The organism is Microbacterium sp. CH12i (genome assembly GCF_000685355.1).
Taxonomy (GTDB): Bacteria; Actinomycetota; Actinomycetes; order Actinomycetales; family Microbacteriaceae; genus Microbacterium.
On record NZ_JHET01000003.1, the window covers coordinates 115,343 to 173,013 of the forward strand.

Below are 57,671 nucleotides of genomic sequence, written 5' to 3' on the forward strand. Positions count from 1 at the left end.
GAACGCGGATGTCAGTGGGGTCGATCGTGCGGGCGTCGATCAGCTCTGGGCCGAGCGGCGTGTACCCGTCACCGCCCTTGGAACGGACGTTCGAGCCCTTGTCGTTCGCGCGCAGGTCGTACAGGCCGAGGTCGTTTGCGGCGGTGACGGATGCCACGTGCGACCATGCATCCTCGATGCGGACGTGGCGAGCAGGCGTGCCGATGACGAGGGCGATCTCGCCCTCGAAAGCGAGCAGTTCAGTGCCAGCGGGACGTTCGACAGTGCCGCCGGATGCTGCAACGCTGCTCGCGACTTTGAAGAAGTACGAGGGGTGTGCGGGGCGTCGTCCACGCTGATCAGCACGAGACGCGTAGCTGAGGTGGATGGCGATGATCTTGCCTGGGCGATCAATCGGGTCCGTCACAGTGGGCGCCTCCTTGCGTCGAAATCATCGCCCTTGTGCGATGTATTTGAAATCGTATATCATCCTGGTATCGGGTGGCAAGCATCACATCGCACCCGGACAACGACGTCACACAAGGAGCATCAATGACTGATCAGCCCGGCTTCACGCCGACCGGCACCATAGCCAGCGTCGCAGATCGCAGACGCGTCGTCTTCGCCACAGTCGTCGGTACCACGGTCGAGTGGTACGACTTCTTCATTTACGCCACAGCCGTCGGACTGGTTTTCGGTCAGTTGTTCTTCTCGGCGCTCGGCACGAACACCGTGATCCTCGGTTTCGCGACCGTCGGTATTAGCTTCTTGTTCCGGCCATTCGGCGCCTTCCTCGCCGGTCACTTCGGTGACAAGTACGGCCGCAAGCGCGTGCTGATGTGGACGCTGATCCTGATGGGCGCCGCCACCGCGTTGATCGGTGTGCTGCCCACGGCCGAGGTCATCGGCGTTGGCGCCCCCATCATGCTGGTGCTCCTGCGCATTCTGCAGGGCATCTCGGCTGGCGGCGAGTGGGGCGGCGCGGTCCTCATGGCCGTCGAACACGCCCCCAAGCACAAGCGCGGCATCTTTGGTGCCTCGCCGCAGATCGGTGTGCCGCTGGGGTTGCTGCTGGCCTCCGGTGTGATGGCGATCATGACTGCGGTCGCACCGGGAGACCAGTTCCTCGCGTGGGGCTGGCGTGTCCCGTTCCTGCTCAGCGTCGTGCTGATCTTGATTGGCTACTACGTGCGGCGCAACGTCGAGGAAAGCCCCGTATTCGCTGAACTCGCCGCGCGCAAGGAAAAGGCCAAGATGCCGATCGTGCAGCTGTTCCGAAAGCACGCGCTGCTCGTACTCGTCGCCGCTCTCGTCTTCGCCGGTAACAACGCCATCGGCTACATGACGACGGGTGGCTACATCCAGCGGTACGCCACCGACCCCAAGGGGCCGATCGGTCTCGAATTCGGGCCGGTGCTCTGGGCGGTAACAGGATCGGCGGTCACCTGGCTGCTCAGCACACTCGTCGCCGGGTGGGTCTCCGACAAGATCGGTCGACGCAACACCTACATCGCTGGCTGGATCATGCAGCTGATCGGTGTCTTCTTGCTGTTCCCGCTCGTCAACACGGCGAACGTCGGGCTGCTGTTCCTTGGTCTTGCGATTCTCACGGTCGGCTTGGGATTCACGTACGGACCGCAGGCGGCGCTCTACACCGAGCTGTTCCCGGCATCCATTCGGTTCTCGGGTGTCTCGATCTCGTACGCGATCGGCGCCATTCTCGGTGGTGCATTCGCCCCGACGATCGCCGCAGCAATCGTAGAAGCGACCGGATCGACCGACATGGTCACCTGGTACCTGGCCGGAATGACGATCATCGGCTTGGTCGCAACGCTGCTGCTCCGCGACCGCAGCGGAATCCCGCTCGGCCCTGACCATGAGGTAGAGCAGGCGAAGAGCCCGATTTACGGCCTCGCGAAGGTCTGAATGCGACAGGGGGCGGATGCACGCGGCATCCGCCCCGCCCTCGATCATCTGAAGGAGTCTCGATGCAGTTCCACCACCACGGCTACGTCTCTCAGGACCCGCGCGTCGTCGCGGCTGCGGGCACCGGCATTGATCGACCCGCCGATCTGCCAGATGAGATGGATGTACTCATCGTCGGATCCGGGCCCGCGGGCATGCTGTTGGCCGCACAGATGTCGCAGTATCCGGACGTCACCACGCGGATGATCGAGCGCCGCGACGGACGGCTCGTGCTCGGTCAGGCCGACGGCATCCAGCCGCGCAGCGTCGAGACCTTCCAAGCCTTCGGGTTCGCCGAGCGAATCACGGCCGAGGCTTACAACATCGCGTACATGAACTTCTGGGGCCCGGACCCGGAGAACCCCGGCAACATCATCCGCACGACGCGTACCGAGGACTACGGGCTCAAGATCAGTGAGTTCCCGCACCTCATCGTGAACCAGGCGCGCGTCCTCGACTACTTCGCCGAGGCCGCAGCCGACGGTCCAGGGCGCATCGTGCCGGACTACGGTGTGGAATTCCTCGGGCTCACGGTGGGCGACGACGGCGATTATCCGGTCGAGGTGCGCGTGCGTTACGTGGCAGGCGAGCGGGCGGGTAAAGAGCGCACGATTCGAGCGAAGTATGTTGCGGGCTGCGACGGCGCGCGCAGCGGTGTGCGCGAGGCAATCGGTCGTACTCACGTCGGCGAGTTCTCTGCACACGCATGGGGCGTGATGGACGTTCTCGTGAACACCGACTTCCCGGATTGGCGTACCAAATGCGCCATCAACGCGAATGCGGGAAACATTCTGCATATTCCGCGCGAGGGCGGCTACCTCAGCCGTGTGTATGTCGATCTTGGCGAGGTTGCGGCCGATGACAACCACCAGGTGCGACAGACGCCGATCGAGGCGGTCATCGACAAGGCCAACGAGATCCTGCACCCGTACTCGCTGGATGTGAAAGAGATCGCCTGGTCGAGTGTGTACGAGGTCGGGCACCGCGTCACCGACGGCTTCGATGATGCTTTTGGCTCGCAGCGCTCGCCGCGGGTTTTCCTCACCGGAGATGCCTGCCACACACACAGCGCCAAGGCTGGTCAGGGCATGAACGTCTCGATGCAGGACGGCTTCAACCTGGGCTGGAAGCTCGGGTCAGTGCTGACCGGACTTTCGCCGGAAAGCCTGCTGTCGACGTATTCGGCCGAGCGCCAGCCCGTTGCGCAGCAGCTGATCGACTTCGACCGGGAATGGTCGTCTCTGATGGCGCGCAAGCCCGAAGAGATCTCCGACCCGCAGGAGCTGTCGAACTACTACCTGGCGACGGCAGAGTTCCCGTCCGGATTCATGACGCATTACACGCCGTCGGCGATCACTGGCTCCGACGCGCATCAGGCGCTCGCCGCCGGGTTCCCGCTGGGCAGACGCTTCAAATCGGTCGAGGTGGTGCGGGTATGCGACGGGAACGTGGTGCATCTCGGACACCACGCGAAGGCGGATGGCCGGTGGCGCCTGTATGCATTCGCGGACGCGTCCGGCGATCGCTTGGTTGAGTGGGCATCGGCGGTTTCGCCCCTCGTAGCGCGATACACACCGGCGGATGCTGACGCGGATGCGGTCTTCGACGTGAAGGCGATCTATCAGCAGGCCTTCGAAGATATCGAGATCCTGTCGACGCCGTCGCTGTTCCTCCCGAAGTCGGGTCCGCTCGACCTCACCGACTGGGAGAAGGTCTACACCGCGGCTCCCAACGCCTGGACGGACGCGGACATCTTCGCCGAACGTGAGCTGTCGCGCGACGGTGTTGTGGTCGTGGTGCGTCCTGACCAGTACGTCGCCGCGGTGCTGCCGCTGTCTGGCGTCTCCGAGCTCGATGCGTTCCTATCGGGAGCTTTTCTGCCAGCCTGACCCGGTTGCACCCTTCAGGTCGCAAAATGCGCCGCCAAATCGTCGCTATAGCGGCGTTTTCTGCGACCTGAAGGGACGTAGGCAATGTCACGCTGCCGCCGGCTGACGGTTTCGACTCCAGAACCCCTTTCATGCCCGGCGCGTCGGGAATACGGTGGCACTGAAGGGCGCTGTGTCCTGAGCATGCTCGCGCTCCGCTCGCGACGCAGATCGGGTGCCCGCATGGAAGGTCTTGAAATCACGGTCCTGCTGGGCCTGACGATCCTGGCGGGGACGATGCTTGCGCCGCGGGTGCGTCTCGCACTCCCGCTCGTACTGGTCGTGTTCGGGCTGCTGCTGGGATTCGTCCCCGCGCTGCGCGAAGTGCAGCTGCCGCCCGAGACCGTGCTATTGCTGTTTCTGCCGGCGATGCTGTTCTGGGAAAGCCTCACCACGTCGTTGCGCTCTATCCGCCGCGACTTCCGGTACATCCTGCCGATGAGCTCGTTGCTCGTTGTCGCTTCTGCATTTGCCGTCGCGGGCGTGGCGGTGCTGTTCGGTCTGCCGTGGGAGATCGCTCTGATCCTCGGCGCGGCGGTCGCACCCCCAGACGCCACGGCTGTTGCCGCACTCGGGCGCCTGCTGCCACGGCGCTCTTTCATGAAGTTGAAAGCGGAGAGCCTCACGAATGATGGCACAGCCCTTGTGCTGTACGCAATTGCGGTCTCGCTCGCAGTCGGCGGGAACGTCACACCGCTCATGGTCACGTGGACGGTCGTCGTCTCCTACCTCGGGGGCATCGCCGTCGGGGTGGTGGTCGCTGCCGCAGCCTGGTTGCTTCTGCGTCGAGTGCATACGACGATCACGATCAACGTGACGATGGTGCTCCTGCCATTCACCGCCTTCCTGATTGCCGAGATGATCGATGCTTCCGGCGTGCTCGCGTGGTGGTTGCGGGACTGATCGCGGCATATCTCAGCTCACAGGTCACGACTGCGGCCTCGCGCCGGCAGGCGGAGGCGGTTTGGCCATTCGGCGTCTTCATCCTCAACGGCGCGCTCTTCGTGCTGATCGGGCTGGAGGTGCAGTGGGTCGTACATCAGACTTCGCTCCGTATGATCGGGCTGCTGACGCTCGCGACCGTCGCGGTGTGGGTCACGCTGCTCGTGGTGCGGTTTCTGTTCCAGCTCCTTGCCGTGCCGTTCCAGCGGATCGGTGGCGGTTCGGCGCACCCGGTGGGACTTCGCACGCGCATGCAGGTCGTCAGTACGGTTGCGGGCATGCGCGGCGGCGTCTCTCTAGCGATTGCGCTTTCCGTTCCGCTCGCAATGCCCGATGGATCTGCTCTTGTCGGGCGTGGTGACATCCTCTTTGTGACCGCTGGGGTGATCCTGCTGAGCCTGCTCGTGCAAGGACCGCTGCTTCCAGCGGTGGTGCGCTGGGCCGGTTTCCCTGTTGATCATGCCCAAGACGAAGAATTCGAGCTCGCCGAACGCGCGATCTCAGGGGCAGCGATGGCCGCGCTCGATCAGTTGGCATCTGAGCACGGAATCAGCGACGAGGTCCGGGACCGAGTCCGTCGGGACGGATACGAGGCGCTCGAATTGGCGAATGCTCGAGCGCTGGCCAGGGAGCGGGCGCTCATCGACGCCGAAGTCGGCGCGATGGAAGATCTGCTGGGTGAGCCCGACCCTCTCGCAGCCACGCGCCAGGCGCCAGCCGATCCCACCGCGGGCGTAGGCGCAGGCACAGGTGACGACGCCCGAGAGGGCACGACACTGCAGATGATCGCGACCTCGGCCGACGTCGATATGGCTCAGCGTTCACCGCTCACGCACCATGAGGAAACCGTCCGACTCAAGCTCGCGGTCATCGAGCACGAGCGAACGGTGTTGCGCGGCTTACGCCGCGCTGGCACGGTTGATGACCTCGTCGTCTACCAGATCTCGGCACGGCTCGACCTCGAGCAGATCCGTATGGAGGGCATCGAGCATCTCGAGTGACTTGCTACAGTGCTGTACTTGTTCATGCCCTCAGCGACGCCGTTGTGGCGTTCTATGAGAAGTTCGGCTTCACGCGTTTCCCGAACCAGAGCCACACCTTATATCTGCTTACCAAGGACGCCCGTGCGACGCTAGATAGCCTCTAATTTGCGGTGGCCACTACTGGCTCTCGAGCTTTGTGACGGCGCTCGCCCACACCCACGCGTGATGCGGATGAACACTGTGAGGCGTCGTCCAGCGCACCAGAACGGCCGCACGATCGTGGCTCTCATATCGGGAGAGTATCGCGCCGACAGATCAGTTTGGGATTGTCGGAGCTGTCGGTTTCATCCGTCAAGTACGAAGGAAGTCGGGTTTGATATCTGAAGCGCCCTGGTTTTGTTGGAGACTCCTGACCTTGGAAACGAGGATGGAGTCATGGCAACGAATCAGGGATCTGGGAAGCCGACGGCACGTCGGTATTCACCGGAAGAGAAGGCTGCCGCTGTCCGGATGGTGCGAACGCTGCGCGCGGAGCTGGGGACCGAGCACGGGACGGTGCATCGGGTCGCGACGCAGCTCGGATACGGGATTGAGTCCGTGCGGACGTGGGTCAAGCAAGCCGACATCGACGACGGTCACGTCGCGGGCGTAACCACGGTCGATGCGTCGCGGGTGCGGGCGCTCGAGCAGGAGGTCCGGGAGCTGCGTCGGGCCAACGAGATCCTGAAGCGGGCTGCGTCTTTCTTCGGGGCGGAGCTCGACCGCCAACACCGGAAGTAGTCGCTTTCATCGACGCGAACAAGAACGACGTCGTCGAAGGTCGCCCGCTCGGAGTCGAGCCCATCTGCGCACTGTTGCAGGTAGCTCCGAGCACGTACTACGCCGCGAGAGACCGTGCCCCGTCAGCGCGCGCGATCAGCGACGCGGTCCTCACCCCGGAGCTGGTGACGCCCTGGAAGGCGAACTACTGCGTTTACGGGGTCCGCAAGCTCTGGAAGACCGCCCGTCGTGCCGGCATCGACATCGGCCGCGACCAGACCGGCCGGCTCATGCGCGCCGCGGGAATCGAGGGCGCGACCAGGACGAAACGGGTGAAGACAACAAGGTCTGATCCGACCTCGGCGAGGCACCCGGATCTGGTCAAGCGGGAGTTCACCGCGACGGCCCCGAACCGGCTCTGGGTCACCGATCTGACGTTCGTTCCAACGTGGGCGGGCATCGCCTACGTTTGCTTCATCGTCGACGTGTTCTCGAGGATGATCGTGGGGTGGCGTTGCGCGTCTCACATGCGCACCGAGATGGTCCTCGACGCCATCGAAATGGCGAGGTGGGGTCGCGGCGCACACCACGCCGACCTCCGTTGCCACAGCGATGCAGGATCTCAGTTCACGTCAATTCGCTACGGCGAACGCCTCGCCGAAATCGGTGCGACACCGTCGATTGGAACCGTTGGCGACTACGACAACGCCCTCGCCGAGACGGTCAACGGCTACTACAAGACCGAACTCGTCCGCGGACCCGCCCGCTCGGGGCCATGGAAGAGCGTCGAAGACCTCGAGCTCGCGACCCTCGGGTGGGTCCACTGGCACAACACGCAACGCCTCCACGGCTACCTCGGCGACATCCCACCCGCAGAGTTCGAGCAGGCGTTCTATGCTGGCCAAACCACGAGCAGTCAGCTGGTGGGAATCAAATAGCGCGAGTCTCCATCAGACCCAGGGCGCTTCAATCTTCCTTGCTCATTGACTACGTCGAGAAGCGCCCAGTCGGAAGAGTCGTGATGTGTGAAAGCGCCGACATAGAGATCCTCGACCCCGTTGCATGCGTTATCGACCGGGGCGACTAGGGCCGCGCCCTCCCCCGCTCAGAAGCCACGTCAGGTAGTGTGCGCTGATATGAGTGAACTGGAGAACTTGCGGGGGCAGCGTCAGGTTGTAGCTGCAATGTTGGTAGCTGCGAATAACTATCAAATGGTGATGCGCATCTGTGCTTCGACGACTGGTGAGATTGAAGATGTGACCAGGTCTCTGATGAAGGAGCTCGATATCAGCGATTTCGAGGCAAAAGTCATACTTGACATGCAGATGAAGAAGTTTTCCCCGGCTTCAATTGCCGGTGTGCGAGCGGAATTGATCGAGATAGATCTGAAGATCGAGAATTTCAAGCTTTAGATGGAGAGCCACTGGGCCGCGTCGTGGGGTTGCAACTCTCAAAGATCTCAACCCCACGACGCATAGTTAGGTCCCCGAAGTTCTACCTGGCCACCACACAACCATCGTTGATCGTCGCGATACCGTTACCGTTGGCAGCCGTGACTTTCCAGCTCACCGTTGAAGCGCCGAAGACATGGAACAGGTCCGTCCCTATTAAGACCACGCTGGTGCCCCCTGTGCCTTGCTTGGTCACGGTGGCCGTTCCGTAGTTGTCCAAAGTGAAGCGCACATATACCTGTTGTTGGGGACCACAGGTTCTCGATCCGGTCGCCGTGGTGACGGACTGGATCCCGGCTTCTTCGCTGGAGTTGACCGTCGGAGAAGCAAGTGCTGGGGTACTGAGTCCCGTCATCGCAATCACTAGTGCGCCGACCCAGGCTCCAACAAAGGTCTTTCTCACTCGCCTGTCGCCGATTCTTGTGAAGATTGGTATTACATTCCCTCCGTATGAGGAACAAGCTCATTCTTGCCCTCGAGCACAGCTAACAGCACCGTATTGGCGGAATCTACCCCTCGGGGCTGCTATGCCGAATAGATCGGCCGTCCCCGACGGATCGCTGACAGTCAGATCCTTTGGGTTCTGACCCCCGGACGGCGGCGAGGCTCTACTGTTGCATCGCCCCACGATACGAAGCGCACCGCAAGGTGGTGGGCATCGCTCCTTGCGCTGCGGCCGAGGACGTCACCAACCGCAGTACACGACGGAGACTGTGTCGTAGACGGCAGGGGAATAGTAGGTCGTTCCATTCCTCACGAGGGTTCCTTCACCAAGAGTCCACCAGTTAGTCAGATTGGTGTTTGCGCACGTGTACTGGACCGAGTTGGCTGCGCTCGTCCGGTTATACCAGTAGAAGTAGCGGTTCTGCACATTCCTTTGGTCGAAGGGGTTGTATGGGTTCTCTCCGGTGATTCCAAGATGGTGCGTCAAAGAGCTGAAAGATCCACTGCACGAGGTGAGGGTGTCGTTGTAGATGACCGTGCCCGATCTCGATGCCAACACGGACATCCCGCAGTCGCTGGGAAGCGAACGGGCGGCGACGTCCCCTTCCTCCGCTACGTATGAGCCGCCTGCAACTCCCAGTACCTCCCGTCCGTCGTCGATTGCCTGGGCATAAAGTTGCTCGGCAGCGGCACGGGCCTCCGGCGAATCAATCGCTGCAATCTCGGCAGCAATCACCTCCGGTGAAGGCGGCGGCGGTGCATCGTTCTCACTGGCTTGAGCGGGCATGCTGATGCCGAGCAGGGAGGCGGTCAATACAGCGGTTGCTACGAGGCTTTGTCGTGAGAGCGTTCTCATGTACTTCTCCTCAGATTGTTGTCGATGCATAAATAGTTACTCCTCCGAATAAGCCCCCTGTCAACGGATTTCCCACAGAGGAGGAGTTTTGAATGCTCGACTCTGTCTATCGGCGACGGAAAATTCCATGCAAACTGGGGTGCATGGATCCACTCATCACCGCGCTTCGGACGTATGCCGGACCGTTCTTCCGGGTGCTTCAGAAATACGAAACTGGATACGAAGTCGGCTCTGGCCTCGACGTCGATGGGACGATAACGATCGACACTGTATCGATCGCAGGTACCGGCGACGAAGGGTGCCGGGTGCGCGTGGTCCACATGACTGGAGTACCCGAGAGCTTGGGAAGTCGGCGAACGACCGAGCGGGCAGAGCTCTACATCGATGGCAAGGACGCTGGAGCGAGGTGGTGGCGAGGGGGGCCTGCCAGATGGGAACTCGCTATGGTCGTTACTAGCGAGAGGTGGCTGAAGATCGAAGCCCAGACTCTCAAACCACCGCGCGAACTTTATCTAATCAGGATCGCTGCTAGAGAGTTCGGAGAAGGGCACGACCAGTAGTTTCTGAGCGACTCTTACCAACGCCGATCTGCTCGGATGGACGTGTCGACTGAATCGATGCATTGCCAGACGTGCGTGGCTGATTGGTGAAGAACCGGATGACGCGATTTCCCATCAGAGGCCGTGATGTCCGGGGCAAGACGTACCATGGAGACGTAGACGAAAGGGGATCTCATGGCGAAGGCAGCACTTGCCCCCGACCTGGTCGCTTTCGACCCGATGGTCTACGACATCATGCGCGAGACGGCCACCGAACTCGGCGGCGGATACGTGTGGCTCTCGCGCAACGCGAGCACCGAGACCGAGCGCGAGGCGGCCAAGGCCGCGCAGATCGCCCTCTGGCGGGATGTCAACAGCGTGTCGGGCCGGGACCTCGCGACGATTCAGGCGAAGACCGCCGAATACCGATCGCGTCTGCGTCAGCTGCGCGCGACTGCGTGACCTTGCGCGGTGATCTCAGTGCGGCCGAGCTGCGCGAGATTGCTACAGTGCTGATTGCTACAGTGCAGATTGCTGCAGTGCAGAGCGCAATTCAGCTGTTTACTCGGATGATCTCCTGCTGATACGGCGCGATCACGCCGCCGGAGATGCGTAGGTCAAGCAACAGGAAGCGTCGGGCGTCGGCATCCTCGGCTGTCCACGTGCCCAGGCGATCAAGGTCTTCGAGCGTACGCACTGCGACGCCTTCGGCTCCGACCGCCGCAGCGAATGCAGCGAAATCGACTTCGGGGATGCGCATTGGTGCTTCGGCGAGTCCCTTCAGGCCATAGAGGTTGATCTCGGCGCCATAGGCAGCGTCGTTCCAGATCACCGCGCATCCGCGCCCCCCCGCGGCGCGGACTGCAGATTCGAGGTCAGCGATCGCCATGAGCCCGCCGCCGTCGCCTGAGGTGAGCACGATTGTCGAATGCGGACGCGCCCTGGTCGCGCCGACGACACTTGGCCAGCCCTGACCGATTGCTTGAAATGCCGTACCGATCATCATCATCCGGTCGGGTGACGCGACGGGCCAATACATGTTCGCCCAGCCGATGAAGTGGCCGCCGTCCGAGACCACAACGCGGTCTTCTGGCAGTAGCTCGGCGATGCGGCGTGCGGCCGATCGCGGGTCGAGGCGGCCGTCCGCTGCGAGATCGTCGCCTGGCTCGTAAGCACGAGCGGATGCTACGTCGACCTGTTCTCGCCACAACGTCTGCATAACTCCGGAGGAATTGCCCAGGTGTCCCTCCGTCCCGGCGGAAACACGGGCATCTAGGTCCAATTCTCCGGAGTTGTGCACAGCGACAGGGGCCGCAACCAACCGCTCAACGAGTGCCTCGGCCACGATCTTGGCGTCACCACGCACGAAGCCCCCAACGTGGGCATGGGTGGCAGCAGGCGCGACATCCACCTGGAACACCCGCGTTCCCGGCGCGAACAATTCACCGAACCGCATTGTGAACTGGTTCAGCGCCGCACCGAAGACGACGGCGACATCGGCGTCGTGGATGAGCTGCATCGCGCCCTCGGCGCCGAATCCGCCGGTCACGCCGAGGTCGTATTGGGCCGCGGGGAAGATCCCGCGACCGAGGGCGGTGGATGCGGTCAGCGCGCCAGTGGCATCGGCGAGAGCGCCAAGCGCCGCGCCAGCGCCGGCTAGCCACGCGCCGCGGCCTGCGAGCAGGAACGGCCGCTTCGCACCCCGGAGGGCCGCGGCGATGTCATCCAACATCCCGACGCCGAACTCGCCCGCGGGGGCGAGCGGGGTGGGAACCCGGGGCTCAGGTGCTGAGGGGACAGGCCCTGCCTCGAGAGCGGCAACGTCGTAAGGAATGGCGAGCACGACCGGCACGCGATAAGTGAGTGCGTGTTCGATGGCGATGACCGTGGTCGCCGCGGCATCCGCTCGCCCGACCGTGTAGGTGCGGGCGCCGACGGCGGAGGCGAGCGCGATCTGGTCGACGTCCCACGGGCGCGGACCCGAAGTTGGTTCGTCGCCGACGACGAGCACGAGCGGGATGTGCGCCTGCACTGATTCGGCGAGCGCAGTGAGGGTGTTGGTGAAGCCGGCGCCGTAGGTCGTGGTGGCTGCAGCGATTCGGCCGGAAGCGCGATGGTGAGCATCTGCCGCGACAACAGCACCCTGCTCGTGGCGCACAGCGGTGAACACGGCACCCGTCTGTCGTTCGATTGCGTCAAGGAAGTACGCGTTCCCATTGCCCATCACGCCAAAGACGGCGCCGATGTGCTGGGCGAGAGTGAGAGCCACATGGGCGGAGACGGTGGGCATACGAGGGCCTTTCGACACGGACGGACGGGAATGTTCCGTATGTATCTCATCTCGCGCGTCATCGCGGCGAGCCTTGTGCCCCTTTTTCGGGCATCGGCGCTGAATGCAGTACCGGACGCGATGAGTCTAGCGGCAGACTGAGGGCATGACTCATGCTGCGACCGAGTTCTACGCCGGTATTGGCATGAGGCCGTCCTCGCGCCGTGATCGCATTTGACAATCATCAGGAGTAGAAATGTCCCAAGTTCGCGTACACAATCTCTCGGTCTCCCTCGACGGCTTCGGCACCGGCGTGGATCCGACTTTCGACACCCCGTTCGGTCACGCGGGGCAGCGCCTGCACGAATGGATGTTCGCCACCCGGTTCTGGCACGCGATGGCCGGAGAGCCAGGCGGCAGCGGAGGGGTTGATAACGCCTTCGCTGAGCGGCATGGTCCTGGCATAGGTGCCGAGATCATGGGGCGCGGCAAGTTCGACTGGCGATCGGGTCCGTGGACCGATCTCGGGACAGAGCGCGAGTGGCGCGGCTGGTGGGGACCCAACCCGCCCTTTCACACACCGGTGTTCGTGCTCACGCATCATCCGCGTCCATCCATTGAGATGGAAGGCGGCACCGTTTTTCACTTCATCAATGCGACGCCTCAGGAATCACTTGATCGTGCGCGGGAGGCTGCTGACGGTCTGGACGTCCGTGTCGGTGGTGGTCCGTCGGTCGTCAGGGACTTCTTGGCGGCGGGGCTGATTGACGTCCTGCACGTCGTCCAGGTGCCGATTATGCTCGGCCGCGGCGTGCGCCTCTGGGAAGGGCTAGAAGGAATCGAAGAACGCTACGACATCGAAGCGACATCCGCACCGAGTGGCGTCACACATCTGACATTCACGCGAGGGCAATAGTCCGCCGGCATCCTGCGTTGAGCGATTAGTGCACTCAGCTGATCTGAACGACGATCCCGTCGCCGGAGGCCGCGATCGCGATCTGCGTCAAGTCATCGACGTGGTGTGTGGGTGCGTGATCGGGGGCGAGGCGCCCGACGCCGATGACCGTCATCCCCGCGGCGAGACCTGCCTGGATCCCGGCCCCAGAGTCCTCGAAAACGATGCACTCGCTCGGATCGATGCCTAGCGTGGATGCTGCGAGCAGGAAGCCCTCCGGGTCGGGCTTGCTCTTCGAGACACTCTCCGCGGTGATCCGCAGCTCGGGAATCTCGAGCCCGGCCGCTGTCATCCGCGCGGTCATCAGGGCGATGTCAGCGGACGTGACGATCGCATGGGGGAGTCCGCTGAGTGCGCGCAGGAGGGCTGCAGCTCCGGGAATCTCGACGACGCCATCGACCTCGACACTCTCTCGCGCAAGCATCTGTGCATTCTCGACGAGGTTCACGGCACGGTCGCGCTCTGGCAGCAGGATCGCCATGCTCTGATGTCCCTGTCTGCCGTGAACAACGTGCAGCACAGTGTCGCGATCGAGTCCGTGCGGAGCCGCCCACTCCCACCAGAGCCTCTCGACCACCGCGGTGGAGTCGACGAGAGTGCCGTCCATATCGAGCAGCACGGCGCGGGCGGTGAGAGTGGTCGTCATGCGTTCAGGCTATCCCGCTTGCTTGGGGCGCGACCGGCGGGAAGATCCTAGGATGGGCACATGGCACTGACCGGAGAATATCAACCGTCAAAATCTCAATGGGCCCGTGAGCAGGCCGAGAAGTTCGAAGAATCTCAGGGATCTGAGGCCAACGAGCTCCGAGGAATGCCGATCATCGTGCTGACAACAGTGGGCGCCAAAACCGGCGCTCTGCGAAAGACCGCGTTGATGCGCGTTGAGCACGAGGGCCGGTATGCGGTCATCGCATCTCTCGGTGGCGCTCCTCAGGAGCCCAAGTGGGCCGGGAACATTCGCCATCACCTGCACGTCGAGCTGCAAGACGGAGCCCACAAGCGCGACTATCTTGCCCGCGAAGTTGAGGGCGAAGAACGCGATGAGTGGTGGGCACATGCCGTGGCGGCATTCCCCGACTATGACGCGTATCAGGCCAAGACCGACCGGCGTATCGCCGTCTTCGTGCTCGAGCCGATGGCCGAGGAAGACGAGTGAAGTGACAAAACGCGAGGCCGCACTTTCGCCGAGGGGGAAGTCGTCGATAATCAGGGCAGGGTTGTGGCGACAGCATCCGGAAGCCTGCTGATCTTTCCGCTGGAATCAGTCGGGTAAGGGGTTGCGCCTAATGTCGGTGGCCACCCGGATGATGGAGTGATGAAACCGCACATCTTGCGCGCCGAGCGCTTGCGCTCGCATCGGCTGAGCGCCCCGGCGCGTTCGGTGGCGAATGCTGCGCGGCACATGCTCGCGGTGCAAGCGCAGGAATTCTGGGCGGGGCGATGGGCGCTCGCGACGCGCAGCGCGGGCGCGCCGACGCTGAGCACAGTTGACCGCCTGTTCAACCGCGGCACGCTCGTGCGTGCGTGGACGCAGCGCGGAACGCTGCACGTTATCCCTGCCGAAGACCTCGCGTGGGTGTTGGGTGTCACGGGCGAGCGGCAGCTGCGCATGGCTGCGCCGCGCTTCCGTGAGCTCGGACTCGGAGTCAGCGAACTCGCGACTGTTGAGCGGGTGATCGGCGGGGCGCTTCGCGGTGGCAATGGGCTGACGCGCAGTGAGTTGTTCGTCGTACTGGAGAAGTCAGGCATCGACCCGTCTGGTCAGCGGGGACTGTTCGCGGTACAGAGCCTTGCACTTCGCGGCATCATCTGTCAGGGCCCCGTGGTGCCACGCGCGGGTGGAGCGTCACGGGAGCAACGGTTTGTGCTCACCGACGAGCACATTGTCGAGTCCGCGACTCCGGCGGATCCCGCGGCTGAGCTCTTCATCCGCTACATCATCGGTCATGGTCCGGCGACGGCTGAAGACTTCGCGTGGTGGGCCGGGCTGACACTCGGCGGCGCGCGGGCAGCAGCCGCGGCATCCGTTGACGACGATCGCGTTCACGAGGTCGCCGAGGGCCAGTTCGCGGCCCGCGTGCGTCCACGGCGAAGTTCTACCGCGGCATCCGTCGTCGCACTCGGTCCGTTCGAGGAGTACTACATCTCATACACCGATCGCGCTGTCACCTGCCCGCCCGAGCACCTCGCCGCGATCGGTCCGGGCAAGAACGGGATGGTGCGTCCGATCATCGTCGCCGACGGTGTGGTGGTGGGCACCTGGCGTCATTCGACGGCGATCGGCAGACATACCGACGATCCGGTTCCTGAGCTACTCACCGCTGGAGCCGCGAGCGAAGAGGAGGTGGTGGTCGCGCTCGATCGCTACGCGGCGTTCATCACCGGCTGAGGGCCAGGGCGCTCTCTCCGCGACGTGTCGGGAGCCACTACGCGCCTGCCGCCCAGGCTCACTCCGCCGCGTGCCGTGCCAGGAAGGTGTAGACCTCGTTCTCATCGACGCCGGGGAATGCACCGCGCGGCAGTGGCGAGAACATCTGCGTGTGCACGCGTGCGCTCGGCCATGCTTTTGAGCTCCACCTGCTGGAGAGCTCGGGTGTGGGACGACGGCAGCACGCCTCGTCGGGGCACGTTGACACCGCACGGTCTTGGGTCTCTCGACCGCGCCACCAGCGTGCATCGTCGAAGGGGACGCCGACGGTGATCGAGAAATCACCATCGCTTGCCGTTCCCGTCTGCGTCGCACACCAGAAGGTGCCGGATGGGGTATCGGTGTACTGGTGATGTTCAGTCGTGCGGTTCTGTTGCGTGAAAGCTGCCCGAGCCAAGAATTTGCGACATACCGGCTGTCCTTCGACGGCCCCGGTGACATCCATCGGCAAAAGCAGATCATCGTTCTCGTACACGCGCGTAATCGCGCCCGAGCCGGCGACGCGCAGGAAGTGCAGTGACATTCCGAGGTGCTCGGTCATCAGGTTCGTCATGCGCATCGCGGCGGCCTCGTGGGTGACACCGAACGCGTCGCGGAAATCCTCCACAGCAAGGTTGCGGTCCTTCTTCGCCTGCTGCAGGGATGCGACGGAAGCTGTTTCTGGCATGAGGCAGCACGCGGCAAAGTAGTTGATCTCCAGCCGCTGCTCCAGGAAATTGGCGTAGTTAGTCGGCCGTTTGTGCCCGAGTAGACGATGCGCCATTGCCTGCAGCGCCATCGAGCGCAGACCGTGACCACCGGGAATCGAGGCCGGCGGCAGATAGATACGGCCATTCTCCAGGTCAGTCACTGATCGAGTGGAGTGCGGCAGGTCATTGACGTAGAGCAGTTCGAAGCCGAGTTTGTCGGCCATGATGCTCACGGTGCGGTGCGTGAGCGCTCCGCTCACGTGGCCCGCCGCCTTCAGCTGCTTCTCGGCGAGCTTCTCGATGTCGCCGATGTAGTTGTTCTGCGCGCGCATCCGGAGTCGCAGCTCAGTGTTTGCGCGGCGCGCTTCTTCAGGAGTGGCGATCGCCTCGCTCTCACGGCGCTGCAGCTCGCGGTGCAGGCCGAGGATCGACTCGATTGTGTCGTCTGGCATGCCCTTCGAGACGCGAATCGGCGTGATGCCGAGCTGCCGGAACACCGGACTCACCTGTGCGTGTTCAAGTTCGATCTCAAGCGCCGCACGGCGGTTCGGCGGCTCGCCGGAAATGAGGTCTGCGCGTCGGTGTCTGTCGCATGTGCGATCGCCTGCAGCAGCGACAGCTTCGGCTCGCGCTTGCCGTTTTCGATGAGGCTCAGCTGGGATCCTGCGACGCCGACTAATGCGCCGAGCTCGTCGAGTGTGAAACCCTGCGCAACCCGGTGATGACGGATGCGGTGGCCCAGAGTCGTGAGATGGATGCCGGAGTCGCTCATTCTTTGAGCATAGCGAAAGAAACGCACTTCTTATGACGGATTCTGTGCGAAATACCGGGGTGAAGTTCAGCAGAATAGGGGAAGACCCCAACTCTTCAAGGGAGCAGACATGGCTATGGCAGAGACGTTCACCCCTCGAGTTTCGGCTGTATCAGCGGCGCGAAGCCGCGGCGCAGTTCCGGATTACGACACCCCTGCGATGGCAGAGCTGGTCGCGTGGGTCGAAGAGATCAGCGCCCTCACCCAGCCGGCATCCGTGCACTGGGTTGATGGCTCGCCGGCAGAGAACGACGCGTTGCTGCGTGGCCTGGTCTCGGAGGGTAAACTCACCAAGCTGAACCCCGAGTGGCGTCCGGGCTCATACCTCGCCCGCTCGCACCCCAGTGATGTCGCCCGCACAGAGGCGCGCACCTTCATCGCCTCCGCGCTAGAAGAGGATGCCGGCCCCACGAACAACTGGGCAGACCCCACCGAGATCCGCCAGAAGATGACCGAGATCTTCGAGGGCTCGATGCGCGGGCGCACCATGTATGTCGTGCCCTTCTCGATGGGTGCCGTCGGCGGCCCGCTCTCGCACATTGGCGTGCAGGTCACCGACAGCGCGTACGCGGTCGCATCTATCGGCATCATGACGCGCGTCGGAGACGCCGTCACTCGTCAGATTGCTGAAGGCAAGCCATGGGTCAAGACCGTGCACTCGATCGGTGCTCCGCTCGCACCGGGCGAGAAGGATGTCGAATGGCCGTGCAATGACGAGAAGTACATCGTGCACTTCCCCGACACGCTTGAGGTCTACTCATACGGCTCCGGATACGGCGGCAACGCCATCCTCGCCAAGAAGTGCTTCGCGCTGCGCATCGCCTCGGTGATCGCCCGCGACGAAGGGTGGCTCGCAGAGCACATGCTGCTCATCCGCATCATCGACCCGAAGGGCAAGGCCTACCATGTGGCTGCGGCCTTCCCGTCGGCCTGCGGCAAGACGAACCTCGCAATGCTGCGCCCGACCATCCCCGGTTGGATGGTCGAGACGATCGGCGACGACATCGCCTGGATCCGTCCCGGCGAGGACGGCCGCATGTGGGCGATCAACCCTGAGGCCGGCTTCTTCGGTGTCGCTCCCGGCACGGGCGAGTCGACTAACGTCACGGCCGTTGAGACCCTGTGGGGCAACACGATCTTCACCAACGTCGCACTTCGTCCGGACGGCGACGTCTGGTGGGAAGGCCTGACCGACACCCCGCCGGCACACCTGACCGACTGGGAAGGCAACGCCTGGACGCCGGATTCCGGCCGCCCCGCCGCGCACCCCAACTCGCGCTTCACCGTTGCTGCCGCGCAGTGCCCGCAGATCTCGGCCGACTGGGAAGAGGCCGTTCCGCTCGACGTCATCTTGTTCGGCGGTCGCCGGGCGACGAACGTCCCGCTCGTGGTCGAGGCGACGGACTGGACGCACGGAGTCTTCCTCGGCGCGACGATTTCGTCAGAGCGCACCGCTGCGGCTGAGGGAACCGTCGGCGAGCTGCGTCGTGATCCGTTCGCGATGCTGCCGTTCTGCGGCTACAACATGGGCGACTACTTCTCCCACTGGCTCAAGGTCGGTCGCAAGCTGCGCTTCGATCGTGCGCCGCGCATCTTCCAGGTGAACTGGTTCCGCCGTGGTTCCGACGGCCGGTTCCTCTGGCCTGGATTCGGCGACAACTCGCGTGTCGTCGACTGGATCATTCGTCGCATCAGCGGCGAGGTCGCAGCTGTCGACAGCCCGATCGGTCGGTTGCCCCTCATTGAGGATCTCAACCTCGACGGCATCGACGTCCCGCAGAAGGACCTTGACGAGCTGTTCGCTATCGACCCTGCGGCGTGGTTGCAGGAGGCCGATTCGACGGAGAAGTTCTTCGACACCTTCGGCGACAAGCTACCGGTGGCGCTGCGCTCCGAGCTGGCCTCGCTGCGGTACCGCCTCACTCAGGTAGCGCAGTAGCTTCCTGCGCTGAATAGACCCGCGACGGCGGGATGCCGCAGACATACCCATGGCTGAGTGGTCTCCGGCATCCTGTCGTCGCGATAATCCGGGCAGCAAAGCCCAATCTGCGGGACCTGTCCCGATCTGCTGACGTTTCGGGGGATTCGGTCCGCAAATCGGGACAGCGTCCGCTAACCGTGCGCTGGACGGCGGATGCTATGCCAGCAACTGGTGGCGCGCGAGGTCGCGGTAAAGCGGGGTCGACTCGATGAGTTCGGCGTGGGTACCTTGACCCGCGACAGAGCCGTTTTCGAGCACGATGATCAAATCGCTGTCGACGACCGTCGAAAGTCGATGTGCGATGACGATCAGTGTGCGGTCCGTCGAGACCGCATCGATCGCTTCGCGCATGCGCTGTTCATTCACGCCGTCGAGCGACGATGTCGATTCGTCGAGCAGCAGAATTGGCGCTTCGGTGAGCAGGGCCCTGGCGATCGCGAGACGTTGGCGTTCTCCGCCAGACAGCATGACGCCATCCTCGCCGACCGGCGTCTGAAGCCCCAGCGTGCCGCGTCCGAGAACATCGCCGAGGTTCACGGCGCGAAGCACGCGCTCGCAGTCGGCATCTGACGCATCCGGTGAGGCCAGCCGCAGGTTGTCGGCGAGGGTGCCCGCGAGCGTCGGGGCGTCTTGCTCGACGTAGCCGAAGCGAGCGCGCAGCTCGGCGCGAGGATAGGTGCGGATGTCGTGGCCATCGAGGCGAACGGACCCACCGGTGGGGTCGTAGAAGCGCTCGATGAGGGAGAGGATCGTGCTTTTTCCGGCGCCGCTCGGCCCGACGAGTGCCACACGGGTGCCCTTCGCAACGTCGAAGGAGACGCCGCGGAGAACGTCACGGTCTTCCCGTTTCGTAGCATCCGTGTCGTCCGTCTTGCGCTCGAGGTGAGCGTCGACGAGAACCGTGTGCGCCTCCGTCTCGGCAGCCTCCCGGGCGGCGACCACCACGTCGGGATAACGGAAGCGGACGCGTGGAACGAGAGCGCCGGCACCGCGGACGTCGCCGCATCCGAAGTCGAGGATGACTGCAGGGTGCTCGCGATCTCGGCATCCTCCTGATCTTCGGTGGGGAGGTCGAGCACTTCCTGGATGCGGCCTAGCGCACCGAGCGCCTGGTTCACCGAGGTGATGGCGCCGAAGGTCGTCGCGAGCGGCATGATCAGCATGAACAGGAACATCACGAAGGTGATGAGCGAGGCGATTGTGATGGCGCCGGCCGCGACCCGGAAGCCGCCGACGCCCAGCACGGCGAGCAGCGAGAGCTGCAGGGCGACACCCGAGATCGGTACAACAAGCGCCGAGACTTTCGCTATGCGAACGCCCAGTCCGTAGGCTTCGCCGGCGAGCTCCGAGATGGATGCCGTCTCGCGTTCTGTAGCGCCAGAAGCACGCACCGTGCGGATAGAGCCGATGGCCCGCTCAACGCCGGACGCCAGCTCGCCGACCTTCACCTGCTGTGCGCTGGATGCCGTGCGGATGCGACCACTCAGTAAGACGACGACCACGACAGATACTCCGACAACGACGACGATCAGTGCCAACAGGATCGGGTCGATGAACAGCATCGCAATCAGGGCGCCGAGGAACAGGACGGCGCTGCCGACGGCATCCGCGAGTCCCTGGGTGAGGACGGCGTAGAGCAGCGTCGTGTCGGTGCCGACGCGCGAGACCAGGTCGCCCGTGCGGCGCGCGTCGAACTCTCGGATCGGCAGGTGCAGGATGCGCGAGATCAGCTGACGGCGGCTGGAATACACGACGGCTGTGCCGGTGCGCTGCAGAAGGTAGTGCTGATAGCCAGAGATCACCGAAGAGATGAGGACGAAGCCGACCAGCAACCAGACCAAGATTCCGAGCGGGGTGTTGGACTGCACCGCGGTGATGACCTGGCCGACCAGCAATGGCTGCACGAGCGACGTTGCCGCGCCGAAAAGGCTGAGCACCGCGACGACAATCAGCGTGCGTTTGTGTTCGAAGAGGAAGGGGAGAAGCTGGCGGAACGTGGCGCGCGGACCATCCTGTGGCGCGCCGCGTCCGCGTCGGCGGGTTGTCGCCGTGCGAGACATGCGGGACCTCGATCTGAAAAGGGGAGTACTACGACCGTACTTTGTGTTGAGGGCCTGTTTGTGCGGCACTGGGGGACGATGTGCCTGCGACGCGCTTGACGTTTTCAGGTCGCTGGAGATCGAGCGCCATCCGCTGTCACATCTACTCTCTCGGATCTGGAGTCTCCGTCATGATATCTCCGCGTATGACGCAGGCTACGTCGCGCTCGCAGAAGCGCTCGGGATTCCGTTGCTGACACTCGACAAGCGTCTCGCTAAGACCGCGCGCCGCTACTGCGAGGTCGTTATTTTGTGACGTGGGTCGTTGGTTACGTGGGCTGGGGGAGCGCGGTGTGCTCGAGGCGGGCGCCGGCGTTTGCTATTAATCGTGATTAGTTTCGAAAAACATTCGAAAAGTACTCAATTAAATCGAACAAAAGTGTCATACTGAACTATGGTCATGATCCCGGACTTCGAACTTGAACTCGAGCGTGACTCCGCGCTACGAGACGAGTGGGTCGATCTGGGTACCGCGGTGTCGCAGTTAGAAGCGCGGCGGGCAGAGATCTTGGGCGAGCGGTTCGGGATGCTTCGCGAGAAGCTGCCGCCAGGGGCGTTCGACCACGACGTCGCGTTCCGTTCGATCGCAGCTGAGTTCGCGGCCGCTGCGCACATGTCGCAAGGAACCGTCGAGGGAGAGTTCTGCCGGGCTGACACGCTGAGGCGTGAGCTCCCCGAGATCGCGAAGGCGTTCGCCGCCGGAATGATCAGCAAGCGGCATGTCGATGTGATTATCTCGGCAACGGTCGGGCTGGCGGGTACTGACGAATACGCCTATGCCGTGTTCCAGGCTCGTGTACTGGAGTTCGCCGTGGGAGAGACGGCAGCACGCACCGCCGCGCATGCGAAAGCACTCGTCGCCGCGATCGCGCCCGCCACTGTTGCCGAACGTCATCGCAGTGCGAGAGAAGACCGAAACGTCCAGTTTCATGCGGTGGGCGATGGCATGGGGCAACTCGTCCTGACCACGCCTGAGGTCCTAGGTCGGGCGGCCTTCGACCGTGCCACGGCTATGGCCAAGATCATCTTTGAACAGAACAAGGCCGATACTTCCGATGATGCAGACAAGCGCACGCTGAATCAGATCCGTGCAGACATCATGACGGACCTTCTCCTTGCCGGAAAAGCAGAATCGACTACTGGCACAGCTGCGGAATCGATCAATGCCACGGTCCAGGTGACGCTCACCGCTGCCACCCTCACGGGCGATGACGAGCGGATGGCGGAACTCGACGGCTACGGTCCGATCCTCCCCGATATGGCTCGTGACTTTGCCAGCAGGGCGACATCCTGGACCCGGCTCTTCCTTGATCCCGAAGGAATGGCAGTCTCCACCGACAACTATGTGCCGACCGCGTCAATGAAGCGTTTTCTTCGAGCACGAGATCAGCATTGCCGATTCCCGGGGTGCCGGATGCCGGTACATCGCTGCGACATCGACCACAATCACGATCACGCCAGAGGCGGGCCAACTGCGCTCTGCAACCTCTCACATTTCTGTAGAGGTCATCACACGCTCAAGCATCCCGACGTCGACGATCGATACCGATGGACGGCCGAGCAGCTTCCCGGCGGGGTCATCGCATGGACGAGTCCGTCAGGCGCGACATATATCGACGAACCGCAGCCTCGCGTGATGTTCGTTTGAATGGCGCTGTCTGCGTCAGCGGTTAGCTCGCCAGCGGTCAGGTCACCAGAGAAGCGCGATACCGGCGTTGACTACGGTGAGGATCCCAACCAGCCAGAACAGTGCGGGCGCGACACTGCCCGACTTACGCTGCTTCGACAGTCCGATCCCGATCAGCGCGCCGATGATCAGCAGGATGACAAGCTTGACGCCAATCTTGGCGTAGTTCGGTTCTGCGCCGTCCGCCAAGCCCCACGGCGCAGCGAGGATCAGCCCGGCGACACCTGCGATAAGAAGGCCGACGTTCATCAGGCTCGTGAACTCGCGCTTGCCTCCGAAAGCCTGCACCACCCAGGCGCCGAAGAGCGTGGCGAAGCGACGAGGTGAACGAGAACAACGATTTGACGCAGAATCTCCATGACCTCAGAGTAGGCCCGAGCACCGGTTGCTGCCAGGTAGTCGACCCTTAGCCGCGCAGCGTCTTGATTAGGAGCGCAGTGCGCAGCGCCGCATCGGCAGCCTCGGCGCCCTTGTCTTCCTTCGACCCCTCAAGTCCGGCACGGTCAAGACCCTGCTGCTCGTCGTCCAGCGTCAGCACACCGAAGCCGATCGGCTTGCCAGCATCTAGCGCCACGCGGGTGAGCCCGTTGGTGGTCGCCGCCGACACATATTCGAAGTGCGGGGTTCCGCCACGGATGATGACACCGAGAGCGACGACAGCATCCGCACCACCCGCGAAGGCCGCCTGCGCAGCGACGGCGAGCTCGAACGACCCGGGCACGCGCACCAGACGGTGCGTCGCATGAGCCGCGTTCAGGACGCGCTCGGCGCCGGCAATCATTCCGTTGGTGATCACGTCGTGCCAGGTTCCGGCAATGATGACGACATTCAGACCGGTGCCATCGACCCGATCAGAAGCCTGAGGTGCGCCTTCGTGGCTCATGCTTTGTCCCTTCCCTGGGCAAGCGCCTCTGTGAGCTCGGCCTCGCCGATGATGTGCCCCATGCGGTCACGCTTGGTCTGCAGATACTGGTGGTTGTTCGGGCCGACGCCGACGATCAGCGGCACCTGCTCGATGACATCCAGCCCGAGCTCGCGCAGCTTGTTCACCTTGTCGGTGTTGTTCGTCAGCAGGCGCAGCTTCGTGACGCCGAGATCGCTCAGGATGCCAGCTGCTGCCGCATACTCTCGGGCATCAGCGGGCAACCCCAGGGCGAGGTTGGCGTCGACGGTGTCGAGCCCATCCTCCTGCAGGCTGTAGGCACGCAGCTTGTTGATCAGGCCGATGCCGCGACCCTCATGACCGCGCATGTAGATGACGACGCCGCCTTGCTTCTCGATCGCGTCGAGCGAAGCCTCGAGCTGCGGCCCGCACTCGCATTTCAGCGATCCGAAGGCCTCGCCGGTCAGACACTCGGAGTGCACGCGCACCAGCGCTGTTTCATCCAGTTCGCCGGAGACCACCGCGATGTGGTCGGTGCCCGTAACGCGGTCCTTGTAGGCGAGGAAACGGAACGTGCCGTGCGAGGTGGGCACCGTTGCATCCGCTCGCAAGCTGACGCGACGTCGACCAGCGCGCGAGGACGTCACCGGCCCGTCCAGCGGGTCGATCTTGTTCAGGTGCGCGATGAGCTGCTCGATCGTAATCACCGGAATATTGTCGCGCGCGCCGAGTTCGATGAGGCCGGGCATACGCATCATGCTGCCGTCTTCGGCGACCATTTCGGCGATTGCGCCGACGGGCTGGAGCCCGGCAAGCTTCATCAGATCGACGGCGGCCTCGGTATGCCCGCTGCGCTCACGCACGCCGCCGTCGACGGCACGCAGCGGCAGCACGTGTCCCGGACGAATGACGCTCGTTGCCGTTGACTGCGGGTTCGCGAGAACGTTGAGAGTGTGCGCGCGGTCGGCGGCGCTGATGCCGGTTGTCACGCCCTCCGCGGCATCCACGCTGACCGTGTACGCGGTAGAGCGAGCATCCTCATTGGCCTCGACCATGGGAGGCAGATTCAGGCTGTCGGCGAGATCCGCGGGCATTGGCGCGCAGATGAATCCTGACGACCAGCGCACGGTCCACGCCACCCACTCTGGGGTGGCGAGTTCCGCCGAGAGGATGACATCACCCTCGTTCTCGCGATCCTCATCGTCAGCGACGATGACAGGACGCCCCGCGCGCAATGACGCGAGGGCTTCTTCGATAGTGGCAAGGCTCATCGCGAGCCTCCTTCCGAGAGAGCCCGGAAGGCGAGCAAGCGCTCGACATGACGGGCGAGGATGTCGGTTTCAAGATTGACGCGATCGCCGACGGTGCGCGATCCAAGAGTGGTGGCAACGAGAGTTTCGGGGATGAGGGAGATTTCGAACCACGCGGCGGCGGCGGATGCTTCACTAACTGCGCTGACGGTGAGAGAGGTGCCATCGACCGAAATCGAGCCCTTGTCGACGACGAGGGGGGCAAGATCTGCCGGCAACGATATGCGAAGGACGCTCCAGTCGGCGCCGGGGCGTACGTCCACGACCGCGCCGATCCCGTCGACATGGCCCTGGACGATATGCCCGCCGAGCCGCGCGCCGACCGGCATCGCCTTTTCGATATTGACGCGGGTGCCGACGGATGCCGTAGCCAGCGCCGATACGTCGAGTGTCTGCTTCATCACATCGGCGTCGAAGGTGTCAGGCGTCGAACCGACAACAGTGAGGCAGACACCAGAGACAGCGATGGACTCACCATGCACGGCGTCGCGCGCGGCCCCTGATGCTCGGACGGTCAACCGCCAGCCGTCGCCGGAGGGCGCGATAGCGGTGATCTCGCCGATCTCCTCGATGATTCCGGTGAACATCAGCGAACTCCTTCGTCTAAATCAGGTTCGTGTAAATCAGTTTCGTTCAAATCAGTTTCGTTCACGCCAGGCGTGAAGTGTGCAATCGCCAGCAGATCGGCGCCGAGCGGCACCCACTCGTCGACTGCGAGGCGTCGCGCCTCCGCGATCGTCGATACACCAATGTCAGTCAGTGCCACGCGACCGCCGCCCAGTAGAACCGGAGCGACATAGGCGAGTACCCGATCTGCGAGACCCGCCGCGATGAACGCGCTGGCGAGCGTCGGCCCACCCTCGACGAAAATGCTCTGGATGCCGCGAGCGTGAAGATCCGCGACCACAGCGGCGAGATCACGGGTGTCGTAGAACAGTGCCTCGTGCGGGTGGCGGCGCACCGCGGCATCCGTCGGCGTCTCGCGGGTTCCGATGACAACCGGGGTCGGCTGGTGGGGGTAGAGAGCATCGTGGTCCCGGGCGGTGAGCGCCGGGTCATCGGCGAGTACAGTGCCGGTGCCGACGACAATCGCATCAGCGTCCGCACGACGGCGATGCACGTCGGCGCGCGCTTGGGGTCCGGTGATCCACTGGCTCGTGCCGTCCGCTGCAGCCGCGCGTCCGTCGAGACTCTGCGCCCATTTGACGGTGATCTGCGGACGGCCGAGACGGTGCGCGATGAGCCAGTCTTCGATCAGTGCGTGCACGGCCTCAGCCTGCACGCCGGATTCAACCTCGACCCCGGCGGCACGCAGCCGCTCTGCGCCACCGCCCGACGTGACACCGGGGTCATCGAGCGCGTAGACGACGCGCGTGATGCCAGAGTCGATCAGCGCGACGGCGCATGGGCCGGTGCGTCCGGTGTGGTTGCAGGGTTCGAGCGTCACGACGGCGGTCGCGCCGCGCGCGGCGCCTTCGGGCAACTTCGAGAGCGCATCAACCTCGGCGTGCGGGGTGCCAGCGCCGTGGTGCCATCCTTCCGCGAGGATTTCACCGGCGGCGGACAGGATGACGGCACCCACCTGCGGATTGACTCCACGGGGGCCGCGCGCTGCGGCGTGAAGCGCACGCGTCATCGCGTCGCGTTCTACCTCGTGCACTGCCATCCGTTGTCCTTATGTATAAGGCTCCGGGGATGACAGACGGCGCGCTTTCGCGGGTCGTGCTGCCTCCCTTCCGGACTAGCGAGATTTCTCTCGCATCACCGTCGGTACCGGAATTTCACCGGATCAGCGTCTCGGTTTCCCTTGACGCTCGCGGACTGTCACCGCCGGTTCGGATTCACACCGACCCCGGAGCACGTTGATGCCCAGTGTACTCAACGCGTCAGGGTGGATTTCATTCCGTGTCAGTGGTGAGTCACTTCAGCAGCCGGGAGAGCCTCCGGTCGGCCAGCACCTTGCCGCCGGTCTGACACGTCGGGCAGTACTCCAGTGACCTATCGGCGAAGAAAACACTGCGAACAATGTCGCCGCACACGGGGCAGGCTTCGCCCCGTCGCGCGTGCACCTGCATCCCGCGGCGCTTCGCGTCTTTGAGGTCGGCGGGTGGCTTTCCGGATGCCTCGGCGACGGCATCCGTCAGCGTCGTGTGCATCGCGGAGAACAGGCGGTCGACCTCGTCTTCGTCGAGCGTCGCGGCGACGGCGTATGGCGACATACGCGCGGCGTGCAGAATCTCGTCAGAGTAGGCATTACCAATGCCGGCGATCACAGATTGGTCACGCAGCAGCCCCTTGATCTGCGTGCGGCGTCCTTCCAACAGTGCGGCGAAAGCGGTGCGGTCAAACGACGGATCCAGAGGGTCGGGTCCGAGCCTCGCAATGCCGGGAACTTCCTGCGGGTCGCGCACGACATAGACGGCGAGCGACTTCTTCGTCCCCGCTTCAGTGAGGTCGAACCCGCTGTCGTCATCGAGCGCGACGCGCAGTGCGATCGGTGATTTACCTGGCTTGATCAGGGTCGTGGGTAGGAGCTCGTACCAGCGCAACCAGCCTGCCTTCGCGAGGTGAAATACGAGGTGGAGGTCCTCGCCGCAGGAAAGCACCACAAACTTCCCCAGCCGCGTGGATGCCGTGATCTGAGCGCCATTCAACGCAGTGTTGGGCGGGTCATACGTCTTCAGCGCAGCGATGGCGCCAATGCTCGTACGCGTGATCGTTCGGCCGACGGCGCGCTCGCCGAGGAACGCGACCAGCCCCTGAACTTCCGGCATCTCCGGCATGGATTCATCCTGCCACCGCTCGCGGACGATGGACATGCCTCGGCGGAACTCACTCGAGGGGGATGGGCCACGCCACCGGCGTGCGATCGTCTGATGCCAGGAGCCCGGCATGCCAGCCGTCGTCGCGGCCGCGTGCACTGGTGAGCGCCTCGCGCATCAGGCCCTCATAACGAAATCCGAGAGCCCGGGCTGTGCGGGCAGAGGTAACGTTGCCGACCACCGCGCGCCAGGTAATGCGTGCGAGCTTCAGCTCGGCGAAAGCCCACTCGATCACCGCTCGCGCGGCCTCGACCATGTACCCGTTGCCGCGGGATTCTGCGGTGGCCCAGTAGCCGAGCTCCGCTGCCCCACCCGTCGGATGCGGTGTGATGCGATGCAGCCCGACTATCCCAACGAGCACGTCGTCGTAAAAGATTCCCCAGACTGTCTCGACGCCCTCAGCCCACCACTCGGCGACGAGTTCCACGAAACCCGAACCATCGTCGCGACTATAAGGGCTTGGAACCGTGGTCCAGCGGGAGATCTCAGGATCCTGGCACGCCGCCGTGATGGCGTCGACATCCGCCGCGGTCGGCGCACGAAGTTCGAGGCGGGCGGTGTGCAGGGCGACAGGTTCCATCCCGGCATCCTAGAACGCGAGACCGATGTCGGCGGGGCGCACTAAACTCGTCAGGTGACTGTTCCGGGGATTCTGCGCGCCTTGGAAGAGGCGACTCTGTACGACGATGCGCTTAAGTGGGCCCAGACCGACGCAGACCTCGGTCTCGTCGATGGGCTTGACGCCCCGATCATCGCAGGACTGCTCGATAAGCGCGCGAGCGCGGGGCATCCGGCATCCCTTCTCGTCATCGCACCCACCGGCCGTCGTGCCGAGTCGCTGGCCCAAGCGCTGAGTTCGTATGTGCCGGATACCGAGATCCTCCGCTTCCCGGCATGGGAGACGCTGCCCCACGAACGGTTGAGCCCGAGCCCCGATACCGTCGGACAGCGCCTCGAAGCACTCCGCCGCATCACTACCTGGACGCGTGAGCGCCCTTTGATCGTCGTCGCTTCAGTGCGCGCCGCGCTGCAGCCGCTCGCAGGCAACCTCGGCGACACCGCTCCGCTGTCGCTCGTCGCCGGTGCCAGAGAACTCGAGTTGGAAACCGCCATCGAGCAGCTCGTTGAGCGCGCCTACTCGCGCGTGGACATGGTCTCGCGGCGTGGCGAATTCGCTGTGCGTGGCGGCATCCTCGACGTGTTCCCACCAACATCCGAGCACCCGTACCGCGTCGAATTCTTCGGAGACGAGATCGATCAGATCCGTGCCTTCTCGGTTGCCGATCAGCGCTCTCTTCCGGGTGATGTTGAACGCGTAGACATGCCGGCAACCCGCGAACTGCTTCTCACCGCAGATGTGCGCGACCGCGCCCGATCGCTCATCGACGCCTTCCCCGCAATCGCAGGGATGCTCGAGAAAATGTCCGAGGGCATCCCCGTCGAAGGCATGGAATCGCTGTTGCCCGCAGTGTCTGGGCCACTCAAGTCGCTCGCCGAGTACTTTCCCAGCGGCACGGCGGTCGCGCTCGTCGACCCGGAGCGCTCGAGCTCCAGGGCGCAAAGCCTGGGTGACACTAACCGCGAGTTCCTCGATGCCGCCTGGAGTGCTGCCACCTCCGGCGCATCCGCCCCAATCGATCTCGGCGCGGGCGACTTCCTCAGCGTCGCTCGGCTACGCGAGATCGTCCGCGAGCGTGACGGCGTCTGGTGGCGATTCAGCCCCTTTGCTACGGATGACGGCGACGCCGCGAACATCCACTCATCGATCATTCCGTCTTTCCACGGCAACGTGGATGGAGCAATCGACTTCGTCGCCGCGCGGCTGGCAGACAGCTGGCGGGTCGTCGTCGTCGCCTCTGGTGCAGGGCTGGTCGACCGTGCCCGCGACGTGCTCTCCGATCGCGGACTTGCCGCGCGAATCGTGGAGTCACTCGTCGATGCACCCGATGGCGGGGTGGCCACGCTCGTCCAGGGTTCCGTGGAATCTGGTTTTCAGGTTCCGGAGGCGAAGCTTGCCGTCCTCACCGACAACGAATTTTACGGCCGCACGATCGGCGGCGACCAGCGGGTCATCAAGAAGCTCGCGTCCAGGCGCAAAAACGTCGTCGACCCGCTGCAGCTGAAAAACGGCGACCACGTCGTGCATGCCACCCACGGCATCGCGAAGTTCGTCGAGATGACGCAGCGCGAAGTCTCCACAGGCGGCCGCAACGCTACCAAGACGAAGCGCGACTACCTCGTGCTTGAATACGCGCCGTCCAAGCGCGGCTACCCCGGAGACAAGCTCTACGTTCCCACTGACCAGCTCGACCTGCTCTCGAAGTATGTCGGCGGTGAGGCCCCGACCCTCTCGAAGATGGGCGGCAGCGACTGGTCGGCGGCGAAGGGCAAGGCGCGCAAAGCTGTGCGCGACATCGCCGTCGAGCTGGTGAAGCTGTACTCGGCGCGGATGTCGGCGAAGGGTCACGCCTTTGGGCCCGACACCCCCTGGCAGCGCGAGCTCGAAGAGGCGTTCCCGTTCGCGGAGACGCCAGACCAGCTGCAGACGATTGACGAGATCAAAGCCGACATGGAACGGCCGATCCCGATGGACCGACTGCTCTCCGGCGACGTCGGCTTCGGCAAGACCGAAGTTGCCGTGCGCGCGGCGTTCAAGGCAATTCAGGACGGCAAGCAGGTCGCGATGCTCGTGCCGACGACCCTGCTCGTCAAACAGCACATGGAGACATTCACCGAGCGCTTCGCCGGCTTCCCTGTGAAGGTCAAGGCGCTCTCACGTTTCCAAACTGACAAGGACGCACGTCTCACCCTCGACGGACTTCTCGACGGCTCGGTCGACATGGTCATCGGCACGCACCGAATCCTCACCGACCAGGTCATGTTCAAAGACTTGGGATTGCTCATCATCGATGAAGAGCAGCGGTTCGGCGTCGAGCACAAGGACAAGCTGAAGAAGCTGAAGACGAACGTCGATATTCTCGCGATGAGTGCGACCCCGATTCCGCGCACGCTCGAGATGGCGGTCACCGGCATCCGTGAGATGTCTACGCTTGCGACGCCACCGGAGGACCGGCATCCGATTCTTTCCTTCGTGGGGCCGCGCAGCGACAAGCAGATGGCGGCAGCTATTCGGCGCGAGATCCTCCGTGAGGGACAGATCTTCTTCGTGCACAACCGCGTCCAGTCGATTCAGCGGGTCGCCAGTGAGCTCGCCGAACTGGTGCCGGAGGCGCGGATCGCCGTCGCGCACGGCCAGATGGGCGAGAACCAGCTCGAGCAGGTCGTCGATGGATTCTGGGAGCGCGAGTTCGATGTGCTGGTGTGCACGACGATCGTCGAGACCGGCCTCGACATCTCGAACGCGAACACGATCATCATCGACCGGGCCGACAAGTACGGACTCTCGCAGCTGCACCAGCTGCGAGGACGCGTCGGCCGTGGGCGTGAGCGCGCGTACGCCTACTTCCTCTACGACGAGATGAAGCCGCTGTCTGAGACGGCCGCTGATCGCCTGCAGACCATTGCGGTGAACAACGAGCTCGGCTCCGGAATGCAGGTGGCACTGAAGGACCTCGAGCTGCGAGGCGCCGGCAACATGCTCGGCGGCGAGCAGGCCGGGCACATCGCCGGCGTCGGGTTCGACCTCTACCTGCGGATGGTCGGCGAGGCTGTCGCGACGTTCCGTGGCGAAGACGTCGAGACCGGCAATGAGCTGAGGATGGAGCTGCCGGTGGATGCTCGCATCCCCGAGACGTACATCGACAGCGAGCGGCTGCGCCTCGAGGCATACCAAAAGTTCTCCGCAGCGGCCGCCGCGACCGCGAAAGACGACGCGATCGACCTCGTCGTAGAGGAGCTCACCGACCGCTACGGCACCCCGCCCGAAGAGGTCGCCGGACTCATCGCGATCGCTCACCTGCGTAGGCGAGCTGCACGCGCCGGACTCACGGATGTCGTCGTGATGGGCTCAAACCTGCGCGTGGTACCCGCGCACTTCGAGGACTCGATGAAGGTGCGGCTGCAGCGGCTGTACCCGAAGGCGAAGCTCATTGGCGGGGGAGATGCGCTCGTCGTGCCGCTGCCGACCGATGTGAACACCCTGGAGTGGGTCACGCAGCTGTTCACGGCGATGTTCCCCGAGCCGGTGGCTGCGGCGCCGGCACCGTAGCGCTACGCTGGCCCCATGTTGTACGAGCACCTCGGGGCTCGGCCCCGGATCCATGACACGGCCGTCATCGCGCCCACCGCCGTCATTTCTGGCGACGTGACGATCGGAGCGGAGTGTCAGGTGCTGCACGGCGCCGTGATCACGGCAGAGGGTGGTCCGATCACCCTCGGCGAGCATGTCATCGTGATGGAGAATGCGCTGATTCGGGCGACGGCCGCTGATGCCGTACACATCGGATCGCACACGCTCGTCGGTACTCTGGCGAGCATCGCCGGAGCGAACGTTGGCGAGGAAGTGTTCTTCGCCTCGGGCGCCGGGTGTTCAACGGCGCACGGGTTGGCGATCGCTGTGAAGTGCGAGTGAATGCCATCGTGCAGCGTCGCGCGGTCCTTCCAGAAGGCACCGTCGTGCCGATCGGGTGGGTCGCGTCAGGGGACCCGCTGCAGTTATTCTCACCTGATCAGGCCGACGAGATTGCCGCTGCGCAGACCGATCTTGACTTCCCTGGCCACGTATTCGGCGTCGACCGCGACACCCCTGATCTGATGGTGCAGCTCACCGAGCGCTACGGTCGCTCCCTCGCGCGGCACGCGCACGACCAGTCGGCGTGAGTCGTAGCATCCGCTCGACCTGTTATCGGCGGTGGAGCACGTTACGGACCGCGGAGAATGTTACGGACGTCGGAGAAATCCTAAGAATTACTCCGACACCCGTATCAACGTCCTACCGGCGCAACGCCGCAAGGATCAGATGACGCCGATCAGATGACGCCCTGGGCGAGCATCGCCGTGGCGACCCGCTGGAACCCAGCAATGTTGGCACCGGCGACGTAGTCACCAGGCACGCCATACTTCTCAGCGGCGTTGAACGCGGCGTCGTGAATGTCAGCCATGATCTCGCGGAGCTTGTTCTCACTGTCGGCGAAGGTCCAACGCTGACGTGACGCGTTCTGGCTCATCTCCAGAGCAGAAGTCGCGACGCCACCGGCGTTCGCAGCCTTGCCCGGCGCGAACAGCACACCGGCTTGCTGGAACGCAGCAACGGCCTCGGGCACGCACGGCATGTTCGCACCCTCAGAGACCGCGCGCACGCCGTTCGCGATCAGAGCCTCAGCATCGGCCAGGCTCAGCTCGTTCTGTGTGGCGGAAGGCACGGCGATGTCGACCGGCACATCCCAGACGCTGCCACCCTCGACGAAACGTGCGCTCGCGCGACGGTTGGCGTACTCGACGATGCGCGTGCGCTCGACCTCTTTGAGCTGACGAAGAAGGTCAAGGTCGATACCGGCGTCATCGACGATGTAGCCGGACGAGTCGGATGCCGTGACCGCAGTCGCACCCAGCTGGGCAGCCTTCTGGATGGCGTAGATAGCGACGTTTCCGGAACCAGAGATGCCGACGCGCTTGCCGGCGAGCGACTCGTTGTGGACGGCAAGCATCTCCTGCGCGAAGAACACTGCGCCGTAGCCGGTTGCTTCGGTGCGCACTTCAGCGCCACCCCAGCCGGTGCCCTTACCCGTGAACATGCCCGACTCGTGGCGATTCGTGATCTTGCGGTACGTGCCGAACAGGTAGCCGATCTCACGACCGCCCACTCCGATGTCACCCGCAGGAACGTCAGTGTGCTCGCCGAGGTGGCGGTATAGCTCGCTCATGAACGACTGGCAGAAGCGCATGACCTCGGCCTCTGAGCGGCCGTGCGGGTCGAAATCAGATCCGCCCTTCGCGCCGCCGATGCCCTGACCGGTCAGGGCGTTCTTGAAGATCTGCTCGAATCCGAGGAACTTGATGATCGAGAGGTTCACCGAAGGGTGAAAACGCAACCCACCCTTGTACGGGCCGAGCACTGACGAGAACTGGATGCGGTAGCCGCGGTTGACCTGCAGCTTGCCTGAGTCATCGAGCCACGGAACGCGGAACATGATCTGACGCTCGGGCTCGACGAGTCGTTCCAGGATTCCGGCCTCAACGTACTCCGGGTGCTGCTCGAGCATCGGGGAGATCGTTCCGAGCACTTCGTGCACGGCCTGCTGGAACTCGGGTTCGTGCGGGCTGCGGGCCAGAACCGTGTCAAACACGGGCTGGACAGACTCGGTGAGCGGGTGGAATTCAGTCTGAGTTGCGGTCACGCGGGACGGCTTTCTGAAGAGTGTGGTGAGGGAGCGATCGTGTCACTTAAGAGGGCGTGCCAGGTCGGGCACGAGTTCCCACTTTACCCCGGAGGTTCGAAGCGACTGCACGTGGCGGTTTTGGACCCGTTTTACCCCGTGTTCTGCAGGCCGGCGGCGACGCCACTGACTGACAGCAGGAGTAGCCGACGCTGCTCGTCTTCCGTGCCAGAGCCGGTGGCGCCAGACGGTGCGCGAAGTTCGCGGAGCGCCCGCAATTGCAGCAATGACAGCGCATCGACGTAGGGGCTTCGCAACGTAACTGCGCGCTGCAGGATCGGCTTGTTCTCGAGCAGTCCGTTGCTACCGGTGAGCCGGATGACCCACTCTTTGGTGAGGGTGAGCTCGTCGAGCACCAGCTTCGCGAGGTCATCACGATCACCGAGGGCAAGGTATCGACGTGCGATGCGCTCGTCGGTCTTCGCCAGACTCATCGCCACGTTGTCGATCATCGTCTGCAGCAGCGGCCACTCGCGATAGGCGTCCTTCAACAACGCCTCATCGCCGACAGCCTCGAGTGCCGAGCCCAGGCCGAACCAGCCGGCCAGGTTGATCCTCGCCTGCGTCCACGCAAACACCCACGGAATCGCGCGCAGGTCTTCCAGCGATTCGACGGACAGGCCGCGGCGTGCAGGGCGCGACCCCAGGGCGAGAAGGCCGATCTCCTCGAGCGGAGTGACGGTAGCGAACCAGGGCGCGAAGCCCTCGGCCTTGACCAGTGAGAAGAAGCGCTCACGGGATGCGGCATCCATCGTCGTCGCGACGTCCGCGAAGCGGGCAGCCGCGCTACTCGTGCGCTCTTCGACGCTGGGCGAGGATGCGAGCAGCGTGGCAGCAGCGACCTGGTCGATGTGACGCATCGCGATGGCGGGTTCGCCGTAGCGCGCGAAGATCGTCTCGCCCTGCTCGGTGAGCTTGAAGCGTCCGTCGACCGAGTGCGGCGGCTGCGCGAGGATCGCGGAGTTCGCGGGTCCGCCACCCCGGCCAAGAGCGCCGCCACGACCGTGGAACAGGGTTAGGGCGATGCCGGCATCCTTCGCCCACAGGGCGATCTTTCGCTGCGCTTCGTAGAGCGCGAGGTTGGCGGCGACCGGGCCGACGTCCTTCGACGAGTCGGAGTAGCCGAGCATGACCTCGAGGCGGTTCGAAGTTGCGGCCATGCGGGCGCGGAACTCGGGGAACTCGACGACCTCAGCGAGAATCTCAGGCGCTGCCTGCAGATCTGCGAACGTCTCAAACAGTGGAACGACATCGAGCACCGGTGGAGTGCCGGGCAGCGCGTACTGCGCGAGGCGGTGCACGTTGGCGAGATCCGCTGCCGACTGCGTGAACGAGACGACGTATCGTCCGGCGGCGCGAAGACCATAGGTGCGCTGAATGTCGGCCACCGCGCGGAAGACCTCGAGGACCTCCTGCGTCTTCTCGCTGAGTTCGCCACCCGCGTCCAGCTCAGCCAGAGCCTCGCGATGCACCTGCGAGTGTTGGCGCACTTCCAGCTCGGTGAGGTGGAAACCATAGGTCTCGACCTGCCAGATCAGATGCTGGATGCCGCCAAACGCATGACGCTTTGCCCCGGATGCCGCCAGCGAATCCTGCACAGAACGGAGGTCTGAAAGGAGCTCCTCCGGTGCGCCGTAGCCGTTGCTCGCGCCATGACGGGTGGCCGCGACACGGTGGGCGAGGGCCAGTAGTAGGCAGCGGTGCGGTTCTTCGGGGGAGCGCGCCGCGATTTCTGCGGCAGTGCCTTCTTCTGCTGCGGCGAAGGCATCCCACAGCGCGACGACCATGCTGCTGGGCGGGGTGCCTTCAGCGTCAAGGGTCAGGCCGCGGCCGATGCGCTCGATCGCGCGCTCCAGGCCGCGAAGCACGTGCTCGGAGGCGATTTGTGCTGCCTCGCGGGTGATGGATGCCGTGACGAACGGGTTGCCGTCGCGGTCGCCGCCGACCCATGATCCGACCCGCACGAAGGCGGGAACAACAGGAGCACTCGCGCCGGAGTCTTCACCGCGGAGGGCATCGTCGATACGTCGGTAGACGTGCGGGACAGTGGTGAAGAGGGTCTCGTCGAACACCGACATGACCGTGCGCACCTCGTCGGTGGGCGAAGGCTTCTGCGCGCGCAGCGGTGCCGTGCGCCAGAGCGTGTCGACTTCTTCCAGCATCCGGCGGTGGGCGCGATGCTGCTCAGCGCCGCCCTCGCTTGCGACATCGCGCTGGCTGAGAAGCTCAGACAGGCGACGGATGCTGGTAGAAACCGCGCGACGGCGAGCCTCGGTGGGGTGCGCAGTGAACACTGGCTGGAATCGAAGCCCGTCCAGCCGACGCTGTGCTTCGTCATCGCCGACCTCGCGGCGCAGCTGCGCATAGGCAGTGGCGACAGTGTCGACAGCGCCTTCTCTGCCCGGCTGGCCGTCACGCTCGCGGAGGATGCGCACGCGCTGATGCTCTTCGGCGAGGTTGACGAGGTGGAAGTAGCAGGTGAAGGCGCGGGCAACTTCGTCGGCGCGCTCGATGCTGAAGGAGTCTGCGATCTCAGTGGCGCGCTCGAAGGCGTGCGTGCTCTCTTCGTCGTACGCCTGAATGGTCGCCAGCCGCAGTCGTTCGACATCCTCGAACAGTCCGGGGCTGCCGCATTCGCGCAGCACCTGACCAAGCAGGGCTCCGAGCATGCGGACGTCCGCACGCATCTCGTCGGGAATCCCGCGTCCGGCTTCGAATCGGCCGATGACGCGGATGGCCTCTGTGTGTGTGGGCTCGGGGGTCACTGTTCGAGGTTATCGCCGTGTGCGAGGGGCTTCGACCACGTGACACCGCGTGACGAGCGCGTTGCCTGACATAGCATGGGATCGATGTCTGATTCCCGAAATCTTCTGCGCACCCAACAGTTCCCGGCGGTACTCCTGCTGGTGGCTGCTGCCCTGGGTCTCCTCCTCGCGAACACCGCCGCGTTCGAGCCGATCGACGCCGTGCTCGGCTTCCACATCTCGATTCCCGGTACAGAGATCGATCTATCCGTGGCGCACTGGATCTCGGACGGCCTGCTCGCGATCTTCTTCTTCGTCGTCGCGATGGAATTGCAGTACGAACTCACCCGTGGCGAGCTGAGCTCATTGCACAAGGCTCTTCAGCCCGCGATCGCAGCGGCCGGTGGCGTCCTCGTGCCGATCCTTGTGTACCTGATGATCGCTGGCGGTGGGGAGACATCGACGGGGTGGCCAATCCCAACCGCGACCGATATTGCCTTCGCTCTCGGTGTGCTTGCCGTATTCGGCAAGGGGCTGCCGCCCGCGGTTCGCGTATTCCTGCTCGCACTGGCGATTCTCGACGACATCATCGGCATCATTTTCATCGCGGTTCTCTTCGCACATGACCTGAACTGGCTGTATCTCCTGCTCGCGGTCGTCGGCGTGGCAGTGTTCGGTGTGCTGTCTCGGATGCTTCCTGAAAAGAACTCATGGATCATCGGCGCATGCATGGTCGTTGTCGGCGTGCTCGTGTGGGCTCTGGTGCTGTCATCCGGAATTCACGCCACGATCGCCGGCGTCATGCTTGGCCTTGCCATGGCGCAGTCACCCGCCATGCCCACGCGCCACGCGCTGGAGCCGTGGGTGAATGGCGCGATCCTGCCGATCTTCGCTTTCGCAGCCGCCTTTGTTGTCATTCCCGCTGTCTCGCCGGCTGAGCTGTCGCCGGCATTCTTCGGCATTGCCGTCGCCCTGCCCTTGGGCAAGATCGTCGGCATCACGCTGTTCGGTTTGGTCGCAATGCGGATCGGTTTGAAGGGCAAGAAGCCGGCACTGACCATCACCGACCTACTTGCCGCCGGAGCATTAGGCGGCATCGGGTTCACCGTCTCGCTGCTGCTGGCTAACCTCGCATTTGCCGACAACCCCGGCGTTCGTGACCAGGCGATCCTCGGTGTGCTCGTCGGCTCGCTGATCGCCCTCGTGTTGTCGGGCATCATCGTCTCGTTGCGTGCGGCGTGGCACCGTCGAAACACGGCTGTCAATTCCTGACGACCTGGAGGCGAGTGGTGACAGAGAACTCCGACGCGCTGCGCATCGCGGCAGACACGATGCGTGCCGTGCGCGAGCGGTGCCCGTGGTCGCAGCAGATCACCCACCGTGACCTTGTGCCCTACCTCATCGAGGAATCCCACGAGGTGATCGAGGCCGTAGAAGATGGCACGCGCGCCGATCTTCGTGAAGAACTGGGTGACCTGCTCTGGCAGGTGCTGTTTCATTCCGCCATTGCTGCGCAGGATCCGGATGATCCGTTCGACATTGACGACGTGGCTCAGACTCTCACCGAGAAGATGGTCAGACGGCATCCGCACGTCTTCGCCGACGCGGTTGCACACACGCCTGAAGAGGTGCTCGTGCACTGGAATGCCGCGAAGGTGCCGAGAAGCGCTCGCGGACGAGTGTGCTCGACGGAGTCCCGCGGGGGATGCCGGCACTCGCACTAGCGCAGAAGATTGTGGGGCGTGCGGCAAGTGTGGACGTCACCCTGCCGGCTGAACCCGCATCCCCAGCATCCGAATCCGAACTGGGCGACGCCCTGCTCGCGCTCGTCGCCCAGGCGCGCGCAAGCGGCTGGGACGCCGAGCGCGCCCTCCGCGAGCGACTGCGCACGCTGGAAGCCGACGTCCGCACGGCCGAGAGCGGGATGGAAAGGATGGAAAGATAGAGGCGTGGCTACTGTGAACCCGCCGCGCGGCATGCGCGACATCCTCCCCGCCGACAAGGCCCGCCGTGAGCGTGTGCTCTCCGTCATTCGTGAGCGCTACCTCGCACATGGATTCGATGAGATCGAGACACCGGCACTGGAGGAGTACTCCCGCCTGCATGCCGGGATCGGCGGCGACAACGAAAAGCTCGCCTACAACGTGCTGCGCCGCGGCCTGGACGCTGACGGCATCCGCTCCGCTGCGGATGATCCCGCTGCGCTCGCTGACCTAGGCCTACGCTACGACCTCACCGTGCCGCTCGCGCGCTTCTACGCCAGCAACCGCGGGCAGCTGCCAGGCGTGTTCCGTGCGATCCAGATCGGTCCGGTCTGGCGTGCCGAGCGCCCGCAGAAGGGACGCTACCGCCAGTTCATGCAGTGCGACATCGACATCATGGGCGATGATTCTTCGCGTGCCGAGGCGGAGCTGATGGTCGCATCGCTGGACGCTCTGGACGCACTTGGACTCCAGGGCTCGACGGTGCGCATCAACGATCGCCGCGTACTCGACTGGATGCTGGATGCCTTCGGCTTCGCTGCGGATGAACGCCCCGGCGTGCTGATCACCATCGACAAGCTCGACAAGATCGGCCCGGAGGGCATCGTCGCCGAACTGCGCGAACGTGGTGCCACGGCATCGGCAGTTGAAGCGTTTGAGGCGTTCCTGCGCCGCCCAGAGGCGATGGAATACACCCCGTTCGGCGAGCGGCAGATCCGCACGGCGCTGCCTGAAGATGCACCGGATGACATCGTCGAACACCTGGTCGGCATCGGCGAGGCTGTCGCTGCCGGTCGTGGCGCCGCCGACATTCCGCTCGTGTTCGACCCGTTCCTGGTGCGCGGCATGGGCTACTACACCGGCACAATCTTCGAGCTCGCGCATCCCTCGGTCGACTACTCGCTCGGCGGCGGCGGACGCTACGACGGCATGATCGGTCGTTTCCTCGGCCAGCAGGTGCCCGCGGTCGGATTCTCGCTCGGCTTCGAGCGTCTTGTCGACCTTGTCGAGCTGAAAGCGGATGCCCGTAGACAGGCAATCGTGCTCGTACACGACGCTGATGTGCCGGTTGCTGAACTCGTCGCGCACAAGGCCGCAATGCTGAGAGACGGGGGCCGCGTGCGCCTGGAACACCGCGTGAAGAACTTCAAGGCGCTGCTGGAGCGCTCTGCCGCCGACGGTTACACAGCTTTCGCGACGGTCTCGGCCGGAGTCGAGCCCGGAACGCTGGAGCTCAAGCCGCTGTCCTGACAACGCTGTACTCACGTTTACGTCACGTTCACGCTGGCGCGATCAAATGGGAGCATGAGCCGGGTTCGCACCGCCCTCTTTGTGGGGGCCGCCTTGGCTGCGGTCGTGCTCGGTGGCCGCTCACTGCTGGTGCGCCAGGCGGCCATCGCGCGAAAGCGCATCGGGAAGCCGCTCGGTGAAGAATCTCTGGATGCTGACCGCGTGTGGCTCAGGTCGCTCGACGGCGAGCCGATCAAGCTCCTGCTGCTCGGAGACTCGCTCGCGGCGGGGCTCGGCGCTGAGCATCGCAAGGAGACGCTCGGCGGACGTGTGGCCAAGGCTCTCGCCCGCCAGATGGAGCGTCCGGTGCGGTTGCGCACCGCTGCCGTGGTCGGATCAGAATCGACTGCCCTCGCCGGCCAGTTGGATGCTCTGGAGGAGGGCTACCGCGCCGACGTCGCCGTGATTGTCGTCGGCGGAAACGACGTCACGCACATGGTGCCATCGTCGGCTGCGGCCGAGCGGCTCGAGCACGCCATCCTCCGACTGCACGCGGTCGGTACGCCGGTCGTGGTCGGCACCTGTCCCGATCTCGGCACTCTCCAGCCGGTGCCTCAGCCGTTACGCGCACTGATGTCACGAATGTCGCGCCGTCTCGCCATGGAGCAGACGAAGGTCGCGTGGCGCACCGGCGCCGTGCCGGTCGATCTGCGCCAGGCGGTGGGGCCAACCTTCCACGAGCAGCCCGACGAGATGTTCAGCCTTGACCGTTTTCACCCCAGTGCCGCGGGCTACCGCCGGACGGCCGAGGCGCTGTTGCCGGCAGTGGTCACTGCGCTGAACTCACGGCGCTGAGGCCCGAGGCCGCGCGGCGCGCAGCCGCAGCAACCGATACGCCACACCGATCAGCACGACACCCGTGCCGATGAGTGAGGCAAGGATCGGCAGTGTGTTGACCAGTACCAGGCACCCGAGCGCGCCGAAAACCTGCAGTGCCCGCGGGTAGCGACGGGCCGCCTCCGACTGCCGGAAGGCGGCCGCATTCGCGATCAGGTAGTACAGCAGCACTCCGAAAGACGAGAAGCCGATCGCGTTGCGCAGATCAACAAAAAGCAGGATGACGATGACGATGAGACCGATCGCGATTTCGGCGCGGTGCGGCACCTGCCAGCGCGGATGCACGGCGGCGAAGAAGCGCGGCAGATCCGATTCTCTCGCCATCGCCAGCGTCGTGCGGCCGATTCCGGTGAGCAGAGCGAGCAATGCGCCGAGGGATGCCGCTGCCGCTGCCACGCGCACAACAGGGGCGAGCGCTGACCATCCGGCGGCATCGACGACCCCGACGAGCGGCGCTGCGGTGGCCATGGCATCCGCACCAAGTGTGAGCATCACGACAACCGCGATGAGCGCGTAGACGACGATCGCGCCGGTCAGAGCGAACACGATCGCGCGCGGAATATTGCGGGCAGGATCAGTGACCTCCTCGCCCATCGTGGCGATCCGGGCGTAGCGGCGAAAGCGAAGAACAGCAGCCCAGCACCCTGCAGCACACCGTAGGCGGTGAGGTCGGGCAGGAGAGCGGGATCGGCCGACGGGGCAGACGTGAACCCGGCCGCCACGACAATCGCGAGTCCCAGCAACGAGGCAACGACGAGGATGCGGGTGAGCAGGGCCGTACGTGTGACGCCGAAGCAGTTCACGGTGACCAGAGCCGCGACCGCTGCGATCGCCACCGGCAGCTGCCAGCCTTCGGGGGCGGCGTACGCGGCGAAGGTCAGCGCCATCGCTGCACAGCTGGCGATCTTGCCGATCACGAAGCACCAGCCGGCGATGAAGCCCCACCATGGGCCGATCTCGGCGCGAGCGTACGAGTATGTGCCTCCTGAGACCGGGTGCACGGCGGCAAGCTGCGCGGATGAGGTGGCATTGCAGAACGCGACCACGGCGCGATCGCGAGCGCCACCAGCAGGCCGGAACCCGCAGCCTCGATCGCCGGGCCCCACACCGAGAAGACGCCGGCACCGATCATTGAGCCGAGGCCGATGGCGACGGCATCCGTGAGCGTCAGGCGACGAGCGAGTTCCACTCCACCAGAGTGTCAGGTGGTGGTGAACAAATGGAGCTCAGGACTGGCCTGCCGCAGTAACACGCTTCTTCTCGCGGATGTAGACCTCGCGCCGCACCTTCGCGACGACATCGCCGTCGCGGTCGGTGATCTCGGTCTCAAACCACTCCAACACCTTCGCTCCGCCCTTGGCGCGTTCACGAATTTCCTCGACCTTGGCGGGAGACACCGAGAACTCGGCGGTCAGCACTCCGCGGCCAGGTTTGAGGAATTCGATCTCGCCGCGAGTGTCCCAGACGACGTAGCCGCGCCCGAGCTGGTGCATCACGAGCATGAAGAAGTACGGGTCGGTCATCGCCGACATTGAGCCGCCGAACGCGGTCTTGACGTAGTTGCGGGTGAAGGCGTTGACGTGCAGCTCAACGGTCGCGTGCGTCCAGTCCTCGCTGAAGCGACGGATGCGGATGCCGCTGAAAAAGTTCGGAGCCCACAGGCTCATCCCGGTCGCGAGGCGGCGTGGCGTGATCTTCATCTCGTCAGTTGTCCGATCAGGAGACCACGACCGCCGTCGGGGTCGCCGCCAACGGGGATGGGCCGGCGGCGTGCTCCCCGACGACGGCCTTTGCCCACGCGATGGACAGGTCGCTGGGGTCGTCGAACCCGGATGCATCGTGGCGGCCATACTCTCCGACGCGGGTCGCACCCAGCTCGGTGAAGAGTCGGTCGAGGTGCTCGCTGCCCTGGCTGTACGTGTCGATGTAGGCGCGATCTCCGAGCCCGAACATCGCGTAGCGCAGGCCCGTCAGATCGGGATGCTGCTGCTCGAGACGATCGAAGAACGGCTGCGCTCCCGCGGGCAGATCGCCATCGCCATGGCTCGAGCAGACGACAAGGTAGAGCACGTCCGCATCGAGGTCGGCCGGATCGAAAACGGACATGTCCTCGACCTGCACCTCGACGTCGCGGATCGCGTCAGCAATATCTTCGGCGATCATCTCGCAGTTGCCCGACTCGGTGCCGTACAGAGTCACTATCGTCATTGGTCTGTTCCCTTGGTGTCGTGAGAGACAGTGTGCTGGTCGAGAAGTCCAGCCCACGTGCGAATCTTGCGGCGGATGCGCCCCGCGTCGGCGCTGGCGAGTTCGACCGCATCGAGCTGGCGCCAGTGGTCGATCGCGACGGCGCGATCACGCACGGTTTGCGGCAGTCCGTCGAACCCGGGGAGCGCTGGATCCCGTGTGGCAAGGCCGGCGAGCACCTCGTCGGCGACCTGCCGTGCATCAGTCCGATTATCCGGGATCGTGCCGACCGGACCGCGACGGGCCCAGCCGACGGTGTGCACTCGAGGGTCCGAGACCGCAAGGGTTTCGCCCCTGAAGCCGATCGCGGTCACAATCGTCTGGGCAGGGATCACGTGCTGGCCGGATGCGTCGCTGACGCGGAGCCCCTCAACGTGCTCAGTGCCGACGATCTCGCCCGGTGTGGTGTGGAATCGCAAGGAGATCCGCACGCGTGCGGATGGGGCATCCGTCGTCACCAGCGCGCGAACCGTCTCGCTCTTCGGGTCGCTCGCGTCGGTATCTACGCCGTGCACCTCGATCGCGACGCCGGCGATATCTCCGAGCTCTCGCACCATGGCCCGGTCGAACTTCGCCGCCTCGGCGCTGGAACGTGCGACGAGCGTGATGGACCGCACGCCGGCAGTAAGTCGACTGTGCGCCTCGTCGTCCATGTCGGAGCCCTCGTAGTGCTCGGCCGTCTTGGCGAGCAGCCGCACGACATCGACCGCGACGTTGCCGGCCCCGACCACCACGACATCGCTGCCGCAGGCGAGTGTCTCGCCGTCTTCGTCGGGATGGCCGTTGAGGAAGCGCGTCAGCACGCCAGAGCCGACGACTCCAGGCAGAGCTGATCCATCCGTCTCGAGCAGGCGGTCATCGTGCAGTCCGGTCGCCAGGATCACGGCGTCGAAGCTCTCGAGCAGGTCGTCTATCGAGAGCTCACGGCCGAGCTCAACGTTTCCGGCGAAGCGCACGCGGGGCAAGTCGAAGAGCCGCTCGAACTGGCGGATCACGGCTTTCGTGCCCTGATGATCGGCCGCGACGCCGTAGCGCACAAGCCCGAAGGGCGCCGGCAGCCGGTCGAACACGGTCACCCGCACGCTCGGGTCCGCCTTGGTGAGGAACTGCGCGGTGTAACACCCGCTCGGACCGCTGCCGATGACGGCGATCTGTGCGCCGACGGCATCGGGTTCCGCTGAATCGCCTGATTCGCGCATCCCGTCACCTCCCGTCGTCCTCGTAGCCTGATGGCGCCCCAATGGTACTGTGGACACCTACCAGTTCTCCCGGTAGAGTCCCACTGAGTGGAACCTTGCTCCCCCTCGTGCACGATATCTCGCACGGTGGAGGAACGAGGCGTGCGCCGCATGCCATCGGAAAGGAGCACGACGACGATGTCCGAGATTCCTCAGGTCGCCCACTGGCCGGCAATCAAGATGCACCCGCGCGGTCGAAGCTTCCGCGACGATGTCTCGGCATTCATTCCCAAGGATGCCCCGGGGGTGCTCGATCTCGTTGCGATGGCGCCCGTCCAACCCGACGGCCTGCGCGTCGATCTGCTCGGCATGTGGGAGCGGGCAGCCCCCCTGCTGGCGACCCGCGACAACGACGCGCACTCCCTCCAAGCGCTGGGCATCGCCGCGGCCCTCTGCGCCGCACTGCCGGAGGCAGATCCGGTCGTCGTGCTGCCGGCGATCCTGCTCCACGACATCGGCTGGTCGCAGGTGCCGCCCGACGAAGTGCTCGCCGCGATTGCGCCAGGCGGCGGCCGACCCGACCTCGTGCGACTACACGAAGTCGAGGGTGCACGACTGGCGCGCGGAATCCTCACCGACGTCGGCCACGATCCGGCAGCAATCGAGCGCATTGCGGCGATCATCGACGGACATGACAGCCGCACGCACGCCCTCTCGATCGAAGACGCGATCGTCAAAGACTCCGACAAGACCTGGCGCGTGACCCCGCACGGAATCGACGTCGTGATGGAGTGGTTCGGCCTGGACCGAGCGCAGACGCTGGCCCTATGCGCCTCGCGGGTCGTCGACCACCTGTTCACCGAGCCCGGCCGCGCCCTCGCGCGCGGATTCATCGCGGTGAACTCCGTCACCATGTGGCCGCAGTTCACCACGCTCGCCCACGATTGATCGGGGACCTATGTCGGGCAGGAACAGCGACGGCACCGGAGTCCTCGAGCGGGTCATGCTCATCCTCGAGGCGTTCGACCGCGCCCCGGGAGCTCAGACCCTTACCGAACTGTGCACGGCAACGGGCCTGCGCAAAGCCACCATGCATCGCCTGTTGACCGGGCTCGTCAATTCGGGCCTGCTCGCCCGCACTGCCGACAACCGCTACGCCCTCGGCATCCGCCTCTGGGAGATCGCGCAGAACGCGGGCCGACAGTTGCGTGATGCTGCCCGCCCCTTCCTGCAGGACATGTTCTCGCTCGTCGGCGAAACCACCCATCTCGCTGTACGCGAGAGCGACGAAGTCCTCTACATCGAGCGCATCTACGGCACCCGCCGCGTACCGCGCGCATCGCGGGTCGGCGGCCGACTGCCGATGCATGCGACGGCGGTCGGGAAGGCGATCCTCGCGTTCGAGGAGGAGTGGGTGCGCGAGGCCTACCTTGACCGCGAGCATATGGAGCAGGCGACGGCGCGCACGATCATTGACCCCAAGGCACTGCGGCGCGAACTCGACGAAGCCCGCACGCGAGGCTACGCCACCACCCGCGAAGAGGTGCGGGTCGGGTCGTGCTCGATCGCGGTGCCGGTGTTCCAGTCCTCGCAGGTGGTCGCTGCCGTCGGCGTCGTGGTGAATCCCGAGCAGGCTGACACGATGGAGAGATTCGTCCCCGCCCTGCAGGGCACCAGCCGGCGCATCGCGAAGGTGACGGCCCACTTTCCCTGGGAGACGCTCTACCAGAGCGGACAGCCGTCGCTGCATCGCTGATCGGTCCACTCAGCTGTCCGAGTCCACTCGGCTATTGAGTCCACTCAGTGGAACCAATCGCACGGCCGCTCGAAGCGGGTCATAACGTGGGGGCACGCTTCCACACCAAGTGAGATCCGAGCAAAGGAGCACGATGACCACCGCGGAAACCGGGACCGGCCGCTGCCCCATCATTCATGGTGATGGCGGCGAAGACTTCGGCTATGAGCCGTTCCAGATGAAGAACCCGTTCCCCTCGTACGAGCGGCTTCGCGAGGAAGCGCCCATCTCTTCGACGAGCGCATCGGCTACTACGTGGTCACCCGCTACGACGACATCAAGGCGATCTTCGCAGACCACCAAACCTTCTCGAGCGAGAACACTGCCGCCCCCGTGCGTGCCTACGGGCCACCGACCAAGCAGATCATGGCCGACGGCGGTTTCTCGGTGTACTCAGGACTCAGCTCCCGGCAGGCGCCGGAGCACACGCGCATCCGCTCCGTCGTGATCAAGGGGTTCACGCCCCGGCGCTTGCGCCAGCTTGAGCCCGCGATCCGCGAGCGCGTGACCGAACTGCTCGACGCGATGCTTTCCGCTCCCGATGCTCAGGGCGAGATCGTGCGCGACATCGCGTACGACCTGCCGACCGAGACGATCCTCAAGCTCATCGGCGTCAACCCCGACATGGTTCCCACGTTCAAGCGCTGGAGCGACTCGCGCGCGGCGATGACGTGGGGCGACCTCGACGACGAGCAGCAGATCCCGCACGCTCACAACCTGGTCGAGTACTGGCAAGAGTGCCAGAACGTCGTCGCGCAGTACAAGGAGAATCTCGGTGAGAATTTCACCAGCGACCTCCTGCGCGCTCAGGCCGAGGGCGACCCGATCACGGATCACGAGATCGCGTCGGTGCTCTACAGCCTCCTGTTCGCCGGCCACGAGACGACGACTACTCTGCTCGCCAACTCGCTGCGTGTCCTGCTGCCTGCGCGCGCGCAGTGGGAGAGCCTGGTCGCCGACCCCACGGGCATTCCGGCAGCCGTCGAAGAAGTCCTCCGCTTTTCCGGGTCGATCGTGGCGTGGCGCCGACGGGCAACCCGCGATGCCGAGATCGCCGGGGTGTCGATCCCGAAGGGTGCCAACATCCTGGTCGTCATGGGCTCGGCCAACCGCGACCCCTCCCGCTTCGAGCACCCTGACGATTTCGATGTGGCTCGCCCGAATGTGCGCGAACACTTGTCGTTCGGGTTCGGCATCCACACCTGCATCGGCGCCCCCCTCGCCCGTATGCAGATGAAGATCGTGCTCGAAGAGCTCATCCGCCGGGTGCCACAGCTGCGCGCTGTCGATCCCGAGGCGATCGAGTTCCGCGAGAACCTGTCCTTCCGAGTGCCGACCGCTGTGCCGGTCGCATGGAACGAGGTATGAAGCCCATGCTTTCCGTCGTTCACTCATTCACCGATCTCACCCAGGGCGAGGTCGACATCCACGGCGGCAAGGGGGCGTCCCTCATCACGATGACGGGTGCCGGCATGCCGGTGCCGCCCGGATTCGTCATCACGACCGGCGCGTTCGACGAGTTCCGGGATGCCAGTGGCCTGTCCGATCTGATCGACTCAGAGCTCGACGCGCTCGACGTGAACGACGTCAAGGCGGTGGATGCGGCATCCGCGCGCATCCGCGGGGCACTCGAGAAGGCGGCTATTCCCGACTCCGTCCGCTCGCAGGTTCGCGATGCCTACCAGGCCCTCATGGATCGTATCGGCCGCGAGACCCCCGTCGCGGTGCGTTCCAGCGCGACCGCGGAGGATCTTCCGGATGCCTCGTTCGCCGGCCAGCAGGACACCTACCTGTGGATCAACGGCGCGGAATCCGTCAAGGAGCATGTGCGGCGCTGCTGGGCCTCGCTGTATACCTCGCGGGCGATCACCTACCGCCGTGCAAACAACATCGACGAAGTCGGCCTGTCCATGGCGGTCGTGGTGCAGAAGATGGTCAACGCGCGCACCGCCGGCGTTGCGATGACCCTCGATCCCGCCACCGGAGACCGTTCAAAAGTCGTCATCGATGCGTCCTACGGGCTCGGCGAACTCGTCGTCTCGGGCACTGTGACACCCGACAACACCGTGCTCGACAAGATCACCTTCGCCGTCGTGCGCCAGCACCTCGGCGACAAGGCGCGCGAGCTCGTCCCGGTCGACGGCAGCCTCGTCGAACGGCACGTCGATAACGCCCGGCGCTCCGTTCCCTGCCTCAGCACGGTCGAGCTGCGAGCCGTCGCGGAGCTTGCCAAGCGAGCCGAGAAGCACTACCGCGTGCCGCAGGACATCGAGTGGGCCATCGACGCTGACCTGCCCGATGGCGAAAACCTGCTGCTGCTCCAGGCCCGACCCGAGACCGTGCACGGCGCGAAGCCGCTGACGGCGACCGTGCCGCAGGTCGCCGCGACGAGCGGATTCTCGCTCGGGAGCATCACGGCGTCGCTGACGCGCGTATCCGCCTGATTCCTAGACACGCAACACCCGAACCCGACGCGATGACGCGTCGGAGAAAGCAAGGATTCCCATGGCACTCCGCTCATTCCTGAAGCCATCTGAGCTGACCGTTCCGGCCGGCGCTGAAGGCTGGGAGCAGCTGTACCCGTACTACCTCTCGTTCCAGGATGACCAGCTCTCGGGCGACGATGACAAGTTCTGGTTCTGCGACAGCCAGCACTGGCCGACGGTGTTCCGCCCGTTCGAGACGATCACGGGCGAATTCGCCGTCAAGTGTCTCGGCCAGTTCAACGCGCGACACCTCCTCATTCCGAACGCGAACGGCATCGAGTTCCGCGTACACCTCGCTATCTCTACATGTCGCCGATTCCGGTGCCCGTCGAGAAGATCGCCGACCGCGTGCCGCACTTCGAGGAGCGCGCCGGCTACTACTTCCAGAACTGGGAGCCGCTGCTGGAGAAATGGTACGGAAAGATTAAGGGAACGATCAGCGAACTTGAGTCACTGACCTTCGAGAAGCTCCCCGAGATGGTGCCGATCGAAGACATCCGCTCGGGCAAGTCGATGGACGGCTCCGAGGTTCTCCTGGAGAACTACGACCGGCTCATCCAGCTGTGCTACCAGGCCTACCAGTACCACTTCGAGTTCCTGAACCTCGGATATATCGCCTACCTCGATTTCTTCATGTTCTGCAAGCAGGTGTTCCCCGACATCCCCGAGCTGAGCATCGCCACGATGGTGCAGGGCGTTGACATGGAGCTGTTCCGCCCCGACGACGAGCTCAAGAAGCTCGCGATCCTCGCGCGGGAACTCACGCTGGAGTCGGCATTTGGCAACACCGCCGACGTCGAGGGAACGCTCGCGATGATCGCAGCGCTGCCGCGCGGCGACGAGTGGATCGCCGCCTATGAGGGTGCTCAACAGCCGTGGTTCAACTTCACCGTCGGCAACGGCATGTACGGCCACGACAAGTACTGGATCGAGCACCAGGAGATTCCGCTCGGCTATATCCGGGACTACATCCGGCGCCTCGACGGCGGACACGACATCCAGCGTCCGATCGACGAGCTGATCGCCGAGCGCGAGCGGATCAAGTCGGAGTACCGCGAGCTGCTCGAAGGCGAGGCGCTCGACACGTTCAATGCCAAGCTCGCGCTGGCCGAGACGGCCTACCCCTACGTTGAGAACCACAACTTCTACATCGAGCACTGGGCGATGAGCGTGTTCTGGCGCAAGGTGCGCGAGCTCTCGCGGATGCTTCAGGCGGAGGGCTTCTGGCCCGACGAGGACGGCATCTTCTACCTGGGCCGCAACGAGGTGCGCGACGCGCTGTTCGACCTGGTCACCGGATGGGGCGTCGGAGCTGATCCGGTGGGCCCGGCGTACTGGCCCACCGAGATCGAGCGTCGCCGTGGGATCGTCGATGCGCTCAAGACGCAGCGACCGCAGATCGCGCTGAACACGCCACCCGAGGAGATCACTGAGCCCTTCACCTCGATGCTCTACGGCATCACGACCGAGCAGGTGAACAGCTGGCTCTCCGACGACGAAAGCGGCGGCAGCCTGCTGCGCGGGATGGCGGCATCGCCCGGCTCTGTCGAGGGTCGAGCCCGCGTCATCGCGAGCCCCGATGATCTCGACCAGGTGCAGGAGGGCGAGATCCTCGTGGCATCCGTCACGGCTCCGTCGTGGGGCCCGATCTTTGGCAAGATCAAGGCGACGGTCACCGACATCGGCGGCATGATGAGCCACGCCGCGATCGTGTGCCGCGAGTACAACCTGCCGGCGGTCACCGGCACGGGAACGGCGAGCACGACGATTCGCACGGGACAGCTGCTGCGCGTCAACGGCACAGCGGGGACCGTCGAGATCGTCGACGAGTCCGCCGACGCCGATGGCGCGCTCGTCGGTGCGCACGGTCACGGTCATTGAGCACGGCCACTGAAAACCGATCATGACAAGGAGCGATGACGTGGAGACGACACACGCAGGCACGGCCTTCATCACGGGAGCCGGCGGGGGCCTCGGGCGAGCGATCGCCCAGGCACTTGCTGCGCGCGGCGTCACGGTCATCGCGGCCGACATCGATCTCGACCAGGCGCGCGAGACGGCGCGCCTGGTCGAGACGGCCGGCGGGCAGGCTCACGCCGTCTACGTCGATGTCACAGACCCGGCCTCGGCTGCAGGAGCCGTCGAGGCCGGCACCACCGCCGCGGGTCCACTCACAGCGCTCGTCAACAACGCGGCGATCTACGCCACGATCCGGCGTGCCCCGTTCGATGAGATCACGGTGGACGAATGGGATCGCGTCATGGCCGTGAATCTGCGCGGTCCGTGGGTGATGGCCGTCGCGGCCCGCGATGCGCTCGAGGACGGCGGGCGGATCGTCAACATCTCCAGCGCGACGGTCTTCAGCGGCTCCGAGCAGTGGGCGCACTACGTCGCCTCGAAGGCGGGCGCATCGGACTCACCCGTGTACTTGCCCGCGAACTCGGCCCCCGCGGCATCACCGTCAACGCCGTGGCACCCGGTTTCACCCTCACCGAAGCCAGTTATGCGCTCATCGATGACGCCGACAACTACGGCGTGACGCGATCGGCACTCAAGCGCTCGGCTCGGCCCGAGGACATCGTCGGCGCCATCCTCTACCTCACCGGCCCGGACAGCGGGTACATCACAGGCCAGACGCTCGTCGTCGACGGCGGCCGCCAGTTCATCTGACACACACACGGGAGCATCATGTCGAACCTGACCTCAGCAACCGCCAGCAGGCACCACGACGCAATCGTCGACACAACATCGGCGGAGGCGTTCGCTCAGGCATACCCCGTGCAGCCGATCCCGGCCACTGGCTCGATCGACACCGCGCCGATCTCGCTGTCACCCGCCGCCGACACCGATCTCGACGAGATCTGGCTGGCGGTCGAGCCCGAGACGCGCGCGCGCCGCAACGACATCCACCTGCCCATCTCGCTCGCGTTCGCCGAGCGCCTCTGCGACGCGCATCCCGAAGCCGACCGCCTCCTCGTCCGGGTCGCGACTCTGCTGCACGACACGGGCTGGGCGCGGGTGGATGAGTCCCGCATCATCTCGGAGGGATTCGGACCCGACTGGCGCCGCTCCGGCATCCGGTTCGAGCATGAGCGGCAGGGATGCCTCGTCGCCGGCGAAGTGCTCCCTCCACTCGGCTACGATCAGCCGTTCATCGACGCAGTCTGCGCGATCATCGAGGGCCACGACACGCGCCTGGTCGCGTACAGCATCGAGGATGCGCTCATGCGCGACGCCGATCGACTGTGGCGCTTCACCCACACGGGGGTTGCGGTCTCATCGACCTGGTTCTCGATGACGCCCGCCCAGTACACCGACCGGCTCGAAGCCGACGTGCTGCCCGAGCTGCTCACCGTCGCGGGTGTCGAGATGGCTCGCGCCGAGCTCGAGCGATCGCGCGCGCTGCTGAAGACCGCGGTTCTCCGGTGAACTCTCCCGCTGCTCTTGCGCCGGCCGAGCGCATCGATGCTCTTCCGCTGCCCTTCCGGCACGTCGATGACATCTTCGTCGACGGCGCGTGGGTGCGCGCGGACTCCTCAGAGCGCCGCGGAGTGATCGATCCAGCGACGGCGCAGGAGTGGGGCAGCGTTCCCGTCGGCAACCGCGCCGACCTCGATGCCGCTGTCGCAAGTGCCCGACGGGCGTTCGATCGCGGACCGTGGCCGCGCATGGCGCCCTCCGAGCGCGCGGCCGTGCTCCGGCGCGCGGCAGATCGCCTCGAACAGCTTGCCGAGCCGCTCTCACTGACCAATACGCTCGAGAACGGCACGCCCGTCGCGGAGAGCGGAGGGGCGGCCGCCAACGCCGCCTCAATCTTCCGCTACTTCGCGGGCCTCGCGCCCTTGCTCGAATCCGACGACGTGCGGCCCGCGCCGGCCGGCACGCATGAGACGGTCGTGCGCCGTGACCCGATCGGTGTCTGCGCACTCATCGCGCCGTGGAACTTCCCGATCAATCTCGTCGTCGTCAAGCTCGCTCCGGCGCTTCTGGCCGGCTGCACGGTCGTCATCAAGCCCGCATCGCTCACCCCCTTGTCCGTGCGGTTCATCGTGCAGGCACTTACCGAATCTGGCATCCCTGACGGCGTCGTGAACGTCGTGACCGGCTCGGGCGCACTCGGCGACCAACTCGTGCGGCACGACGACGTCGACAAAGTTGCGTTCACCGGATCGACCCAGGTCGGCCGCTCCATCGCCCGCCAGTGCGGTGAACTGCTGCGCCCCGTGACGCTCGAGCTCGGTGGCAAGTCCAGCGCCATCGTGCTCCCCGACACCGACCTCGCCGTGCTGCGCTCGGTGCTCATCCGCTCCAGCCTGCGCAATACCGGCCAGACGTGCTACATCTCCACGCGCATCCTCGTTCCCGACAGCCGCCACGATGAGGTCGTCGAGGCGATCGTGCAGACCGTCGCCGCGGCGCCCCAGGGTGATCCGCTCGACCCCGCCACGATCTTCGGCCCGTCGGCGAGCGCCGCGCAGCAGGCGAGTGTGCGTGCCCACATCGCGTCGGCGCGAGCCCAGGGTGCCCACGTCGCGCTGGGCGGTGCGGCGCCCGCGCTTCCCGCACCCTTCGATGCGGGGTTCTTCGTCGAGCCCACTGTTCTCACGCAGGTGACGCCAGGCATGGATGTCGCCCGCGAGGAGATCTTCGGCCCTGTCCTGACCGTGCTGCGCTACAACGAGGTCGACGAAGCTATCGCCCTCGCCAACTCGACCGAGTTCGGTCTCGGCGGGATCGTGTTCGGCGCCGACGAACGCGGTGCCCTCCAGGCCGCGGACCGCATCGACAGCGGCAGCGTTGGCATCAACTTCTTCGCCTCGAACCACGCGGCGCCGTTCGGCGGTCGGCGCGACTCGGGGCTCGGCGTCGAATACGGGCCAGAGGGGCTGCACGCCTACCTCACCTACAAGTCGATCCATCGGCACACCCCGCTCGCGTGATTCCCTGAGTGCTCCGGTCGAGTACACGTCGAAGGGGACACAACTAGCCCCAAATTGCGCGTGCGGCGCACCGACGATTTGACGATGGCAGGTTGCCTGCGGCTTTGACCGTCGCGGGCAACCTGCCATCCGCAATGCCCTGAACCCGTCTCCAACCAGGGCTTCCTTCTTCTGGAGGGTTGCGACACTTGTTCTAGTTCAACTAGAATAATTAGAAATGGGACGGAGGTGGGCGATGTTGATCAGAATCGACGCGGAGAGTTCGCGTCCGCTGTTCGAACAGGTTGCCTCTTCGGTGCGTGTCGACATCCTCGCCGGGCGTCTCGTGCCTGGGGATCGGCTGCCTTCGGCACGAGAAGTGGCTGAGGCGCTCGACATCAATCTGCACACCGTACTGCGCGCATACCAGCAGCTTCGCGACGAGAAGTTGGTCGATCTCCGCCGGGGGCGCGGAGCTGTCGTCTCGGCATCCGCCGCACCCCTCGCCGAAATCGCCAGTGAAGTCACCGAGCTCGTGCGTCGCGCAGGCGCTCGGGGAATCTCGCCCGCCACGCTCGCTGCTCTCGTCTCGGAGATCGAATCATGAATACTCCTGTTGCCATCAACGCTGACGTGCGTCGTGCACGAAGCGCGTTCGCTGTCGTTGGACTGATCGTGCCGTTGGTGGTCGCCGCCATTGCCGTCGGGGCTCTCTTGACATGGCTCCCGGGTTTACCCGATCAAATCGTCACGCACTGGGGATCGAACGGACCGGACGGCTACGGCAGCCCTATGCTTCTTGTCTGGATGCAGATCATTCTGGGCTTGGCGCTGCCGTTGATGATGACGGTCCCGATCCTGCTCATGATGAAGCAGTCCTGGGGGGTCACCTGCCGGCTTCTCGGCGCGACGTCGCTGGCAACGTCCGGAATGGTGGCAGTCTCAACGGTCGGATCGGTGGCTATCCAGCGCGACTCTGCCGGCGGAGAAATCGGAGTAGTGATGGCGATCGGCTTCAGCGCGATGGTGCTGCTCGGCCTGGCCGGCTGGTTCCTTCAACCGAACGTGACAGCGACACCTGCGCCGTCGAAACAGGCGCTGCAGCTCCGGCTGGCGCCGGGGGAGAAAGCCGCATGGTTCGGAACTGCGGCGATGAGTCGCCCCGGAGTCATCACCTTGGCGCTCGCAGTGCTGATCCTGATCGTCTCCACCGTCTGGGTGTTTGCACTTGGCCAAGGGGGAGCCGGATGGATCACGCTGGTCGTGACGGTGCTGATGATTGCCCTGATCGCCACCACGCTCGTGTTCCGGGTGCGGATCAACGGTGATGGTCTGCTCATGCGCTCCATCGCCGGCTGGCCTCGCTGGAACATCCCTGCGTCGAATATCACTGAGGTTCAGGTTGTGCAGGTGAATCCGATGGCAGAGTTCGGGGGATGGGGACTGCGCCTCGCGATCGATGGGCGCATGGGCGTCGTGCTGCGCACCGGTGAAGGCCTGCAGGTAACTCGCGCGAACGGAAGGACTTTCGTCGTCACAATCGACGACGCCCGCACCGCCGCGGCAGCACTCACCGCAGCAATGAATAACCCCGACCGAGGAGAAAACTCATGACCCACATCCGGCCCGCAGCCACGATCGCCTTCATCCTGCTGGCGTGCGGCCTGGCCTGGCTCGTCGCGCTTCCGCTCTGGTTGGACGGCGGCTTGACGAATCCCCTCGCCGGCGTTCTCATCCCGATCATGATGTTCACGCCAGCACTCGCCGTGCTGATCGTGTTGCTCGCGCTTCGTCCGATCCCCAAAGGGGAGCGCCTGCGATTCCTTGGTATGTGGCCGGTGCGACCGGCCAAGCGCGTGGTCTGGATGATGGTGCTGGGACTCTTCGGTCCGGTCGTGCTCGTCGTGGCCAGCGTCGCCGTCGCAGCGCTGTGCGGCTGGGTGCAGCTTGACCTCGTCGAGTTCTCTGGCTTCTCCGAACAGCTCGCCGCAAGCATGCCGGCCGGGGCGCCGGTGCCACCCGCGATCGTCGTCATCCTGTCTCAGCTCGTCCTGATCCCGATTGCAGCAGCAACGGTCAATGCCGTGATGGCGTTTGGTGAGGAACTCGGTTGGCGTGGATTCCTAGTGCCGGCACTTCGTCCGCTCGGCACCTGGCCCACGCTGTTGATCAGCGGTGCTATTTGGGGCCTGTGGCACTCGCCTGTCATCCTGCTGGGCTACAACTTCGGGCGTATTGACATCACTGGCGTCCTCTTCATGACGGGCGGATGCATCGCCTGGGGTGTGCTGCTGGGCTGGCTGCGTCTGCGCTCGGCGTCGTTATGGCCGGCGGTGTTCGCGCACGGTGCGATGAATGCGTCCGCTGGGCTCATCGGGTTGCTGTTCGCGGCGGGAACGACCTTCGACATGGCGTTGGCGGGACCCCTCGCGTCGCCGGATGGATCGTGTGCGCCGTTGTCGTGATCGTCCTCGCGCTGACCGGGCAGTTCCGCAGACAGCCAGAGCTAGACGGCGCAGTCGGCCGGATGCTGTCGGCACCGCGTCGTTGAAGACACGAGGCCCTGACCCTTGACGGCGCCGGCGCCCCGGGGTTGGGTGGAGCCATGACTGAACCGACCCCCGAAAACTGGCGCCGCACGGACGAGTTCCTCTCCGACACGCTTGTCGGGCATGACCCACAGCTGGAGGCCGCGCTCGCCGCGCAGCACGCGGCCGGGCTTCCCGCTATCGAGGTTGCGCCGGTCAGCGGAAAGCTGCTGAACCTCATCGCCCGGATCAGCGGAGCGCGCCGCGTGCTCGAGATCGGTACGCTCGGCGGTTACTCGACGATCTGGCTGGCACGGGCTGTCGGCGAGGGCGGCACAGTGACGACTATCGAGGCGGAACCGGCGAACGCGGCTGTCGCGCGTGCGAGCATCGACGCCGCGGGGCTGGGGGAGCGGGTCGCGATCCGCATCGGGCGCGCGGCAGACGTGCTCCCGACGCTCGAGGGTTCAGATCCGTTCGACCTGGTCTTCATCGATGCGGATAAGGAGTCGAACACGATCTACCTCGACTGGGCGGCAAGACTGGGTCGCCCCGGAACCGTGATTTTGCTCGACAACATCGGCCGCGATGGTGAGATTGTCCGAGACGATGCCACGGATCCGCGTGTGACCGGTACCCGCGAAGCCCTTCACATGCTCGGGACAGACCCGCGCTTCGACGCCACCGCGCTGCAGACGGTCGGAATCAAGGGCTGGGACGGCATCGCGATTGCCGTAATCGTCTGAGGACATTGCCGTAATCGTCTGAGGACACGGGCCTGCGTATGACGGACGCCGCGGGCTAGACTGACCACGGATCGACGACGCTCCACCACAACCCTTTCCCTGAGCAAGGAGCACATACGTGGCACTCATCGAGGCTGTAGGCGCACGCGAAATTCTCGACTCCCGAGGAAATCCGACCGTTGAGGTGGAGGTGCTCCTGGACGACGGCGTCGTCCAGCGGGCCGCTGTTCCTTCCGGCGCATCCACTGGCGCCTTCGAGGCGTACGAGCTCCGCGACGGCGACAAGAACCGCTACGGCGGCAAGGGCGTCCTGAAGGCCGTCGATGCCATCATGGATGAGCTCGGCCCGGCACTTGAGGGTGTTGAAGCCAGCGAGCAGCGCATCGTTGATGAGATCCTCATCGAGGTCGACGGCACCGAGAACAAGAAGCGCGTTGGTGCTAACGCCATCCTCGGTGTCAGCCTTGCTGTCGCGAAGGCCGCAGCAGACTCTGCTGACCTGCCGCTGTTCCGCTACCTCGGTGGCCCGAACGCGCACGTCATGCCCGTGCCGATGTTCAACGTCATCAACGGCGGCTCGCACGCCGACAACGGCATCGACATGCAGGAATTCTTCCTCGCACCGATCGGCGCCGAGACCTACTCCGAGGCACTGCGTTGGGGCGTTGAGACCTACCACGTCCTCAAGGGCGAGCTGAAGGCAGCGGGCTACGCAACCGGCCTCGGCGACGAGGGCGGCTTCGCCCCCGACCTGCCCAGCAACCGTGAGGGCCTCGAGTTCTTGATCAAAGCGATTGAAAAGGC

At 64.7% G+C, this 57,671-nt stretch carries 47 protein-coding genes, 6 pseudogenes and 1 riboswitch (2 of these 54 running past the window's edge); of the genes and pseudogenes, 32 read left to right on the forward strand and 21 right to left on the reverse strand.

Translation table 11 applies throughout. From position 1 onward, the window contains the following. Positions 1-406, reverse strand: the 5' portion of a protein-coding gene (locus DC31_RS03650) for a fumarylacetoacetate hydrolase family protein (RefSeq protein WP_036277141.1). It extends 1,043 nt beyond the left edge of the window; only the first 406 of its 1,449 coding nucleotides appear in the window; the start codon lies at positions 404-406; its stop codon lies off the left edge, out of view. 125 nt (positions 407-531) lie between these two features. Between DC31_RS03650 and DC31_RS03655 the strand changes: the two genes are divergently transcribed. From DC31_RS03655 to DC31_RS03680, 5 genes and pseudogenes are all read left to right on the forward strand, one after another. Further along, positions 532-1,905: an MFS transporter gene (locus tag DC31_RS03655; RefSeq protein WP_036277143.1), complete on the forward strand. Its 1,374-nt coding sequence runs from the start codon at positions 532-534 to the stop codon at positions 1,903-1,905. 62 nt (positions 1,906-1,967) lie between these two features. After that, positions 1,968-3,833, forward strand: a complete 1,866-nt coding sequence (locus tag DC31_RS03660) for an FAD-dependent monooxygenase (RefSeq protein WP_036277145.1) — start codon at positions 1,968-1,970, stop codon at positions 3,831-3,833. A gap of 276 nt (positions 3,834-4,109) precedes the next feature. Continuing rightward, positions 4,110-5,815, forward strand: a pseudogene (locus DC31_RS03665) (Na+/H+ antiporter). A 417-nt stretch (positions 5,816-6,232) separates the two neighbouring features. Further along, positions 6,233-7,494 (forward strand): IS3 family transposase gene (locus DC31_RS03675; protein WP_235201320.1). Its coding sequence is split into 2 segments (ribosomal slippage): positions 6,233-6,536 and positions 6,536-7,494, totalling 1,263 coding nucleotides; the frame shifts between segments, so codons are not numbered across the junction. A gap of 198 nt (positions 7,495-7,692) precedes the next feature. Then, complete coding sequence (locus tag DC31_RS03680; RefSeq protein WP_152545331.1) at positions 7,693-7,968, forward strand: hypothetical protein; 276 nt, start codon at positions 7,693-7,695, stop codon at positions 7,966-7,968. A gap of 82 nt (positions 7,969-8,050) precedes the next feature. Here DC31_RS03680 and DC31_RS18035 read toward each other — a convergent pair whose 3' ends face one another. After that, complete coding sequence (locus tag DC31_RS18035; protein WP_152545332.1) at positions 8,051-8,371, reverse strand: hypothetical protein; 321 nt, start codon at positions 8,369-8,371, stop codon at positions 8,051-8,053. Positions 8,372-8,692: 321 nt separating this feature from the next. Then, a complete protein-coding gene (locus DC31_RS03690) occupies positions 8,693-9,307 on the reverse strand; it encodes a hypothetical protein (protein ID WP_036277154.1) in 615 nt (204 codons plus the stop codon). A gap of 92 nt (positions 9,308-9,399) precedes the next feature. Here DC31_RS03690 and DC31_RS03695 point away from each other — a divergent pair, with 92 nt between their 5' ends. Then, positions 9,400-9,867, forward strand: coding sequence for a hypothetical protein (locus DC31_RS03695; protein ID WP_152545333.1), 468 nt, complete (start codon positions 9,400-9,402; stop codon positions 9,865-9,867). 174 nt (positions 9,868-10,041) lie between these two features. Continuing rightward, positions 10,042-10,308 carry a hypothetical protein gene (locus DC31_RS03700; protein ID WP_036277159.1) on the forward strand — a complete coding sequence of 89 codons (267 nt, stop codon included), beginning with the start codon at positions 10,042-10,044 and terminating at the stop codon, positions 10,306-10,308. A gap of 91 nt (positions 10,309-10,399) precedes the next feature. Here DC31_RS03700 and DC31_RS03705 read toward each other — a convergent pair whose 3' ends face one another. Beyond that, complete coding sequence (locus DC31_RS03705; protein WP_036277161.1) at positions 10,400-12,136, reverse strand: thiamine pyrophosphate-binding protein; 1,737 nt, start codon at positions 12,134-12,136, stop codon at positions 10,400-10,402. A 235-nt stretch (positions 12,137-12,371) separates the two neighbouring features. On the opposite strand from DC31_RS03705, the gene DC31_RS03710 reads away from it, so the two are divergent. Then, on the forward strand, positions 12,372-13,031 hold the full coding sequence (locus DC31_RS03710) for a dihydrofolate reductase family protein (protein ID WP_036277164.1): 660 nt from the start codon (positions 12,372-12,374) through the stop codon (positions 13,029-13,031). Between the two features lie 34 nt (positions 13,032-13,065). Here DC31_RS03710 and DC31_RS03715 read toward each other — a convergent pair whose 3' ends face one another. Beyond that, positions 13,066-13,716 carry an HAD-IA family hydrolase gene (locus DC31_RS03715; protein ID WP_036277167.1) on the reverse strand — a complete coding sequence of 217 codons (651 nt, stop codon included), beginning with the start codon at positions 13,714-13,716 and terminating at the stop codon, positions 13,066-13,068. A 60-nt stretch (positions 13,717-13,776) separates the two neighbouring features. Here DC31_RS03715 and DC31_RS03720 point away from each other — a divergent pair, with 60 nt between their 5' ends. After that, the gene (locus tag DC31_RS03720; protein WP_036277168.1) at positions 13,777-14,226 is read left to right on the forward strand and encodes a nitroreductase family deazaflavin-dependent oxidoreductase; all 450 of its coding nucleotides are present in this window, start codon (positions 13,777-13,779) and stop codon (positions 14,224-14,226) included. Between the two features lie 159 nt (positions 14,227-14,385). After that, positions 14,386-15,459 carry a winged helix DNA-binding domain-containing protein gene (locus DC31_RS03725; protein ID WP_036277170.1) on the forward strand — a complete coding sequence of 358 codons (1,074 nt, stop codon included), beginning with the start codon at positions 14,386-14,388 and terminating at the stop codon, positions 15,457-15,459. A gap of 58 nt (positions 15,460-15,517) precedes the next feature. Here the strand turns inward: DC31_RS03725 and DC31_RS03730 are convergent. Next, a pseudogene (locus DC31_RS03730) lies at positions 15,518-16,959 on the reverse strand (helix-turn-helix domain-containing protein). A 109-nt stretch (positions 16,960-17,068) separates the two neighbouring features. Between DC31_RS03730 and DC31_RS03735 the strand changes: the two are divergent. Continuing rightward, positions 17,069-18,937, forward strand: coding sequence for a phosphoenolpyruvate carboxykinase (GTP) (locus DC31_RS03735; RefSeq protein WP_036277173.1), 1,869 nt, complete (start codon positions 17,069-17,071; stop codon positions 18,935-18,937). Positions 18,938-19,135: 198 nt separating this feature from the next. Here DC31_RS03735 and DC31_RS03740 read toward each other — a convergent pair. Further along, positions 19,136-21,039: pseudogene (locus tag DC31_RS03740) on the reverse strand (ABC transporter ATP-binding protein). A 439-nt stretch (positions 21,040-21,478) separates the two neighbouring features. Between DC31_RS03740 and DC31_RS03750 the strand changes: the two are divergent. Then, positions 21,479-22,726 carry an HNH endonuclease signature motif containing protein gene (locus tag DC31_RS03750; protein ID WP_160173200.1) on the forward strand — a complete coding sequence of 416 codons (1,248 nt, stop codon included), beginning with the start codon at positions 21,479-21,481 and terminating at the stop codon, positions 22,724-22,726. Positions 22,727-22,768: 42 nt separating this feature from the next. On the opposite strand, the gene DC31_RS03755 is transcribed toward DC31_RS03750, so the two are convergent. The 7 genes from DC31_RS03755 to DC31_RS03785 all read right to left on the reverse strand — a co-directional run bounded on the left by DC31_RS03755 (position 22,769) and on the right by DC31_RS03785 (position 28,360). Next, complete coding sequence (locus DC31_RS03755) at positions 22,769-23,056, reverse strand: Fe-S protein (protein WP_327036804.1); 288 nt, start codon at positions 23,054-23,056, stop codon at positions 22,769-22,771. 115 nt (positions 23,057-23,171) lie between these two features. After that, positions 23,172-23,648 carry a 6,7-dimethyl-8-ribityllumazine synthase gene (gene ribH / locus DC31_RS03760; RefSeq protein WP_036277178.1) on the reverse strand — a complete coding sequence of 159 codons (477 nt, stop codon included), beginning with the start codon at positions 23,646-23,648 and terminating at the stop codon, positions 23,172-23,174. Further along, on the reverse strand, positions 23,645-24,919 hold the full coding sequence (gene ribA, locus DC31_RS03765; RefSeq protein WP_036277181.1) for a GTP cyclohydrolase II: 1,275 nt from the start codon (positions 24,917-24,919) through the stop codon (positions 23,645-23,647). The genes ribH and ribA overlap by 4 nt, the downstream gene beginning before the upstream one ends. Continuing rightward, positions 24,916-25,545, reverse strand: coding sequence for a riboflavin synthase (locus DC31_RS03770; protein ID WP_036277184.1), 630 nt, complete (start codon positions 25,543-25,545; stop codon positions 24,916-24,918). Before DC31_RS03770 ends, ribA begins: the two co-directional genes overlap by 4 nt. Further along, on the reverse strand, positions 25,545-26,624 hold the full coding sequence (ribD, locus tag DC31_RS03775; protein WP_081813706.1) for a bifunctional diaminohydroxyphosphoribosylaminopyrimidine deaminase/5-amino-6-(5-phosphoribosylamino)uracil reductase RibD: 1,080 nt from the start codon (positions 26,622-26,624) through the stop codon (positions 25,545-25,547). Before ribD ends, DC31_RS03770 begins: the two co-directional genes overlap by 1 nt. A 53-nt stretch (positions 26,625-26,677) precedes the next feature. After that, positions 26,678-26,822, reverse strand: a riboswitch (FMN riboswitch). A gap of 55 nt (positions 26,823-26,877) precedes the next feature. Further along, positions 26,878-27,741 (reverse strand): Fpg/Nei family DNA glycosylase, encoded by an 864-nt coding sequence (locus tag DC31_RS03780; RefSeq protein WP_036277592.1) that lies wholly within the window; start codon positions 27,739-27,741, stop codon positions 26,878-26,880. Positions 27,742-27,790: 49 nt separating this feature from the next. Beyond that, the gene (locus DC31_RS03785; protein WP_036277185.1) at positions 27,791-28,360 is read right to left on the reverse strand and encodes a GNAT family N-acetyltransferase; all 570 of its coding nucleotides are present in this window, start codon (positions 28,358-28,360) and stop codon (positions 27,791-27,793) included. A 54-nt stretch (positions 28,361-28,414) separates the two neighbouring features. Here DC31_RS03785 and mfd point away from each other — a divergent pair, with 54 nt between their 5' ends. The 3 genes from mfd to DC31_RS19125 are packed head-to-tail and all read left to right on the forward strand — an operon-like array spanning position 28,415 to position 32,559. After that, entirely contained in the window at positions 28,415-31,948 is a 3,534-nt protein-coding gene (gene mfd, locus DC31_RS03790) for a transcription-repair coupling factor (protein WP_051606385.1), read from the forward strand. A gap of 15 nt (positions 31,949-31,963) precedes the next feature. Then, complete coding sequence (locus DC31_RS19120) at positions 31,964-32,311, forward strand: gamma carbonic anhydrase family protein (RefSeq protein WP_235201321.1); 348 nt, start codon at positions 31,964-31,966, stop codon at positions 32,309-32,311. Continuing rightward, entirely contained in the window at positions 32,308-32,559 is a 252-nt protein-coding gene (locus DC31_RS19125; protein ID WP_235201322.1) for a hypothetical protein, read from the forward strand. Before DC31_RS19120 ends, DC31_RS19125 begins: the two co-directional genes overlap by 4 nt. A gap of 149 nt (positions 32,560-32,708) precedes the next feature. Here DC31_RS19125 and gdhA read toward each other — a convergent pair whose 3' ends face one another. Further along, positions 32,709-34,076 carry an NADP-specific glutamate dehydrogenase gene (gene gdhA, locus DC31_RS03800; protein ID WP_036277188.1) on the reverse strand — a complete coding sequence of 456 codons (1,368 nt, stop codon included), beginning with the start codon at positions 34,074-34,076 and terminating at the stop codon, positions 32,709-32,711. Between the two features lie 131 nt (positions 34,077-34,207). Beyond that, a complete protein-coding gene (locus DC31_RS03805; RefSeq protein ID WP_235201346.1) occupies positions 34,208-36,802 on the reverse strand; it encodes a phosphoenolpyruvate carboxylase in 2,595 nt (864 codons plus the stop codon). Positions 36,803-36,964: 162 nt separating this feature from the next. Here DC31_RS03805 and nhaA point away from each other — a divergent pair, with 162 nt between their 5' ends. The 4 genes and pseudogenes from nhaA (at position 36,965) to DC31_RS03825 (ending at position 40,926) form a co-directional block, all read left to right on the forward strand. Then, positions 36,965-38,131 (forward strand): Na+/H+ antiporter NhaA, encoded by a 1,167-nt coding sequence (gene nhaA, locus DC31_RS03810; RefSeq protein WP_036277599.1) that lies wholly within the window; start codon positions 36,965-36,967, stop codon positions 38,129-38,131. 59 nt (positions 38,132-38,190) lie between these two features. Further along, positions 38,191-38,804: pseudogene (locus tag DC31_RS03815) on the forward strand (MazG family protein). Positions 38,805-38,835: 31 nt separating this feature from the next. Next, positions 38,836-40,092 carry a histidine--tRNA ligase gene (locus DC31_RS03820; RefSeq protein ID WP_036277602.1) on the forward strand — a complete coding sequence of 419 codons (1,257 nt, stop codon included), beginning with the start codon at positions 38,836-38,838 and terminating at the stop codon, positions 40,090-40,092. Between the two features lie 54 nt (positions 40,093-40,146). Then, on the forward strand, positions 40,147-40,926 hold the full coding sequence (locus DC31_RS03825) for an SGNH/GDSL hydrolase family protein (protein WP_036277194.1): 780 nt from the start codon (positions 40,147-40,149) through the stop codon (positions 40,924-40,926). Here the strand turns inward: DC31_RS03825 and DC31_RS03830 are convergent. The 4 genes and pseudogenes from DC31_RS03830 to DC31_RS03845 form a co-directional block, all read right to left on the reverse strand. Continuing rightward, positions 40,915-42,100: pseudogene (locus DC31_RS03830) on the reverse strand (APC family permease). The gene DC31_RS03825 and the pseudogene DC31_RS03830 overlap by 12 nt on opposite strands. Before the next feature lie 94 nt (positions 42,101-42,194). Further along, a complete protein-coding gene (locus DC31_RS03835) occupies positions 42,195-42,668 on the reverse strand; it encodes a DUF4442 domain-containing protein (protein ID WP_036277196.1) in 474 nt (157 codons plus the stop codon). Positions 42,669-42,684: 16 nt separating this feature from the next. Continuing rightward, positions 42,685-43,176: a flavodoxin domain-containing protein gene (locus DC31_RS03840; RefSeq protein ID WP_051606386.1), complete on the reverse strand. Its 492-nt coding sequence runs from the start codon at positions 43,174-43,176 to the stop codon at positions 42,685-42,687. Next, positions 43,173-44,414, reverse strand: coding sequence for an FAD-dependent oxidoreductase (locus DC31_RS03845; protein WP_051606387.1), 1,242 nt, complete (start codon positions 44,412-44,414; stop codon positions 43,173-43,175). The genes DC31_RS03840 and DC31_RS03845 overlap by 4 nt, the downstream gene beginning before the upstream one ends. A gap of 177 nt (positions 44,415-44,591) precedes the next feature. Here DC31_RS03845 and DC31_RS03850 point away from each other — a divergent pair, with 177 nt between their 5' ends. The 4 genes from DC31_RS03850 (at position 44,592) to DC31_RS03865 (ending at position 48,632) form a co-directional block, all read left to right on the forward strand. Further along, entirely contained in the window at positions 44,592-45,341 is a 750-nt protein-coding gene (locus DC31_RS03850; RefSeq protein WP_235201323.1) for an HD domain-containing protein, read from the forward strand. 10 nt (positions 45,342-45,351) lie between these two features. Continuing rightward, positions 45,352-46,149, forward strand: a complete 798-nt coding sequence (locus DC31_RS03855) for an IclR family transcriptional regulator (protein WP_036277199.1) — start codon at positions 45,352-45,354, stop codon at positions 46,147-46,149. A gap of 294 nt (positions 46,150-46,443) precedes the next feature. After that, positions 46,444-47,556: a cytochrome P450 gene (locus tag DC31_RS03860; protein WP_235201324.1), complete on the forward strand. Its 1,113-nt coding sequence runs from the start codon at positions 46,444-46,446 to the stop codon at positions 47,554-47,556. After that, positions 47,553-48,632 (forward strand): PEP/pyruvate-binding domain-containing protein, encoded by a 1,080-nt coding sequence (locus DC31_RS03865; protein ID WP_036277202.1) that lies wholly within the window; start codon positions 47,553-47,555, stop codon positions 48,630-48,632. The genes DC31_RS03860 and DC31_RS03865 overlap by 4 nt, the downstream gene beginning before the upstream one ends. Positions 48,633-48,705: 73 nt before the next feature. On the opposite strand, the gene DC31_RS19130 is transcribed toward DC31_RS03865, so the two are convergent. Further along, complete coding sequence (locus DC31_RS19130) at positions 48,706-48,966, reverse strand: hypothetical protein (protein ID WP_235201325.1); 261 nt, start codon at positions 48,964-48,966, stop codon at positions 48,706-48,708. Positions 48,967-48,980: 14 nt separating this feature from the next. On the opposite strand from DC31_RS19130, the gene DC31_RS03870 reads away from it, so the two are divergent. The 9 genes and pseudogenes from DC31_RS03870 to eno all read left to right on the forward strand — a co-directional run. Further along, on the forward strand, positions 48,981-50,555 hold the full coding sequence (locus DC31_RS03870; protein ID WP_235201326.1) for a PEP-utilizing enzyme: 1,575 nt from the start codon (positions 48,981-48,983) through the stop codon (positions 50,553-50,555). 22 nt (positions 50,556-50,577) lie between these two features. Beyond that, positions 50,578-51,344 (forward strand): annotated as a pseudogene (locus DC31_RS03875) (SDR family NAD(P)-dependent oxidoreductase). 18 nt (positions 51,345-51,362) lie between these two features. Continuing rightward, positions 51,363-52,103 (forward strand): HD domain-containing protein, encoded by a 741-nt coding sequence (locus DC31_RS03880; RefSeq protein WP_081813707.1) that lies wholly within the window; start codon positions 51,363-51,365, stop codon positions 52,101-52,103. Then, positions 52,100-53,614: an aldehyde dehydrogenase family protein gene (locus tag DC31_RS03885; RefSeq protein ID WP_051606388.1), complete on the forward strand. Its 1,515-nt coding sequence runs from the start codon at positions 52,100-52,102 to the stop codon at positions 53,612-53,614. Before DC31_RS03880 ends, DC31_RS03885 begins: the two co-directional genes overlap by 4 nt. Before the next feature lie 235 nt (positions 53,615-53,849). Beyond that, the gene (locus DC31_RS03890; protein WP_036277205.1) at positions 53,850-54,200 is read left to right on the forward strand and encodes a GntR family transcriptional regulator; all 351 of its coding nucleotides are present in this window, start codon (positions 53,850-53,852) and stop codon (positions 54,198-54,200) included. Further along, the gene (locus DC31_RS03895; RefSeq protein WP_051606389.1) at positions 54,197-55,207 is read left to right on the forward strand and encodes a DUF1648 domain-containing protein; all 1,011 of its coding nucleotides are present in this window, start codon (positions 54,197-54,199) and stop codon (positions 55,205-55,207) included. Before DC31_RS03890 ends, DC31_RS03895 begins: the two co-directional genes overlap by 4 nt. Continuing rightward, on the forward strand, positions 55,204-56,058 hold the full coding sequence (locus DC31_RS03900) for a CPBP family intramembrane glutamic endopeptidase (RefSeq protein ID WP_235201327.1): 855 nt from the start codon (positions 55,204-55,206) through the stop codon (positions 56,056-56,058). The genes DC31_RS03895 and DC31_RS03900 overlap by 4 nt, the downstream gene beginning before the upstream one ends. Positions 56,059-56,198: 140 nt before the next feature. After that, positions 56,199-56,867 (forward strand): O-methyltransferase, encoded by a 669-nt coding sequence (locus tag DC31_RS03905; protein WP_036277208.1) that lies wholly within the window; start codon positions 56,199-56,201, stop codon positions 56,865-56,867. A gap of 118 nt (positions 56,868-56,985) precedes the next feature. After that, a protein-coding gene (eno, locus tag DC31_RS03910; protein ID WP_036277211.1) for a phosphopyruvate hydratase crosses the window boundary here: on the forward strand, positions 56,986-57,671 show its 5' portion. It continues 595 nt past the right edge of the window; the window shows 686 of its 1,281 coding nt (coding positions 1-686); it begins with the start codon at positions 56,986-56,988; its stop codon lies off the right edge, out of view.

Coding starts and splice junctions, on each gene's coding strand:
- nhaA (WP_036277599.1), top strand. CDS start 36,965: ATGTCTGATTCCCGAAATCTTCTGCGCACCCAACAGTTCCCGGCGGTA.
- DC31_RS03805 (WP_235201346.1), bottom strand. CDS start 36,802: ATGCGTGCGGACGTCCGCATGCTCGGAGCCCTGCTTGGTCAGGTGCTG.
- DC31_RS03655 (WP_036277143.1), top strand. CDS start 532: ATGACTGATCAGCCCGGCTTCACGCCGACCGGCACCATAGCCAGCGTC.
- DC31_RS03770 (WP_036277184.1), bottom strand. CDS start 25,545: ATGTTCACCGGAATCATCGAGGAGATCGGCGAGATCACCGCTATCGCG.
- DC31_RS03680 (WP_152545331.1), top strand. CDS start 7,693: ATGAGTGAACTGGAGAACTTGCGGGGGCAGCGTCAGGTTGTAGCTGCA.
- DC31_RS03900 (WP_235201327.1), top strand. CDS start 55,204: ATGACCCACATCCGGCCCGCAGCCACGATCGCCTTCATCCTGCTGGCG.
- DC31_RS03750 (WP_160173200.1), top strand. CDS start 21,479: ATGATCCCGGACTTCGAACTTGAACTCGAGCGTGACTCCGCGCTACGA.
- DC31_RS03890 (WP_036277205.1), top strand. CDS start 53,850: ATGTTGATCAGAATCGACGCGGAGAGTTCGCGTCCGCTGTTCGAACAG.
- DC31_RS03840 (WP_051606386.1), bottom strand. CDS start 43,176: ATGACGATAGTGACTCTGTACGGCACCGAGTCGGGCAACTGCGAGATG.
- DC31_RS03700 (WP_036277159.1), top strand. CDS start 10,042: ATGGCGAAGGCAGCACTTGCCCCCGACCTGGTCGCTTTCGACCCGATG.
- DC31_RS03820 (WP_036277602.1), top strand. CDS start 38,836: ATGCGCGACATCCTCCCCGCCGACAAGGCCCGCCGTGAGCGTGTGCTC.
- DC31_RS03845 (WP_051606387.1), bottom strand. CDS start 44,414: ATGCGCGAATCAGGCGATTCAGCGGAACCCGATGCCGTCGGCGCACAG.
- DC31_RS03825 (WP_036277194.1), top strand. CDS start 40,147: ATGAGCCGGGTTCGCACCGCCCTCTTTGTGGGGGCCGCCTTGGCTGCG.
- DC31_RS03720 (WP_036277168.1), top strand. CDS start 13,777: ATGGCACTGACCGGAGAATATCAACCGTCAAAATCTCAATGGGCCCGT.
- DC31_RS03865 (WP_036277202.1), top strand. CDS start 47,553: ATGAAGCCCATGCTTTCCGTCGTTCACTCATTCACCGATCTCACCCAG.
- DC31_RS03705 (WP_036277161.1), bottom strand. CDS start 12,136: ATGCCCACCGTCTCCGCCCATGTGGCTCTCACTCTCGCCCAGCACATC.
- DC31_RS03735 (WP_036277173.1), top strand. CDS start 17,069: ATGGCTATGGCAGAGACGTTCACCCCTCGAGTTTCGGCTGTATCAGCG.
- DC31_RS03715 (WP_036277167.1), bottom strand. CDS start 13,716: ATGACGACCACTCTCACCGCCCGCGCCGTGCTGCTCGATATGGACGGC.
- DC31_RS03850 (WP_235201323.1), top strand. CDS start 44,592: ATGTCCGAGATTCCTCAGGTCGCCCACTGGCCGGCAATCAAGATGCAC.
- DC31_RS03870 (WP_235201326.1), top strand. CDS start 48,981: ATGTCGCCGATTCCGGTGCCCGTCGAGAAGATCGCCGACCGCGTGCCG.
- ribD (WP_081813706.1), bottom strand. CDS start 26,624: ATGGCAGTGCACGAGGTAGAACGCGACGCGATGACGCGTGCGCTTCAC.
- DC31_RS03690 (WP_036277154.1), bottom strand. CDS start 9,307: ATGAGAACGCTCTCACGACAAAGCCTCGTAGCAACCGCTGTATTGACC.
- DC31_RS03880 (WP_081813707.1), top strand. CDS start 51,363: ATGTCGAACCTGACCTCAGCAACCGCCAGCAGGCACCACGACGCAATC.
- DC31_RS03695 (WP_152545333.1), top strand. CDS start 9,400: ATGCTCGACTCTGTCTATCGGCGACGGAAAATTCCATGCAAACTGGGG.
- DC31_RS19120 (WP_235201321.1), top strand. CDS start 31,964: ATGTTGTACGAGCACCTCGGGGCTCGGCCCCGGATCCATGACACGGCC.
- ribH (WP_036277178.1), bottom strand. CDS start 23,648: ATGAGCCACGAAGGCGCACCTCAGGCTTCTGATCGGGTCGATGGCACC.
- DC31_RS03725 (WP_036277170.1), top strand. CDS start 14,386: ATGAAACCGCACATCTTGCGCGCCGAGCGCTTGCGCTCGCATCGGCTG.
- DC31_RS03660 (WP_036277145.1), top strand. CDS start 1,968: ATGCAGTTCCACCACCACGGCTACGTCTCTCAGGACCCGCGCGTCGTC.
- DC31_RS03780 (WP_036277592.1), bottom strand. CDS start 27,741: ATGCCGGAGATGCCGGAAGTTCAGGGGCTGGTCGCGTTCCTCGGCGAG.
- DC31_RS03710 (WP_036277164.1), top strand. CDS start 12,372: ATGTCCCAAGTTCGCGTACACAATCTCTCGGTCTCCCTCGACGGCTTC.
- DC31_RS03855 (WP_036277199.1), top strand. CDS start 45,352: ATGTCGGGCAGGAACAGCGACGGCACCGGAGTCCTCGAGCGGGTCATG.
- ribA (WP_036277181.1), bottom strand. CDS start 24,919: ATGAGCCTTGCCACTATCGAAGAAGCCCTCGCGTCATTGCGCGCGGGG.
- DC31_RS03895 (WP_051606389.1), top strand. CDS start 54,197: ATGAATACTCCTGTTGCCATCAACGCTGACGTGCGTCGTGCACGAAGC.
- DC31_RS03905 (WP_036277208.1), top strand. CDS start 56,199: ATGACTGAACCGACCCCCGAAAACTGGCGCCGCACGGACGAGTTCCTC.
- DC31_RS03785 (WP_036277185.1), bottom strand. CDS start 28,360: ATGGAACCTGTCGCCCTGCACACCGCCCGCCTCGAACTTCGTGCGCCG.
- DC31_RS03835 (WP_036277196.1), bottom strand. CDS start 42,668: ATGAAGATCACGCCACGCCGCCTCGCGACCGGGATGAGCCTGTGGGCT.